Origin of the sequence: Lysinibacillus sphaericus, from assembly GCF_015844675.1 — a bacterium.
In the GTDB taxonomy this organism is placed as follows: Bacteria; Bacillota; Bacilli; order Bacillales_A; family Planococcaceae; genus Lysinibacillus; species Lysinibacillus sphaericus_E.
Map to the genome: position 1 here is coordinate 1 of NZ_LDGC01000017.1, position 44,478 is coordinate 44,478.

65 protein-coding genes are annotated in these 44,478 nt (G+C 36.1%); 59 read left to right on the forward strand and 6 right to left on the reverse strand.

Going from position 1 to position 44,478, the window contains the following annotated elements:
• Window positions 1-143: 143 nt before the first annotated feature.
• The 4 genes from ltrA to ABE34_RS06585 form a co-directional block, all read right to left on the reverse strand.
• Window positions 144-1,916 (reverse strand): group II intron reverse transcriptase/maturase, encoded by a 1,773-nt coding sequence (ltrA, locus tag ABE34_RS06570; protein ID WP_197139928.1) that lies wholly within the window; start codon window positions 1,914-1,916, stop codon window positions 144-146.
• A gap of 835 nt (window positions 1,917-2,751) precedes the next feature.
• Complete coding sequence (locus ABE34_RS06575; protein ID WP_197141281.1) at window positions 2,752-2,928, reverse strand: hypothetical protein; 177 nt, start codon at window positions 2,926-2,928, stop codon at window positions 2,752-2,754.
• Window positions 2,912-4,333, reverse strand: a complete 1,422-nt coding sequence (locus tag ABE34_RS06580) for a recombinase family protein (RefSeq protein ID WP_197140157.1) — start codon at window positions 4,331-4,333, stop codon at window positions 2,912-2,914. Before ABE34_RS06580 ends, ABE34_RS06575 begins: the two co-directional genes overlap by 17 nt.
• Before the next feature lie 73 nt (window positions 4,334-4,406).
• Entirely contained in the window at window positions 4,407-5,006 is a 600-nt protein-coding gene (locus tag ABE34_RS06585; RefSeq protein ID WP_197140155.1) for a S24 family peptidase, read from the reverse strand.
• Window positions 5,007-5,167: 161 nt separating this feature from the next.
• Here ABE34_RS06585 and ABE34_RS06590 point away from each other — a divergent pair, with 161 nt between their 5' ends.
• From ABE34_RS06590 to ABE34_RS06855, 53 genes are all read left to right on the forward strand, one after another.
• Window positions 5,168-5,407, forward strand: coding sequence for a helix-turn-helix domain-containing protein (locus ABE34_RS06590; RefSeq protein WP_197140153.1), 240 nt, complete (start codon window positions 5,168-5,170; stop codon window positions 5,405-5,407).
• Between the two features lie 66 nt (window positions 5,408-5,473).
• Window positions 5,474-5,623: a hypothetical protein gene (locus ABE34_RS06595; protein WP_197140151.1), complete on the forward strand. Its 150-nt coding sequence runs from the start codon at window positions 5,474-5,476 to the stop codon at window positions 5,621-5,623.
• A 178-nt stretch (window positions 5,624-5,801) separates the two neighbouring features.
• The gene (locus ABE34_RS06600; RefSeq protein WP_197140149.1) at window positions 5,802-6,296 is read left to right on the forward strand and encodes a hypothetical protein; all 495 of its coding nucleotides are present in this window, start codon (window positions 5,802-5,804) and stop codon (window positions 6,294-6,296) included.
• Between the two features lie 114 nt (window positions 6,297-6,410).
• Window positions 6,411-6,827 carry a hypothetical protein gene (locus ABE34_RS06605; RefSeq protein WP_206700833.1) on the forward strand — a complete coding sequence of 139 codons (417 nt, stop codon included), beginning with the start codon at window positions 6,411-6,413 and terminating at the stop codon, window positions 6,825-6,827.
• A 21-nt stretch (window positions 6,828-6,848) separates the two neighbouring features.
• Window positions 6,849-7,118, forward strand: coding sequence for an AbrB/MazE/SpoVT family DNA-binding domain-containing protein (locus ABE34_RS06610; RefSeq protein WP_197140143.1), 270 nt, complete (start codon window positions 6,849-6,851; stop codon window positions 7,116-7,118).
• 8 nt (window positions 7,119-7,126) lie between these two features.
• The gene (locus ABE34_RS06615; protein WP_197140141.1) at window positions 7,127-7,306 is read left to right on the forward strand and encodes a hypothetical protein; all 180 of its coding nucleotides are present in this window, start codon (window positions 7,127-7,129) and stop codon (window positions 7,304-7,306) included.
• The gene (locus ABE34_RS06620) at window positions 7,306-7,902 is read left to right on the forward strand and encodes a hypothetical protein (RefSeq protein WP_197140139.1); all 597 of its coding nucleotides are present in this window, start codon (window positions 7,306-7,308) and stop codon (window positions 7,900-7,902) included. Before ABE34_RS06615 ends, ABE34_RS06620 begins: the two co-directional genes overlap by 1 nt.
• Window positions 7,899-8,792 carry a hypothetical protein gene (locus tag ABE34_RS06625; RefSeq protein WP_197140137.1) on the forward strand — a complete coding sequence of 298 codons (894 nt, stop codon included), beginning with the start codon at window positions 7,899-7,901 and terminating at the stop codon, window positions 8,790-8,792. Before ABE34_RS06620 ends, ABE34_RS06625 begins: the two co-directional genes overlap by 4 nt.
• A 2-nt stretch (window positions 8,793-8,794) precedes the next feature.
• Window positions 8,795-9,361, forward strand: a complete 567-nt coding sequence (locus ABE34_RS06630) for a host-nuclease inhibitor Gam family protein (RefSeq protein WP_197140135.1) — start codon at window positions 8,795-8,797, stop codon at window positions 9,359-9,361.
• Between the two features lie 12 nt (window positions 9,362-9,373).
• On the forward strand, window positions 9,374-9,766 hold the full coding sequence (locus ABE34_RS06635) for an organic solvent tolerance protein OstA (RefSeq protein WP_241747064.1): 393 nt from the start codon (window positions 9,374-9,376) through the stop codon (window positions 9,764-9,766).
• 21 nt (window positions 9,767-9,787) lie between these two features.
• On the forward strand, window positions 9,788-10,507 hold the full coding sequence (locus tag ABE34_RS06640; protein WP_197140133.1) for an AAA family ATPase: 720 nt from the start codon (window positions 9,788-9,790) through the stop codon (window positions 10,505-10,507).
• A complete protein-coding gene (locus ABE34_RS06645; RefSeq protein ID WP_197140131.1) occupies window positions 10,507-10,986 on the forward strand; it encodes a DUF669 domain-containing protein in 480 nt (159 codons plus the stop codon). The genes ABE34_RS06640 and ABE34_RS06645 overlap by 1 nt, the downstream gene beginning before the upstream one ends.
• 77 nt (window positions 10,987-11,063) lie before the next feature.
• Window positions 11,064-11,243 (forward strand): hypothetical protein, encoded by a 180-nt coding sequence (locus ABE34_RS06650; protein ID WP_197140129.1) that lies wholly within the window; start codon window positions 11,064-11,066, stop codon window positions 11,241-11,243.
• Window positions 11,228-11,479, forward strand: a complete 252-nt coding sequence (locus ABE34_RS06655; protein ID WP_197140128.1) for a hypothetical protein — start codon at window positions 11,228-11,230, stop codon at window positions 11,477-11,479. Before ABE34_RS06650 ends, ABE34_RS06655 begins: the two co-directional genes overlap by 16 nt.
• Window positions 11,463-13,835 carry a phage/plasmid primase, P4 family gene (locus ABE34_RS06660; RefSeq protein ID WP_197140126.1) on the forward strand — a complete coding sequence of 791 codons (2,373 nt, stop codon included), beginning with the start codon at window positions 11,463-11,465 and terminating at the stop codon, window positions 13,833-13,835. Before ABE34_RS06655 ends, ABE34_RS06660 begins: the two co-directional genes overlap by 17 nt.
• Before the next feature lie 317 nt (window positions 13,836-14,152).
• Window positions 14,153-14,581 (forward strand): hypothetical protein, encoded by a 429-nt coding sequence (locus tag ABE34_RS06665; RefSeq protein WP_197140124.1) that lies wholly within the window; start codon window positions 14,153-14,155, stop codon window positions 14,579-14,581.
• 110 nt (window positions 14,582-14,691) lie between these two features.
• A complete protein-coding gene (locus ABE34_RS06670) occupies window positions 14,692-14,940 on the forward strand; it encodes a hypothetical protein (RefSeq protein ID WP_197140122.1) in 249 nt (82 codons plus the stop codon).
• A complete protein-coding gene (locus ABE34_RS06675) occupies window positions 14,937-15,476 on the forward strand; it encodes an ERCC4 domain-containing protein (RefSeq protein WP_197140120.1) in 540 nt (179 codons plus the stop codon). Before ABE34_RS06670 ends, ABE34_RS06675 begins: the two co-directional genes overlap by 4 nt.
• A 5-nt stretch (window positions 15,477-15,481) precedes the next feature.
• On the forward strand, window positions 15,482-15,718 hold the full coding sequence (locus ABE34_RS06680) for a hypothetical protein (RefSeq protein WP_197229827.1): 237 nt from the start codon (window positions 15,482-15,484) through the stop codon (window positions 15,716-15,718).
• Complete coding sequence (locus ABE34_RS06685; RefSeq protein ID WP_197140116.1) at window positions 15,699-16,073, forward strand: helix-turn-helix transcriptional regulator; 375 nt, start codon at window positions 15,699-15,701, stop codon at window positions 16,071-16,073. The genes ABE34_RS06680 and ABE34_RS06685 overlap by 20 nt, the downstream gene beginning before the upstream one ends.
• Entirely contained in the window at window positions 16,070-16,297 is a 228-nt protein-coding gene (locus ABE34_RS06690; protein WP_197140114.1) for a hypothetical protein, read from the forward strand. The genes ABE34_RS06685 and ABE34_RS06690 overlap by 4 nt, the downstream gene beginning before the upstream one ends.
• Entirely contained in the window at window positions 16,284-16,709 is a 426-nt protein-coding gene (locus tag ABE34_RS06695) for a YopX family protein (RefSeq protein ID WP_197140112.1), read from the forward strand. Before ABE34_RS06690 ends, ABE34_RS06695 begins: the two co-directional genes overlap by 14 nt.
• Window positions 16,696-17,229 (forward strand): hypothetical protein, encoded by a 534-nt coding sequence (locus ABE34_RS06700; protein WP_197140110.1) that lies wholly within the window; start codon window positions 16,696-16,698, stop codon window positions 17,227-17,229. Before ABE34_RS06695 ends, ABE34_RS06700 begins: the two co-directional genes overlap by 14 nt.
• Before the next feature lie 22 nt (window positions 17,230-17,251).
• Window positions 17,252-18,055, forward strand: a complete 804-nt coding sequence (locus ABE34_RS06705; protein WP_197140108.1) for a DNA adenine methylase — start codon at window positions 17,252-17,254, stop codon at window positions 18,053-18,055.
• 103 nt (window positions 18,056-18,158) lie between these two features.
• Window positions 18,159-18,575, forward strand: a complete 417-nt coding sequence (locus ABE34_RS06710) for a DUF722 domain-containing protein (RefSeq protein ID WP_197140106.1) — start codon at window positions 18,159-18,161, stop codon at window positions 18,573-18,575.
• Window positions 18,572-18,832 (forward strand): hypothetical protein, encoded by a 261-nt coding sequence (locus ABE34_RS06715; protein WP_197140104.1) that lies wholly within the window; start codon window positions 18,572-18,574, stop codon window positions 18,830-18,832. The genes ABE34_RS06710 and ABE34_RS06715 overlap by 4 nt, the downstream gene beginning before the upstream one ends.
• Before the next feature lie 236 nt (window positions 18,833-19,068).
• Window positions 19,069-19,332 (forward strand): hypothetical protein, encoded by a 264-nt coding sequence (locus ABE34_RS06720; protein WP_197140102.1) that lies wholly within the window; start codon window positions 19,069-19,071, stop codon window positions 19,330-19,332.
• A 113-nt stretch (window positions 19,333-19,445) separates the two neighbouring features.
• A complete protein-coding gene (locus ABE34_RS06725; protein ID WP_197140100.1) occupies window positions 19,446-19,619 on the forward strand; it encodes a hypothetical protein in 174 nt (57 codons plus the stop codon).
• Window positions 19,620-19,875: 256 nt separating this feature from the next.
• Window positions 19,876-20,112: a hypothetical protein gene (locus tag ABE34_RS06730; protein ID WP_197140098.1), complete on the forward strand. Its 237-nt coding sequence runs from the start codon at window positions 19,876-19,878 to the stop codon at window positions 20,110-20,112.
• Window positions 20,113-20,175: 63 nt separating this feature from the next.
• Window positions 20,176-20,325 (forward strand): hypothetical protein, encoded by a 150-nt coding sequence (locus ABE34_RS06735; RefSeq protein ID WP_197140096.1) that lies wholly within the window; start codon window positions 20,176-20,178, stop codon window positions 20,323-20,325.
• A 7-nt stretch (window positions 20,326-20,332) separates the two neighbouring features.
• Window positions 20,333-20,674 (forward strand): HNH endonuclease, encoded by a 342-nt coding sequence (locus ABE34_RS06740; RefSeq protein WP_197140095.1) that lies wholly within the window; start codon window positions 20,333-20,335, stop codon window positions 20,672-20,674.
• A gap of 100 nt (window positions 20,675-20,774) precedes the next feature.
• On the forward strand, window positions 20,775-21,098 hold the full coding sequence (locus ABE34_RS06745; RefSeq protein ID WP_197140094.1) for a P27 family phage terminase small subunit: 324 nt from the start codon (window positions 20,775-20,777) through the stop codon (window positions 21,096-21,098).
• The gene (locus ABE34_RS06750) at window positions 21,079-22,800 is read left to right on the forward strand and encodes a terminase large subunit (RefSeq protein WP_241747067.1); all 1,722 of its coding nucleotides are present in this window, start codon (window positions 21,079-21,081) and stop codon (window positions 22,798-22,800) included. The genes ABE34_RS06745 and ABE34_RS06750 overlap by 20 nt, the downstream gene beginning before the upstream one ends.
• 18 nt (window positions 22,801-22,818) lie before the next feature.
• Window positions 22,819-24,045, forward strand: coding sequence for a phage portal protein (locus tag ABE34_RS06755; RefSeq protein WP_197140092.1), 1,227 nt, complete (start codon window positions 22,819-22,821; stop codon window positions 24,043-24,045).
• Window positions 24,038-24,775, forward strand: coding sequence for a head maturation protease, ClpP-related (locus ABE34_RS06760; RefSeq protein ID WP_197140091.1), 738 nt, complete (start codon window positions 24,038-24,040; stop codon window positions 24,773-24,775). Before ABE34_RS06755 ends, ABE34_RS06760 begins: the two co-directional genes overlap by 8 nt.
• Before the next feature lie 14 nt (window positions 24,776-24,789).
• On the forward strand, window positions 24,790-25,935 hold the full coding sequence (locus ABE34_RS06765; protein ID WP_197140090.1) for a phage major capsid protein: 1,146 nt from the start codon (window positions 24,790-24,792) through the stop codon (window positions 25,933-25,935).
• Between the two features lie 43 nt (window positions 25,936-25,978).
• Window positions 25,979-26,209: a hypothetical protein gene (locus ABE34_RS06770; RefSeq protein WP_197140089.1), complete on the forward strand. Its 231-nt coding sequence runs from the start codon at window positions 25,979-25,981 to the stop codon at window positions 26,207-26,209.
• Complete coding sequence (locus tag ABE34_RS06775) at window positions 26,209-26,532, forward strand: head-tail connector protein (protein ID WP_197140087.1); 324 nt, start codon at window positions 26,209-26,211, stop codon at window positions 26,530-26,532. The genes ABE34_RS06770 and ABE34_RS06775 overlap by 1 nt, the downstream gene beginning before the upstream one ends.
• Complete coding sequence (locus ABE34_RS06780) at window positions 26,513-26,851, forward strand: phage head closure protein (protein ID WP_197140085.1); 339 nt, start codon at window positions 26,513-26,515, stop codon at window positions 26,849-26,851. Before ABE34_RS06775 ends, ABE34_RS06780 begins: the two co-directional genes overlap by 20 nt.
• Complete coding sequence (locus tag ABE34_RS06785) at window positions 26,852-27,208, forward strand: HK97 gp10 family phage protein (RefSeq protein WP_197140083.1); 357 nt, start codon at window positions 26,852-26,854, stop codon at window positions 27,206-27,208.
• On the forward strand, window positions 27,205-27,522 hold the full coding sequence (locus ABE34_RS06790; RefSeq protein ID WP_197140081.1) for a hypothetical protein: 318 nt from the start codon (window positions 27,205-27,207) through the stop codon (window positions 27,520-27,522). The genes ABE34_RS06785 and ABE34_RS06790 overlap by 4 nt, the downstream gene beginning before the upstream one ends.
• Before the next feature lie 12 nt (window positions 27,523-27,534).
• Window positions 27,535-28,110, forward strand: coding sequence for a major tail protein (locus ABE34_RS06795; RefSeq protein ID WP_197140080.1), 576 nt, complete (start codon window positions 27,535-27,537; stop codon window positions 28,108-28,110).
• A gap of 24 nt (window positions 28,111-28,134) precedes the next feature.
• Window positions 28,135-28,485, forward strand: a complete 351-nt coding sequence (locus ABE34_RS06800) for a hypothetical protein (protein ID WP_197140079.1) — start codon at window positions 28,135-28,137, stop codon at window positions 28,483-28,485.
• A 268-nt stretch (window positions 28,486-28,753) separates the two neighbouring features.
• Window positions 28,754-33,148, forward strand: a complete 4,395-nt coding sequence (locus ABE34_RS06810) for a hypothetical protein (RefSeq protein WP_197140078.1) — start codon at window positions 28,754-28,756, stop codon at window positions 33,146-33,148.
• A gap of 11 nt (window positions 33,149-33,159) precedes the next feature.
• Window positions 33,160-34,047: a phage tail family protein gene (locus ABE34_RS06815; protein ID WP_197140077.1), complete on the forward strand. Its 888-nt coding sequence runs from the start codon at window positions 33,160-33,162 to the stop codon at window positions 34,045-34,047.
• Window positions 34,048-34,051: 4 nt separating this feature from the next.
• Complete coding sequence (locus ABE34_RS06820) at window positions 34,052-35,188, forward strand: siphovirus ReqiPepy6 Gp37-like family protein (protein ID WP_197140076.1); 1,137 nt, start codon at window positions 34,052-34,054, stop codon at window positions 35,186-35,188.
• Entirely contained in the window at window positions 35,188-36,561 is a 1,374-nt protein-coding gene (locus tag ABE34_RS06825) for a hypothetical protein (RefSeq protein ID WP_197140075.1), read from the forward strand. Before ABE34_RS06820 ends, ABE34_RS06825 begins: the two co-directional genes overlap by 1 nt.
• 41 nt (window positions 36,562-36,602) lie before the next feature.
• On the forward strand, window positions 36,603-36,896 hold the full coding sequence (locus ABE34_RS06830; protein WP_197140073.1) for a hypothetical protein: 294 nt from the start codon (window positions 36,603-36,605) through the stop codon (window positions 36,894-36,896).
• Window positions 36,896-37,054, forward strand: coding sequence for a hypothetical protein (locus ABE34_RS06835; RefSeq protein WP_197140071.1), 159 nt, complete (start codon window positions 36,896-36,898; stop codon window positions 37,052-37,054). Before ABE34_RS06830 ends, ABE34_RS06835 begins: the two co-directional genes overlap by 1 nt.
• Before the next feature lie 47 nt (window positions 37,055-37,101).
• Window positions 37,102-37,299 carry a hypothetical protein gene (locus tag ABE34_RS06840; protein WP_197140070.1) on the forward strand — a complete coding sequence of 66 codons (198 nt, stop codon included), beginning with the start codon at window positions 37,102-37,104 and terminating at the stop codon, window positions 37,297-37,299.
• 61 nt (window positions 37,300-37,360) lie between these two features.
• On the forward strand, window positions 37,361-37,777 hold the full coding sequence (locus tag ABE34_RS06845; RefSeq protein WP_197140068.1) for a phage holin family protein: 417 nt from the start codon (window positions 37,361-37,363) through the stop codon (window positions 37,775-37,777).
• Window positions 37,774-38,436, forward strand: a complete 663-nt coding sequence (locus tag ABE34_RS06850; protein ID WP_197140066.1) for a M15 family metallopeptidase — start codon at window positions 37,774-37,776, stop codon at window positions 38,434-38,436. The genes ABE34_RS06845 and ABE34_RS06850 overlap by 4 nt, the downstream gene beginning before the upstream one ends.
• A 117-nt stretch (window positions 38,437-38,553) precedes the next feature.
• Window positions 38,554-38,895 (forward strand): aconitate hydratase, encoded by a 342-nt coding sequence (locus ABE34_RS06855; RefSeq protein WP_197140064.1) that lies wholly within the window; start codon window positions 38,554-38,556, stop codon window positions 38,893-38,895.
• A gap of 64 nt (window positions 38,896-38,959) precedes the next feature.
• Here ABE34_RS06855 and ABE34_RS06860 read toward each other — a convergent pair whose 3' ends face one another.
• Window positions 38,960-39,466 (reverse strand): hypothetical protein, encoded by a 507-nt coding sequence (locus ABE34_RS06860; RefSeq protein ID WP_197140062.1) that lies wholly within the window; start codon window positions 39,464-39,466, stop codon window positions 38,960-38,962.
• Between the two features lie 89 nt (window positions 39,467-39,555).
• The gene (locus tag ABE34_RS06865; RefSeq protein WP_197140060.1) at window positions 39,556-39,753 is read right to left on the reverse strand and encodes a helix-turn-helix domain-containing protein; all 198 of its coding nucleotides are present in this window, start codon (window positions 39,751-39,753) and stop codon (window positions 39,556-39,558) included.
• 170 nt (window positions 39,754-39,923) lie between these two features.
• Between ABE34_RS06865 and ABE34_RS06870 the strand changes: the two genes are divergently transcribed.
• From ABE34_RS06870 to ABE34_RS06895, 6 genes are all read left to right on the forward strand, one after another.
• Window positions 39,924-40,139, forward strand: a complete 216-nt coding sequence (locus ABE34_RS06870; protein WP_197140058.1) for a hypothetical protein — start codon at window positions 39,924-39,926, stop codon at window positions 40,137-40,139.
• 26 nt (window positions 40,140-40,165) lie between these two features.
• The gene (locus ABE34_RS06875; RefSeq protein WP_197140056.1) at window positions 40,166-41,059 is read left to right on the forward strand and encodes a helix-turn-helix domain-containing protein; all 894 of its coding nucleotides are present in this window, start codon (window positions 40,166-40,168) and stop codon (window positions 41,057-41,059) included.
• A 37-nt stretch (window positions 41,060-41,096) separates the two neighbouring features.
• Window positions 41,097-41,852, forward strand: a complete 756-nt coding sequence (locus ABE34_RS06880; RefSeq protein ID WP_197140054.1) for an AP2 domain-containing protein — start codon at window positions 41,097-41,099, stop codon at window positions 41,850-41,852.
• 201 nt (window positions 41,853-42,053) lie between these two features.
• A complete protein-coding gene (locus ABE34_RS06885; protein WP_346655505.1) occupies window positions 42,054-43,325 on the forward strand; it encodes an FtsK/SpoIIIE domain-containing protein in 1,272 nt (423 codons plus the stop codon).
• Between the two features lie 4 nt (window positions 43,326-43,329).
• Complete coding sequence (locus ABE34_RS06890; RefSeq protein WP_241747063.1) at window positions 43,330-43,857, forward strand: replication-relaxation family protein; 528 nt, start codon at window positions 43,330-43,332, stop codon at window positions 43,855-43,857.
• A 13-nt stretch (window positions 43,858-43,870) separates the two neighbouring features.
• Window positions 43,871-44,404, forward strand: coding sequence for a hypothetical protein (locus ABE34_RS06895; RefSeq protein ID WP_197140173.1), 534 nt, complete (start codon window positions 43,871-43,873; stop codon window positions 44,402-44,404).
• Window positions 44,405-44,478: the final 74 nt, after the last annotated feature.

Sequence of the window (44,478 nt, forward strand, 5' to 3'; positions counted from 1 at the left end):
ATACAGATAGGTAAGCCTTTGAAGTTATCGCTGGCTTTTCCCCCTGTTCACACCGTACGTGCGACTTTCACCGCATACGGCGTTCCAACTAATCCAATTTATTCTTTCTATGTTTTAAGCAGCCGAGTGAAGATTTTCCAAAGTTAGATTATTTCATTGTTACATTTCAGTCGTAAGTTATTTACTTTTTCTAATTGCTTATTTGTAAGCTTTACAGCTTTTAGGAACTTTTCAATTTTTACTTTGTCTTTCAAATGTATAAGTTGATGTATAGCCTTATTCAAAACTATTAAATTTGAGTAGCTATCATCTTTTGAAATGTGAAAAGGATTAATATGATGACAATGCCAGTCGATAATACCTAATTCTTCACCTAAAATTGCACATTTGCCATACTGGGCAATAAACTTACTTATTCTGTTGTCGTTATATTCAATAGATCTGTTTGGAATGTAGTTTCTCATGACGTAAGAAAGCGTATTTTTATTGATAGCCTTTAGGCTATTGTGAATTTTTGCTCTGCCTTCGGCAGTATAGTTACATATCACTTGGGAGAAACCAAGTGTTTTTCTCCATCGTTGCGCATGGATGGGGACAAAGACCATATTTTGTATTTTAAATAGTTTGGACTTATATCCTTTGTATCGCTTCTGTAATGTCTTTGACATCTCATGAAAACTTGCCTCTGTTCGAATATTCTTTAGTTGATTGTATAACGTCTTGCGTAGATATAGATTTAACTCATTCAAGTTAATTGTAATTTGAGTTGCAGCTGAGTAATAGTTTTGGATACCCATTACAACGGTATTAAAATTCCAAACGGTCTGAATGCAGGGTTTTCTCTTGATTACTTTTATCGCTTCTTTAATCTTTTGAAAGGCATTTGCTTTAGCCTTTTTTGACATATCAGACTTTGCTACGAAACCAAATCTGGTCTTACCTTTTCTTATGGCTTTTATTGTAAATCCTAGAAACTCTGAAGAGTTTTTCTTTAAGTTCACGACCTTTGATTTTTCTTCACTCGTCTCCAAGTGTAATCTCTTTTTCAAGAATTCTTTTAATGCATAATTTATTTTAATTGCCTGTGACCTTGTTCGGCACATCACCTTAAAATCATCCGCATAACGGACAATAAAACACTCTTTCAAACTCGATTTCTTTAATTGCTGATACTTACTACCATTAGTCGAATACGTATAATTGCTTTCAAATGTTTCCCATTGGTCACTAACCCACCAATCCAATTCATTTAACACAATGTTAGATAATAAAGGTGAAAGAATACCACCTTGCGGTGTTCCTTTTGTAGGAATACCTTCTCCTACAATCTCTGCTTTTAATAACCTAGATATAATAGAAAGAAGGGATTTATCCCTAATGCCTATTGACCACATTTGTTTTAAAAGTTTGCTATGATTTACATTATCGAAGAAACCTTTAATATCTACGTCAACACAATAATGTAGTCCAGATTGGTTAATGAGAAATTCAAGTCTAGCTTTGGCATGATGAGTGTTGCGATTTGGTCTAAAACCATAACTATGTTTATGGAATTTAGCTTCACAGATTGGCTCTAAAATTTGCAGTACACATTGTTGAAAAATTCTATCCCATATCGTCGGTATCCCTAAAGGTCTAGTTTTATCTACTCCTTTTGGAATGAAAACCCGTCTAACTGGTTGTGGTTCATACCATTTGAACATACCTTGAACTTTAGCTATTACATCTACAACTGGTAAATGCAGAATATCATTAATTGTTAATTTATCGATTCCCGCAGTTTTGCTACCTGTATTTCTTTTGATGTTTCGGTAGGCAAGACGTATATTATCCTTAGAACTCATTAATTCTGTTAAGTTATAGAAATGATGACCACAAACACTTTGAGCGTAGAGTGTATCAAAACAATCTTGCATACTATAATACTCATTGTGTCTCAGTTTCTTCCGTTTCAATAAGTCGGTGACTCCTTTTGGAGTTAAACCTCTATTAGTCTCACAAGAACCTTATTAATCGATAAAGAACTGCCTTACTTGGTTGAATAAATCTTTATTAGTCTAGTGGCTATCCCTCCATGTGGATTAGACACTTCATTGGTACTGTGCCACCACTTTCACTGATATAAAGGCAAGTTATACAGTAACTAGTATCATTATTGCTTTCCTTGTCAACGTTTCTTAGGGGAGTAAGCCCTCCACGTTATCAGCTTAAAACGTTGAATTATATCTATTATAGAATGAACTTAGGTGCTTCCTCTAAGCCTGTTAGATACATACGCCTGTAACGTATCATGGATTTTCATATTAGTTAGTCTTACTCACCCACATCTAACCTCACAATTTGGTGATATACACATTTCTATGTATCGCAGTTCTAGACCCGTACATTCAGAAGTTCGTCAGCTTAACCATTTCTTTTCGGTTTATTTGCATTCTCACCATATTCATTCAACTCAAGCATCATGAATTACACCACTCCCTCGAGTAGGCTTTCGTCAGCGGACCTGGTACGGTAATTTCTCACGCCTTTTCACCGAGCTTATAACACAATCATTCTTACTAAATCCAGTGCTATTCGACTAAGAGAGAACCCTTCCGAGCGTTACCTCATCATTTGATTCTTCGATATAACCCTTCAGTTCCGAAAGGAACTGTCTAGCCTTTACCTGAGTAATGTGACCATTCTCAATTTAAACTAGAAACATTTCGCACAACTAAACTGCCTCGTTAGTTGAAGAGCAACAAAAACAGCCTATATTAAAAATACTGCCACAATGGTTGTAATCACAAGACCAATCGCCACAGGCAATAAATTACGCCTCGCAAGCTCAAAGGGGCTTACGTTACAAATCGCAGCTGCCGGGATTAATGCCCAAGGAATGATCGTTCCTCCACCAACACAAGACATTTTATTATTTTGCAGAAACAATGATTACTTCGCGAGGATATTTACTACCTCGGTAATCATCTTTTGTGTCAACAACAATTCTCTTGAAAATTGTAGTCATTAAAGCTTTACGTTCATAAGTATCAGCGTCTTGCCAAAGTGTATCTATATTTTTAATGATGTTCAATATTTCAGTATTATCATCTTTTGCATTTTGTATGGTTGATAATTCTTTTTTCAATTCTTTTTCGCGCTCTCTCAAAACCTGTGTATCAGCTATTAATTCATCTATATCCATTAAATCATTTTCATACATTACTTTTTTTTTCTTTAATAATTTTTCGATTTGTTTAATTTCGTTCGTTATTTCAATTGTATGATCTTCATCTGTTTTAATATCCTCAACATAATAATCTAAACGTTTAATGTAATCATTTAGATATAGGAATACTGATTTAATTAAACTTTCTTCTAAGAAAATGTGACTCGTGCATGATTTACCTGCTTTTTTACCTGAGCATCTATATGTTTTTCGACCTTTTCCACCTCTGTGTCCTGAAATGGAACTTCCGCACCGATTACAGACAAGTATGCTAGAAAAATAATAGTCACTTACTTCACGTTTACCACCGAATGTTCGGCGTTTATCCAGAGTATCTTGTAATGACCAAAATTCATCACGGTCAATGATAGGCTCATGAATACCTTCATAAAAAGTTTGTTCACGTGGAGGTTTTTTATAATTTTTCCCGCCCTCATTATGTCTAATATAACCGGCATAAGTAAGGTTATTAGCTATTCCTCGCACAGAATCTACATGCCATTCTCCTTTATTGCGAGAGGGTATCCCTCTTTTTGTAAGTTGTATAGCTATTGAATAGAACCCCAATGTCTTGGATAGTTTAAAAACTTCTCTTACTATTTTAGATTCTTCTTCATCAATTACTAATTTTTCATTTTCTAATTTATATCCATATGGTGGAATCCCACCTGGCCATTCACCTATCTTTGCTTTTTGCAACATATTTATACTAACTCGTTCAGATATTGTTTCACGTTCCCATTGTGCCATTGCTGCAACAAGGGTAATTAAAAAGCGACCAATTGCTGTAGTTGTATCAAATGCTTCTGTAACAGATCTAATAGCAATATTGTTTGCATCGAAAATTTTGAGTAAATTATCTAAATCGCTAACAGATCGTACTAGTCGGTCTAATTTGTAAAATACAACAACATCAAATTTTTTGTTCTTTGCATCTGTGATTAAACGTTGCATGGCTGGTCTATCTAAATTTTTTGCGCTGTAACCATCGTCTATATAATGTTCAAATAGTTCCCACCCTTGTGATTCGATGAATTTATTATTTAATTCAGATTGAGAATCTATACTATAACCTTCTTTTGCCTGTTCATCTGTTGATACACGTACATATGATATACATTTCATGCCACAGTTCTCCTTTGGTCTATATAAGAAAAGAGCAAACAATTGTCTGCTCCTGATTTATTTAAATACTGTATTAAAATTCAACGATTAATTTTTCTAATTTACCAATGATGCGAACGTTTCTATCCGTCTTAGGGTTGAAGATTCTTGGAGGATAATTTGGATTTTCACTTTGAAGAATAAAGCTACCATTTGTTCTAAATACTCTTTTCAATACAATTTCATCATCTACACAAACAGCTGCTATTTCTCCATTTTCAACTTCTTCCTGTTTTCGCATAAATAAAATATCTCCGTCAAAGATCCTTGCACCTATCATTGAATCGCCACTTGCACGAACATAAAAGTAATCTCCACTTTTTATCCAATCTTCAGGAGTTGCTCGATACTCTGTAGGTGTTTCAAAAACCAATAATCCTTCTCCGCATGAAACATTTCCATAGAGAGGAAGCTTCACTTCATATGTATCGTCATATTCATCTACTTCAAAAAAATGTGTGAAAGGTACATTGAAAAGTTCTGCCATCACCATGATTTTATCCATTAAAGGTTTATTAGCATTACGTTCCCAAGCAGAAACAGCGGTAGGTGCTACACCTAATTTCTTTGCTAAATCATCTTGAGTTAATTTTAATTGCTTACGTAATACTTTTATTTTTTCGCCTACAGTCACTATGTATCTCCTCCTTGACTATATTATATATTTAAACTGTAAAAAAGTACAGTAAAACTGAAACTTTAATATCATTTTATCCAATAAGTACAGAAATTATGCCATTAAGAGTTGAAAATACAGAAATTCTGTAGTATCTTAAATGCAGGAGGTGAGCAGATGTGCAATACACATTAGACCAAGCCCGTATTTTAGCTGGATTAACTCAAAAAGAAATGGCTAAAAAGATGAAGATGTCTGAGAAAACATATATACAGTATGAAAAATACAGACGAATCTTCCGTATGGATCAAGCTTATTTGTTTATGAAACATGTGAATGTTCCGTTTGACACAATTATTTTTTTTGCAGGTCAACTACAGAATTTCTGTAGTTCCGAAAAAGTAACTTGCACAATTTAGATATTGGGATGTGTTTTTAATCAGACAAGCTCATTCGACATATTCTGATAAAAAGGAGGGAGGATTGTGGAAGGTTTTGAAATATCCGAGGATAAAATTCGTAAATTGATTCCTATTGTGGAAAGTATCCTATCTAAAAAGTATGGTAAAAAAATTGCACTACGTGATTTAACTGTTAACTCTATAACGGTTAATAAGAGAGATTGCGCAAAATAGCGCAGTCTGAAAGAGAAATATACAAGCTGTGAAAGAAGGTGAACTAAATGAAAATCAAAGTAGCAGAGTGGTTAGCATTACCGGTTGAGAAACGTTTAGCTTTAATCAGCAATGCAATTAAAAATGGTGCAGCAGTACGTCAAAAGTAAATCTATCAAACTATTTGGAGGTTGAGAGAATGAAAGCAGTATTAAATGTTAAAGGTACAAAGTTATCGGTTCTATCAATTCATTATCGTGAAACAGGTAAGGCTCTATCAGTTTATGCAAAGGACGAAAATGGTCGTGAAACTCGCTTTGTCGATAAGTCACAAAGCCAATACGATACATCACCACATCTTGCTATAGAAGACTTAGACGGAGCATTGGAATATCCAGAGCTTGAAGCAAGAATTGTGGAAGGCAACAACAGGCTAATTAAGCACTTGGAGGATATGCAAAAAGAGGAGAATAACAAACTATTAGATATTGCTATAGATGCGATGGAAAGTGAACCAAACTTACCATTTGATAGCCATCTATCAAGTAAACAACGTGAATACAAACTTCTACAACAGCGAGTATTTGGCATCATCGATACGGTGGAAGAAGTCAAAGCATACACGGAGGGCTATTACGCAAATGTCGATGGTGAAGCAACTGAAACGCAAAGCAGTCATTCAGCAACTGAATAAACTTGGCATCCACAGGATTGAAGGACAACCGTTAGAAGATGCATTGTATACAACTTTACTAAAAACATTGGCGCGTAAACGTGCAGCACAAGATTGAATGGAGGTGAATGAGTGATGTCAGATTTTATTGGAACATGTCCTTATTGTAAAGGTACAACATACGCAGATTCGGTCGATGTCGGTGTTGGTCATGTGCAGTGTGGGCCATACCATTGTGAGAGTTGTGGAGCTAGTGAAATCGGCCCTGAGTACGACGATTGGTGTTACAAGGATAGAGATGGAAAAACTATTTATACACAATCGAAACGTAGATACTGGGACTTCGCGAAAAAGAAGTACGCACCGAAAACAGACTACAGCAAACGCGTTATTCGGTATGATGCACCTGTAACCGCAGAAGAATTAAAGGTAGGCTACTACAAAGGACGAATTTCTCCGTATGCGAATACAGTAAATGGTCAATTGGTTAATCATATTGAAGCGAAAGAAGCTTACAGACAAGGGTTACTTGATGCAAAGAAGATTTTATAAAAATTAAGGAGTGAATGAGTAATGAAATCAACTGGAATTGTTCGTAAGGTAGATGATTTAGGACGTGTGGTAGTTCCAAAAGAATTACGTCGCACATTAGGGATTGAAAATGGTGATCCACTAGAAATCTTTATCGATGGTGACAAAATTATTTTGAAGAAGTACAAGCCTAATATGGCATGTGCTGTTACTGGTGAAGTATCGGACGATAATTTTGTTCTACTAGGTGGCAAATTGGTTCTAAGTGTTGAAGGTGCTAAAAAACTAATTAATGAAATTGATTTACAGTAGGTGATTCCATGCGTATAGGCTACACACACGCTGATGTATACGATAGAGAATCGGATTACTGGAGAGACATCGAAGACGTGCAGAATGCACAAATCGAGGAACAAAAAAACTCGTCAAAGGGTGCAACCAATGGCGAGCGTGAAAACTTTATAAATGACACTGGTATTGTACCACAGGAGGAATTGTAATGGCAAAGTTTAATATCGAAATCGAATTAGATTGGTTAGATGAAGAAACAGGTTTGGATGAAGAAATTCAAAAACAAGTTATCTCAGGCTTGCAAAATCGTTTAGTTGCTAACTTAGAACAAAAATTAGGTAACTCAATCGCTGAAAAAGTAGAACGACAAGCAACAGAAATCGCAGACGTTTTTGTTGAAAAATTATTAGCAGAACAAATCGGTGCAATTCAGATTCCGACGAAAGGTTCTAGTTGGAGTTCTGAAGTGACTTACATTCCTTTAACTGAATTTATTGGAAAACGTTTCGAAAACGCCATGACAGAAAAGACACTTACGGAACGGGGTAGTAAGGCGGATTATAGAAACGATGCTAAATATTCGATTACAGAGTATTTAACACGCGACTTTATCGCAAAAGAACTTAACGGCAAAGTATCAGATATGATTCGTGAAGCTAAAGATAAAGCCGAAAAATCATTAATAAGCAACTTAGAACAAAATTTACAACAACAATTGAATGCTGATATGGTGAAACGTTTAAATATACCGCAGTTACTGCAAAATCTTCAAAATACGATTGATTGCGAGGTTGAAGGTCAATGACAAAGTTTATCGAGCAACGTGTAGAAGTTTTAGAAAACGAAGTAGCTGAATTGAAGCTGATTATACATGAATTACGTGGGAAGAAATCGATTGGGCCTTCCACAACTAATACTGTGGAGGACATCATTGAATTTGAAGGTAAGCAATATCGCAAGGTTGATCGTGAAGCGCAAGTTGGAGATGTGGTGATATTCCGTATAAATGATACAGATTTACACCATTCAACTACTAATAAACCATATAAAGTTACTACTGAATATAACGGGCATCCTCGATTTATAGGGGATTCAGGAAGTGATTACAGTGTTTACACACATGATCATAACCGCAGACCTGAAACAACAGATGTTTACGAACTAATCGAATCCAAACCACTAACACCAAATCAACAACGTGCTGAGGTTATTGAGAAGGCGAAGGAGTTTGTTGAACAACTTATCGAACGTGGCAAAAACAGACATTCTCCAAAAGTTGATAAAGGACACACGTATTATAGAAAAAACTTCTATAACGTTGATATACATGTAAAAAACAATAAAGTCACTGCATTAGTATTCTTAACTAATCCTAATGGTAAACGACTTGATAACAAACCAGATTTAATCAATCGAGCAATATGTTCACCAACTGACGTATTCAATGAACACATTGGAAAAGCTATTGCACTAGGACGAGCGCTAGGTCTAAATGTAAGTGAGTTTGAACAGGCGGTGCAGCCGACATTAGCAATTGGGCAGATAGTTTATGAGACAGAAGATAAAACATATAGAACAATTGCGGAATCAGGAGTTTACTCTGAAGAAAGTATGTTAACATCTATCAATTCGCGTTCTGCAAGAGAGCTGAGTGTAATCATTAACGACACTAACGCTATTTATGGGGAGGATTAATAATGAATCCATTATTAACAGAAGAACTCGATGAACTTGACGGCTATGTATTAAGTGATGCAGAAGAAACTGGACAAACATTTGAAATAACTGATTTAGATAGTTTGAATTGGGCACTACGCAAAGTACATGCATACGATGCTCAACTAAAAGAAATTCAAACGGTTGCTAATTCTGAACGTCAAAGAATTGATTCTTGGGAACAACGTGAAAGCAAAGGAATTAATGAAAGTATTCAGTTCTTCCACAATCTTATAGCTGAATACCATACGAAAGTTTTGGTTGAGGATCCAAAGAAAAAAACGTTATCTACGCCATACGGTAAATCGAAATCGACAACATCTAAAGCACAACCTGACCAGCAAAATGAAGAACAGATTATAAAATTTGTGGAAGAAAATAATCTTCCATTTGTTGAAAAGGTACCAAAACTTAAATGGGCAGATTTGAAGAAAACACTCAAAGTCGTTGAAAAAGACGGTGAACAAATAATCGTTGATGGAAACGGTCAAGTTGTTCCAGGTGTCGCAGTTAAACCACAAACTACTACTTTTAAAGTGGAAATATAGGAGGATTCAAACTTGAAAAAATTACTCAATCAAAAAGAACAACACTATGCAGATACTCGCGAAGAAGCAGAGGAAATTGTATTAGCTGCTAAAGAAAACGAAGCACTGATTATGAATAAAATCAGCGAAAAATACAACAAATACGGTCAATATTTCTTGGTTGATCTAACTTATCAATATGGCACACCTAAAGAAGTAATGGAAGGTAAACCGAAGAATGATGCTCCAGACGGCCAAATGAACATGGAGGAAATGCATGAAGGTGTACCATATACAGTCGATTCAGATGGCAGTGTAAAAGTGGAAAATGCTGATGAAGAATTGCTGGAATTCGAAGATCCATTCGTAGAGAAGAATGAGGATGAAGAGAAAAAAGATGTTCCTGATGGGGAATTACCATTTTAATAGAGCAGGAGTGTGGAGGACATGACACAACAATTCGACTTTAGCACTCACAATGCTAGCAAAATTTCAGACAAGCCTGGTAAGACGTATTTAACATATTGCCCACCGGGATTAGGAAAATCGCACACGCTAAACTTCCTACCTGGGAAAACATTGGTGCTTGATGTAGACCGTACAAGTCATGTACTAAAAGGTAATCCGAATATCGACATTATTTATGTTGATAATCAAAACACTTGGGATTTTTGGCAAGCATTATTGCTTCATTTAGAAACTATTAAAGGTCAGTACGACAACATCGCCATTGACAATGTATCTGAATTAGAACGTTGCTTGTTATCAAATCTTGGGTACATCGGAAAAAACCAAGGTGTGCCAGCTCAAGGTGATTATCAAAAAATGCAATTCCGGGTTGTTAATTCATTCAGATGGATGAAAAACCTAGCGGATCGTATCGTCTTTACAGCTTGGGAAACAACAGATATGTACACAGCTTCAGATGGCACACATTACAACCGTTCGTATCCACAAATCAACCAAAAAATCATCAATAACGTATTAGGGTTATGTGATGTAGTTGGTCGTTTAATGATTAACGCAGAAGGTGAACGAGGGTTTGTTTTAGAAGGCACGAACAGTATTTATGCAAAAAATCAACTTGATAATAGAAAAGGCTGCAAACAAAATGAAATTTTTGATGTGCCATCCACAAATAACGAAACAACAGGAGGAAATAAATAATGTCATTCTTTAAATTTGATGAATCTAATGCAAGCGTAGCATTTGAATTAGTAGCAGAAGGGAAATACGAAGCCGTTATCGTGAATGCCGAACCTGGTACCACACAAGCAGGAAAACCGAAACTTTCGGTAGACTTCGAGATTCGTAGTGATGTTCCGCAGAATCACCAGGGCGCAAAAATCTTATACAACACGTTTACTTTCGAACATGAGGTATCAATCAAGATTGTAAATAGTTTAATTAAAGCTTGCGGATTTGCGGACGGACATCCTTTCAATTCACCGGATGACATGGCAAAACAGTTTATCAACAAAAATCTGAAAATCACTGTGAAACATGAAGAATATGACAAAGTTGTTGATGGTGTAAAACAAAAACGTACAGCTGCTAAAGCGAAGTATTACGACGCGTCAGATGTAAATCCACCTCAATCACCAAATGCGCCAATCACAGTTGGAGAAGATGATCTTCCGTTTTAAATAAAACTTAATAGAGAGGTCTGTTTTAGGCGGACTTCTCTATTTTTATACCCAAAAACAGTAAACGAGGTGGTTAAATGACTGATAAAGTTTTTCACCAGTATGAGTGTAAAACAGGTTGCGGTCATGTAACAGTGGTCGATAAATTTTATCAAACCAAACGAATGCATTGTGCTGTATGCGGAACCAAAGAAACGCTTGTGTATAAAGGTAAAGCAGAAGTAAAAGAGGTGAAAGGTGAATGGCTGAAAAAGTGAAGGTTAGCCCTAGCACTGGTTATTACGGAATTTGGAATACGAAAACTAAAACTTTCATGTTCGGTATTCAAGAAAAGAATCGGTATAAAGTTCATACCGCAGTATGTAACAAAGTCGGGACAAAAACGTATTATCGCAAACCGCATTGGATAGTTAAAGCTATTCGTGAAAATCATGCACCGATGTTTCGCAAAGGTTTGAGATACAAAGGTGAAAAATATGAAAATACCAATTAATTTTAACGAAATACCATCTGAATTACGCATGCTACCTCAATGGATATTGTGGAAGGCAGAAGAAAAAGGCGGGCGTTATACAAAAATACCATTTCAAGTTGACGGTAATGAGGCTCGCTCAAACGACCGTCGAACATGGTCAACATTTGCGACTGCAGCTAAATTCTATACTGAATCTAATGCAGATGGGATAGGCTTCGTATTCTCGCGTCAAGATAGCTACATCGGAATTGATATTGATAAATGCGTTTCGTATGCAGCGGATGATACTGAAAAAGTAAGTCCTATAATTAACACTTTTGCTCAAGAAATCATTGATACATTAGATAGTTACACTGAATTTAGCGTATCAGGAACAGGCATTCATATCATCATCAAAGGTAGCCTTCCACAGTCTATTGTTGGTACTGGACGTAAAAGTGCAAAGCATGGTTTAGAAATCTATCAATATGGACGCTATTTTACAGTTTCAGGGAACCGTGAAAACTCAAACGAAATTTATGAACGAACTGAAGAAGTAGCCGAGATCTTAGAAAAGTATTTTGACGACAGTGATGTACAGGGACGTGTGAACCTAGCGGAGTTCGAAAAGGACGAAATAAAACTTTCAAATGACGCATTGTGGGAGCGAATGTTCCGAAGTAAATCGGGCGACGAAATCCGAGCATTGCATGACGGTAAATTGATAAATGATGACCATTCATCAAGTGATCTAGCTTTATGTAACCATCTTGCATTCTGGACAGGTAAAAGCTCATCAAGAATGGATTCGATGTTTAGGGAAACAGCCCTGATGCGAGATAAATGGGACAGAATTCATTATAGCGATACTGGTGAAACATACGGAGAAAGAACGATTGCTGAAGCCATTTCATCCACTACAACTACTGTATTGGACCATCAAAATGACAACGAATTTTCATTCAGCTTCCACAGTGATGATGTGGTGGCAGAAGAAGTAGAGAAGCCTGCACGTAAATTCAAATTGACCGATTTAGGAAACGCTGAGCGCATTGCATACGAATACGGTCACATCATTCGTTATATTCCATCGGTTGGTTGGTACATCTGGAACGGCAAGTATTGGGAGTATGACGAAAAAGGAAAACTGCACCGCATTGTAGCGAAAGTCGTTCGTAAGCTTGGTGAATCAGAAGATGAAATTGAACAAAAATGGGCTAGACATTGTGAAAAGCATAATGTACGCGAAAGTGCCATTAAGGATTTAAAAGTATTAGTTCCGGGAGATCGTAGTGACTTTGACCAACACAAATATTTGTTGAATGTTGAAAATGGTGTTGTGAATTTGAAAGATGGAAAGTTACAACCGCATAACAGAGATTTGAAACTCACAAAAATCACAAATATCTCTTATGAAGAAAATGCAAAATGTCCAAACTGGTTAGCATTTTTAGACCAAATATTTTTAGGCGATAAAGAGCTAACGGAGTACATGCAGCGATTAATTGGCTATAGCCTTACTGGAGATATTTCAGAGCAAATTATGATGTTCTTGGTTGGCGGTGGTAGTAATGGTAAATCAACTTTTATCAATACGATTAAAGACCTTGTAGGCGAATATGGCAAGCAAGCTAAATCGGATACATTTATCAAAAAGAAAGAAACTGGTGCCAACAACGATATTGCTAGGTTAGTAGGATCTCGCTTTGTATCGGCAATTGAAAGTGAGGAAGGCGAAAAGCTATCGGAATCATTTGTAAAGCAAATAACAGGCGGTGAGCCCGTACTAGCTCGCTTTTTACGACAAGAATACTTTGAGTACATTCCGGAATTTAAAGTGTTTTTCACAACGAATCATAAACCGATCATCGGCGGTCTGGACGAAGGTATATGGCGCCGGGTTAAATTAATTCCATTTGATTTAAACTTACCAGCGCATAAGCGTGATAAAAAGCTACCTGAAAAGCTTTCACTTGAAATGAGTGGAATACTCAACTGGGCCATTGAAGGCTGCTTAAAGTGGCAGAAGGATGGATTAATCGAGCCAAAGGTAGTTGCAAAAGCGACAGGTAACTATAAAGAAGATATGGACATTCTTGGGCCGTTTTTAGCTGAGTGTTGTTATGTAGACAAAGACAACGAAAACATCAAGATCGAAGCTAAGGAATTATATAGCGTCTATGACAGTTTCGGTTATAAATCGGGTGAACGTACAGTGAGTAATCGTAGTTTTTACCGAATGTTGGAAACAAAAGGGTTTAAAAAAGAACGTGGTGCAGGAAATAAAAACTTTTTCACTGGTATTACTTTACAGGAGCGAGCGCCACAAGGAGTTACTTTTGAAGAAAAAACAGTTACTTTAGAGGGCGAAAATACGTCATTTAAGCTAGTTTAGTAACTTTGAGTTAAAAAAGTAACTCTCTTTTGTACCTCTCTGAAATCTAGTCATATCAACGGTTTAGAGTTGTTTTTATAGTTATATAGTTACTTTTGTTATTTTGTTTTTATATTAATAAAAAAATAAAAAATATAAATATATATATATAAGAGCGTAATGCACTTTCCAAGTAACAATTTTAACTAAAAACGTTCGAACTGTTGGGGCTGTAAGCTTCAAGCGAGTTACTTAAAAGTAACTAAGTTAATTAACAGGGGTTAAAACAGTGTTTTTGAAGAAATAAGTAACTCTTGAATTGTAAGGAAGTGGTATTTTTGAAAACCCTTCATGTTCTATCGATGATTTGGAAAAGTGGAGCTGAAATATATCGTGATGAATCGGATGGTAGATTGTCACTTAAAAATGCGAAGTTGGTGCCGGAGGAAGTATTAAAGGCTGCTGATCCGATATTCGGTGAAATAGAAAAATGGTTCAAATCATGGGAAGAAGCTAGCGGAATCGATAAACACATGCGAATGATGGTGCATCAAGCTTGTGGATGGCAACACAAACCTAAGCTCAATGAATGGATATGCGCGGACGTTGATGCATTGATGCTGTTCATGGAGTGGCAAGAGGAACTCGCTAAAAACGGTTGGAACGATATCTACGAAGATTATCGACAATACGAAAACGAAGCTTCAAATGCCATGAAGAAAAAATTGCATGAAAGTGCTGTTTTATACGCTAATCGAAATAAGTGATTTACAGACGTTTTAAGACGTTTTAGAGGACGGATGATAAATATATCAAACTCGTAAATAGAACGTCTGTACGGCTATTGTGGTAAGCAAAAACAAGGAGGTTAAACGAATTGAAATATTACCTAGCTATTCATGGCGAAACACATTATGAAAATCGTGATGTAGTTTTATTTGAAGATACAGAAGGTTTATTTAAAACATTCCGAGAGGCAACAGAATTTTTGATGAACGAAAAAGAATTGGAACCATTGTATGTTGAATCTTCATTTTTATTTGGCGATTGCACATTGTATTTTGAATTAGATAACGGTACTGAATTTTATTACGGTTATATTCAGGAAATGACGGTGAGAGAATGATTCACTACCATTACACAGATACCGAACTAAACAAAATCCTAAAAACATTAACAATCGTGGTTGATACTCGCGAACAAGTAAATGGCCATATCATGGATTATTTACGCAGCAAGGATGTGCCAATCAAATTAAAAAAGCTCGACACTGGTGATTATGGAGCGATGATTCCTAAAAATGAAGAGTTGGGCATTGCACGAGACATTTATTTAAACAGCAGAGTTGAACGTAAAGCTAGTGTAGATGAGATTGTCGGAAATCTTGGGAAAGACGAACGTACACGCTTTGAAAACGAATTAATTCGTTCGCAGGATATTCCTTTCACATTGTTACTAGAAGATCCAGAAGGCTACAAAAAAATACTAAATGGAACTTACAGAAGTAAATACGACCCACTTGCATTACTCGGCTCGTTAAATACTTTCAAGGCTCGTTACGGCTTTGAAATTGTTTACTTAGATAATAAGTTTAGTGGGAATTTTATTTACTATCATTTCTATTACCAAATGAAGAACTACCTAAAGAGAGGGGCGTTCTAACCATCGTGAACATGCGCAATGGGATTCCTATTGTTCAGTCGGTGAAAAGTAAGAAACCACAAGGTAGATTGTGGAGGGCCATACCCAATCCATTTACAAAGTATATCGAGATGTTTATGACGGTAGATGGATGCGAAGTGAGTATTTCCATACCTTACGATTTTGAATATGTTCAACAGTATTTAAACGAAGGCTGGATTGAGAGAGGAGTGTGGGATATAGATGAACGCAAAAATGCTTGAGAAACGTAGGGAGATATTGAAGAAAATCAATGTACTTTCGGACAAGTGTAATTGTCAAACAGCCATTGAATTTAATAGCTGTCCGAATTGTGCTGAGATTACTGTTTACGGTCAACTATTACTCAATCTAGTGAATGAACGAAAGTCTGGCATCATTGATTTAAATGATTTAATACCCGTTAAAAATCCAAAAGTTCAATTAACAGAACAACAATATTTGAAATTAAAACGTGCAAATAAAACTGATAAAGAAATTGCTGCAATATGCAATGTGTCACCGGGTACTATTCAAAATTGGAAGAAAGCGAACAACATTGAAATCGAACGTACAAGTAGAAAGAGGTTAAAAGCATGACAATTGAAGAACAAATCTTAGCAAATCCAGTATTACGTGAAGTACGTGATTTACTTGAAAATCAAACAGCTAAAGGTCTAGCGAAATACGGTACAACGGTCAATCCAATGGACTATACGGCAATCGAATGGATTGAGCATGCAAGACAAGAATTAATGGATGAACTTGTTTATTTGACAGTTTTAAAACAGAAAATGGAGGAAATGCAGAATGAAAGAGACTAAGTTTCGAGCGTGGGATAAAGAAAATAAGAAAATGTATTTTCAACTAAATGAATCACCTTGTTTTGGATTATTTGAGGGTGATAGAGCAGTGTCAATTGAAGATGTTTTCTTTTATGAAAAACAACGTTTTGAGGTAATACAATTCACAGGCTTAAAGGATAACAATGGTCGTGAAATTTATAAAGGTGATTTATACAAGTACACACTTCATCATGATATGCACGACCCTGAATCTGGTCATACAACGTTTGAAACAGAACATATAAAAGCAGTTACTTTCGAAAATGGTGCATTTTATCATGGAGCAGATTTACTTTCGGATGTCATTGAATATGACGACACGTTTACGTATGTAGGTAATGTGTACGAAAATCCCGAGCTACTGGAGGAACTGCAAAATGGAACTAAATAAATTTCAAGAGTTATCAAAGCGAACAATGCCATTAGATGGTGAGCCAAAAAACCATATTCATATAGAACACGGCTTAACAAATTACGCTCTTGGCCTACTTGGTGAATGTACTGAGGTCTTAAGTGCTGTTAATGATCGTGAAGCGATTTTGAAAGAGATTGGTGATGTTGCACATTATGCATTTGGGCTATTAACCTTCTTAGGTGAAACATATGACAGTGAGTCACTACCTAATTATTATGCGGAAGGTACAAAGGAAAAGTTAATCGATAAAATCCTTATCTTATCAGGTGAGGTTTCAGAACAAGTTAAGAAATTCGTGTTTCATCGTCATGAATTAAATTCAAGCAAAGTTAAAATAGCATTAAAAATGTTAATCAAAAACTTGATAGTATTGGCTGAGTTTTACGACTCATCACTTGAAGAAATCTGTGAAATGAACATTGATAAATTGAAAATGCGTTATCCGGAAAGCTTCAATGTTGAGGATAGTAAAAAGCGTGTAGATACGGTGCAGTAGAAAGGAAGGAGGTTATTATATTATGGGCGTGCCGCGAATTTTACATTATCCTGGTTCAAAATGGAGTTTGGCTGAGTGGATCATAAGCCATATGCCAGAACATTCAACCTACCTAGAACCATTCTTCGGATCTGGCGCTGTCCTTTTTAATAAAGAACCAGTAAAGGTTGAAACGATCAATGATTTGGATGGTGATGTAGTCAATTTGTTCCGTGTTATTCGTGAAAGACCAAATGAGTTAGCACGAGTGATCCGTTGGACACCATATTCACGAAAAGAATACATCGATTCTCATATTGAAGCTGAAGACGATATTGAAAAGGCAAGAAGGTTTTTGATCAGATGTTGGCAGTCCATTAGGGTAAAAACAGGATCGATCTCTGGTTGGAAGTGTAGGGGAACTATGGATGAATATCATCATTTAAGACAGTGGAACAACCTACCTGCAGATATATTGTTAGTAGCTGATCGATTAAAAAATGTTCAAATCGAAAACATAGAAGCTACCAAACTTATAAAACGATATAACAAGCCAAATGTATTAATGTACATCGATCCGCCTTATGTGGCAGCTACAAGAAATGGTGCTATTTATGAAAATGAAATGACTGATATAGATCATGAAAATTTGATCGATCATTTATTAAAACACTCAGGTCCAGTTTTGCTATCAGGTTATGACAGTGAACTTTATAATGATTTACTTAAAGATTGGACAAAAGAGACCAAATTAGGAAAGCCTGTTGCAGGAAAATCAAGAGTTGAGGTTTTATGGATTAATCCATTTGCTGCAGAGTATGGCTTCAAACAACAGTCATTATTTTAATTAAATTATTAGAGGAAAACTTAAAATAATCTAGGTAACCATAGGTGAGCCGATGGTGATCGATAAAACTGTTCAAAATTAAGAAACAAGGTAGGTGCTGCACATGCCTACGTTATCGCGTAGTGAAATACAGAACATCGAGAAATATTGGATTGAATACGAACAATATAAGAAGAAATTAAAGTACCGAGAATGGGAGTTGTTAAATCCACATAATCAAGGCGGTGAAATGGTTGGTGGTCGTAGTAATACGATTTCTGATACAACATCTAAGAAAGCAATGGTACTTGCAAATGATGCTTATTATCAAAATTTAAAACGCATCATCAAGACTGTGGAAGACCTATACAGTGAGCTTGACGAGGATATGCGAACAATCGTAGACATGCGTTATTGGGATAAAGACGGCTGTTACGAGTGGGAAGACATAGCTGACAAGTTGTATATTTCACGTCACAAAGTATTGCGTAAACGTAACATTCTAATAGATAAAACCGCTGAAAGGATTGGTTGGGTGTGATAGATATACATGACAATGTGTATTACATGGCTCATATCGAAACATACGAAAAAGGTTCGGAACGAGTAGTGTATAAAGAAAGTAAAGGATTATTCAAAACCTTTAGAGATGCAAGTGACTGGCTTATAAATGAGGATATGGAAGTATTCTCTGAACTAGATTGTCTTACGGATGATTTTGAAATATATTTCGAGTTAAACAATGGCTGTGAAATATATGTAGGTTATATAGAAAAATTGCATGTGTTGAAAAAGTGAACTTGTTAACACCAGGGAAGTTCGCTAAAAAGTGTAGTAAATTGATATTGTGAAGTAATAACAAAAGCGCACGGAAATGCGTAAACAAAATTGCATTACAAATATAAGCACGTTCGCTAGTACGTGTGTTTCGCAAACAAGTATGAGAGGCTACTTAATTGGTAGTCTCTTTTAAATGACATTATGTGACAAATGTTTCCTGTTAATCTATGATTAGGTTGATAGGAGGTGTTTTAATGAACAAAGAAACTGTTGAAAAAAGAAAAGATTTACGAATCCATTTATTAATTAATTTGTATGAACACTATTTTAAAAACAAGGACAAATCTCGTTACCTAAGAATGAAAACTGAAGATATCGTTGCGGATTCTGAAACAGAGCTTGCATACACGTACCTCATTAACAAAGGATTCGTTAAGAAGCAAAGCAGTACTAGTACGACAGCATTAATAATTACAGTTGATGGAATTGACTTTGTAGAAAGTCATATTTTAAATTAGGGTATTAACCGAGGTCACATCTAACAAGGTGTGGCTTTTTATTATCATTCATATTTCAAATAGTGACATATCATTCCATTCCCACTATGATTAGTGTATAAGGGGGTGCATTCATGTTAGTTGAATACTATACTTTTGAAAATGGCGAAGAAAGACATACCGTTGAAATTGATATTGAAGAAGATATCTATGGAGATAATTTAGAGGAAATTCAAATCATCAACCAGAAGATTTCAGAAGCTGCCAATTTACCAATAGGAACTTTTAAATTCCGTAGAGTACTTTAATAATACTTGAAGCAAGCATCTCAAACGAGGTGCTTTTTATTATGCCTTGAAGACTGTATCAAACAGCCATACAAATAATACTGGACTAGTTTACGGGTGACCAAGTATCTCAGGAACATTAGATACCGAGGAGCGCTGGCATGTACTAGTAACCGATAGGGCAGAGTTTGATGCAGTCTTGAAGATGTAAAGTCGAAAGCTAAACAGACTATAAAAGCTAATGAGCAAACTATTATTGATTGTGGAGGACTGAATAGTGGAACTTACAAAAGAAGAGAAGATTGTATTAATATCAATGGTTACTGATTGTTTAGGTATTGAAGTACTTATCAAACTATGTGGAGAAGAAACTGTTAGCAAACTTGATACGCTGTCAATTGATATGGTAGGTAATACAACACCAAACGAAATGAATGAGATTGGCCCAAGTGTCGTAAAGAAATTAGTTAATAGTGTCTTAGAAGATAGTGAGTATTTAATTGTGGAGGGATGAACAATGAACGCTATTCAAATTCTGGAAGAACAAAAGATATATCTTGAGAAGAGGGTTGCGCGATTGGATGAACGTATTGAACGTGCAAGGGTTGAAGTAGCAGAACGTACCAGTGAACGTAACCAAACACTAACAGTAATGCAAGATGTTGAATCAGCTATTGCAAAGCTAAGTGAATCAGAGTTACCAACAAGATTAGAAGGCAGCGACTAATCAATATATGAACGAAAGCAATCGTTATTACAACAAACATAAACGTAATCGAGAACGACAATTATTTTATCAATCAACAGCATGGGCAAATGCCAGAGAATTAGCACTCAAACGTGACAATTACTTATGCGTTGAATGCTTAAAAGAAAAGAAAATACGCAAAGCAGATGTTGTGCATCACATCATTGAAGTGAAAGATGACTTCACAAAGGCTTTAGAGCTTGATAATCTTTCGAGCATTTGCCATATGCATCACAATAAAATTCATGGTCAATCGAAGAAAGAACAAACAAATATTTCTTCAAAGATTGATGTTGTAGTAAGTAAACAAAATAAAGAAATGTTTTAGGGTATAGCCCCCTACCATCTAACTTTTTAGTTCAATGGCTTGGAATCGGTGATGGCCCTTCGTTTGCAACTCGGATGAATTTATGAAAGGGGGGTAACTGATGGAAGAAGTTACAAGGGATTTGTTGCGGAGCTATTTAGGTGATAGTTATCAACCATCCGATGAACAATTGATCACGTTATATATTGAGACATTTGAATTTTACAAACGTATGCAAACCGAGTTGAAAAAGATGCCGTTGATGATGGAGCACACCAATAAAGCAAATGCAACAAATTACATCAAGAATCCTCTTTCGATTGAATTAACTAAGACGGTTCAAACTTTGAACAATTTGCTGAAATCTTTAGGTTTGACGCCTGCTCAACGTAAGGAGTTTAAGTTGGGTGGTGGTCATACTGATGATGGATTCGACAATTTCTAAAATTGATGGTTTATTTATTGTTGTAAAGCCTTCTCCAGTTCTATTAACTACCTGGTATGCAAAGCAAGTTGCGGAGGGCAAAATTGTAGCTTGTAAGAAGGTTATACAAGCATGTGAACGTCATTTAAGTGATTTAGAACGTCAAGGCACAGATGATTTCCCTTGGATTTTCGATGAAGAGTTAGCACATAGGCCTATAGAATTTATCGAGAAATTTTGTAAACCTTCCAAAGGTGCTTTTAAACAACTATCAATGCAAGCTTGGCAGCACTTTAGTTTAGGAACTATTTTCGGTTGGGTTCATAAAGATACGCAGATAAGGCGCTTCAAAGAGGCGCTTATTTTCGTTGCCAGAAAGCAAGGGAAAACTACTAAAATTGCTGGAGTGACGATTTACGGAGCTTCTAAAGATGGAGAAAACGGTGCTGATGTTGTACTACTTGCAAACAGTATGAAACAGGCTCGTTTATTATTCGATGAAGCGAAAGCGATGGTTAAATCTTCTCCAGCGTTAGCAAGACGTTTTAGACCTTTAAGGGATGCGATTCATTTTGATGCTACTTTCAGTAAGATTGAGCCACAAGCGAGCGATAGCGAAAAGCTAGACGGATTAAACACGCATATTGGGGTATTTGATGAAATCCATGAATACAAGGATTACAAATTAATTAACGTTATTAAGAACAGTCGTCAAAGTCGTACACAGCCGTTACTCATTTACATTACAACTGCAGGCTATCAATTAGATGGTCCACTTGTGAACTATTACGAACAAGGTGCAGATGTATTAAATGGTGACATAGTTGACGAACGAACGTTTTATTATATTGCTGAGTTAGATAGTGTTGATGAATTTGATAAACCCGAGATGTGGATTAAAGCAAATCCGAATATGGGTGTTTCAATCAAACTTAATGACATGATCGAAGATTGGGAGAAAGCAAAACGTACACCATCAGAACGTAATGACTTTATTACGAAGCGTTTTAATAAGTTTGTGAGTAGTAATGAAGCTTCGTTTTTGGACTACGAAGTTTTGAAACGTAATGATAAAACGATTGATTACTCTACATTAACTTCTGTAGCTGTCGGAGGTTTCGACTTATCGGACAGTGAGGACCATACAAGTGCATATCTTGAATGGCCAATACTAGAAACTGGTGAAGTTGCTTTGTTAGGACACACTTGGGTTCCACAAGCTAAAGTTGATGCTGATAATGAAAAAATTGATTATTACAGTTTGCAAGAAGAAGGACTATTAACAATTGTTCCTGGAGAATACGTGAAAAAGGAATATGTTTATGATTGGTTTGTAGAACAATCTAAAAAATATTCTATTGAAAAAATAATGTATGATCCAGCAAAAGCATTTGGTTTAGTCGAAATGCTACAAGCTTATGGTTTTATTACAGAGGTCGTTCGTCAAGGATTTATAACACTTGGTCCGGCATTAGATGATGCAAAAGAACGTTTCATAGATGGAAATGTAATCTTCAATAACAACCGTTTATTCCGTTGGTACACTAATAATGTCATTCTTGTGGAAGACAGAAACAAAAATAAAATGCCTACTAAACAAAGTCGCTACCGTAAAATTGACGGATTTGCGGCTTTTTTAAATGCCCATGTTGAGGTAATGAAGAAATTCGTAACTGTACAAGGTGAAGGCAATATCAAGTTTATTTCATTAAATGAATTGTGATTGGAGGGAGGTGAACAAATGAATATATGGAGCAAAGTTAAAGCCTCTCTCTACACAGCTTATGCAACGTGGAAAGGGCAAGGGTATGATTTTTCATTATGGCAAGGGAGAACGTTTTGGGGTATCGATAACTCGCAATTAGTTACAAATGAAACTATTTTCAGTGTAATTACTAGGTTATCAAATACTGTTTCTAGTTTACCAATTAAATTATATAAACATTACGACGTAGAAAATAACAATTTGAGTGATTTGCTAGTAAATCCAAATCCAAATATGTGTGGTTGGGAATTGATTAATAAACTAGAAGTTGCTCGTAATGAACATGGTAATGGATATTCAATTATTTTACGTAATTACTTAATGCAGCCTGAATCACTAGTTGTACTTGATAATGTACAAGTTAAACCACTAATTGATGATGTAACAGGTGAATTGTGGTATGAAGTGCGAGGAAATAATAAAACAAGTTATATCCACAACATGAATATGATCCATGTAAAACACATTACTGGTTCTAATCGTATAGAAGGTATCTCACCATTGGATGTATTAAAAAATACTCTTCAATATGATAAAGCAGTTCAGGAATTTTCTCTTTCTGAAATGGAAAAGAAAGAATCATTCATTTTGAAATATGGAGCAAATGTATCAGAAGCGAAACAAAAGGAAGTTATAGCGAATTTCAAGCGTTTTTATAATGAAAATGGCGGTGTTTTATTCCAAGAACCAGGTGTTGAGATTGATAAAATGCCAAAAACATATACACCAGGTGAAACAATTTCATCCGAGAAAGTAACACGTACTCGAGTTGCAAATGTATTTAACATCCCTCTTTCTTTTTTAAATGAACAAGGTGGAGGATTTGCAAACAATGAGCAGATGATGATTCAGTTCGTACAAATGACACTAACACCAATTATTCGTCAATACGAACAGGAATTTAACCGAAAATTACTTACACAAGATCAAAGAATATCTGGATTTTACTTTAAATTTAGTGTGAATTCACTTTTACGAGGTGATACAACAACTCGTTCAGCATTCTATCAGCAAGGTATTCGTAATGGTTGGTTTACTCAAAATGAAGTTAGGGGTTGGGAAGACTTACCGCCAGATAAAGCCGAACAAGCAAATCAATTATGGATTAGTGGTGATCTTTATCCAATTGATATGCCAATTGAAGAACGGAAAGGTACTTCTACTGCTGCAACAAATGTGGAAGGAGGTGAAAAGGATGAATAAAGAGAAAACATTTTTTGATGTCAAAGCATCGGTTGATGGTAAATCAGCAGATGTTTTTATTTTGGGCGAAATTACAACATGGGCTTGGGAAGAGTATGGCGAAATGTCATCTGTAATCTTCAAGGAAAAATTAGACGCGGTTGGTGATGTTTCAACAATTCATTTATATGTCAATTCTCCAGGTGGTAGCGTCTTTGAAGGAATTGCTATTGCAAACATGCTGAAACGTCATAAGGCGCGTGTAATCGGTCATGTAGAAGCGTTAGCGGCATCAATTGCAAGTAATATCATCGCGAGCTGTGACGAGGTACGAATGCCTTCTAATTCTATGTTGATGATTCATAACGCTCTTAACGGTGTATTTGGTAACGCCAAAGAGTTACGTAAAGCTGCAGATGATTTAGATCGAATTAACGAAGTTCAAATCGAAACATACATGGCGAAAGTCGGTAATAAGGCGACAGAGGAACAGATTCGCGCATTGATGGATGAGGAAACATGGATTTCAGCAAAAGAAGCGTATGAATTAGGTTTGTGTGATGTTGTAGAGGGTGCTAATCAAGCTGTAGCATCATTAACATCAGAGCAATTGAAGCAATTCAAAAATGTTCCAAAAGCATTGATTGTGGAAGACAAACAGCAAAACATTCTATCAGAAGAGGAACGCAATACTATTCTTGCAGATTCGAAGGCGAATCTTACTTATTTAAAATCACTAAACTTAATCTAAAGGAGGGCATTTAAATGCCAACATTATTTGAATTAAAACAAAACATGGCTACTATTGGTCAACAAGTAGCGAAAATCGATACAGATTTAACAGCGAAAGCTATTGATCCACAAGCAACACGTGAGGAAATTAAAGGTTTACAAGATCAAAAGGCTGATATGCAAGCTCGTTTTGATGTAATCAAAGCTCAACATGACCAAATGGAGGCTCAACAAAAAGCGAAGTTTGCTCAAAATCCATTAGCTCAGATTGAAGATCCGAAACAAAAACGTACAGAAGCATTTGCTTCTTTAGTGCGCTCAACTGTGCGTAATCAGCCTGTTGAACAAGAAATTTATGCCGCGTTAGGGGATAACACGAATCCAGCAACTGGTGGTGAAAAATTCTTGCCTAAAACAGTTACACAAGAAATTATCACAGAGCCAATGGTAAAAAATCCAATGCGTGATTTAATTACAGTTACAAACATTGTCAATCTTGAGATTCCAAAATTGTCATACACGATCGATGATGATAACTTCATTGCAGATACAGAAACGGCTAAAGAATTAGAATTAGAAGGTTCTACAGTGACGTTCGGACGCTTTAAATCGAAAGTGTTTGCAGGCGTTTCCGAAACAGTCCTTGCAGGTACACACACAAATTTAGTATCGCATGTAGAAAATTCATTAGGCTCAGGCCTTGCTGCTAAAGAAAAGAAAGTACAATTTGCAACAACGCCAAAAGCTGGTGAAGAACACATGAGCTTCTATCAAACGGGTGCAAATGCTATTAAGAAAGTAAGTGGAGAGAACCTGTATAAAGCAATCAAAGCAGCAATTGCAGATCTACATGAAGATTACCGTGAAAATGCAAAAATCGTCATGACTTTCGCTGATTATTCAACGATTATTGAAACACTAGCAAATGGTAATGCGACACTTTACGCTGCACAACCTGAGCAAATTTTAGGTAAGCCAGTTGTGTTCGTAGATGCAGCCACTAAACCGATTATTGGCGACTTCTCATATGCTCACTTAAACTACGATCTAAATGTTTTATACGATACTGATAAGGATGTAAAAACTGGTGTTAATGCATTCGTATTGACTGCATGGTTTGACCACCGCATTAAATTAAAATCAGCATTCCGTATCGCTGATGTAGTCGCTACTCCTTAATTGGAGATAGCGGCTTTTAATTTCTAGAAAGAAGGTGAACTGAGTGTACAAAGTAATTAATCGTTTCAAAGAAAAAAACCATAACGACCATATTTACGAGGTAGGGGACACCTATCCAGTTGATGGAGAAAAGCTCGTCAAGACTCGTGCTGAGGCTTTAACCAAAGTCCATGACAAATATAACGTGGCTTTTCTAAAAGCTGTTGAGGAGCCTAAAAAAGCTACTACAAAGCAATCAAAAGAGCCTTCCACAGATGAAAAGGGTGATGAATAATGGGTTCATTACTTGAAGAATTTAAGGAATATCTACGTATTGATGGCAATTATGAAGATTCAACATTAAATTTGTTTCTTACAAGTGCGAGTAAAACATTAGAAAATTCAGGGGTTCGTCTTCCACAAGATTTATATGAAGTTGACGAAAATGGAATTGAATTATCTTCATTACACCGTTTAGCTATCCTTACTCTCGCATCTCATTATTATGAAAATCGTCAAGTTGCTTCACAAAATGCACAAAACATTGTTCCGTTTTCTGTTCAACATATGATTTTACAATTGAAAGTCGGTGATTCTAATGAATCCGGCTCAATTTGATAAGCGAGTATTATTAAGAAAACGTTTTTTAACAACTGATGATTTGCTACAAGAAATTGAGGCTTTCACAGATTACGGAACATATTGGGCTATGGTTAAAACGATGAAAGCTAGTGAAGTTATAACTAGTGGTCAAGAACAAACAGCAAAACAAATCCGTTTTGTCTTACGCTATTCTAAAGGTTTAAATACATTTATAGAATCAGAAAAAACTTCATTTCAAATTGTTTATAGTGGGACAATCTATGATGTTAAGAGTGCTATCAACGATGATGAAGCGAATCTAACTATTACTATTATCGCTGAGGGGCGTGTTTAGATGATAAATATAAATGATCTAGCCCGGGAGATTAATAGAACGTTAGCGAATTATGCACATGGTGTTGGTGAAGATATAGAAAAGTTAGCTGAAAAGGTAGCAAAAGAAGGTGCGCTTAGATTAAAAGCCAATAGCCCTATAAGATCAGGCTCATATCGAAAAGGATGGAGAGCGAAAAAAGTGGGGAAAAGTTGGGTCGTTCACAATGCTACTAGCTATCAATTAACTCATCTACTTGAAAAAGGTCATGCAAAAGTTGGTGGCGGTCGTGTTCCAGCTAAAGTGCATATTGCACCTATCGAAAAAGAAATGATTGATGAATTTGTCAAAGGTGTAGAGGAGGCGATAAGAGGATGACGTTATCAGAGTTAGCTCAAAAACTAAAGGCACTTGGTTATCCAGTCGCTTATTCTCATTTTAAATCAGCGCAAGTTCCGCCATTCATCTGCTATCTTGTTGTGGATGGCGATACATTCAGCGCTGATAATACAGTATTATCTAAATCTACTTATGTAGATATTGAGTTATATGTAGTTAATAAAGATTTGGCTGCAGAGAAAAAAATCGAAGATATGTTAAAAGAAAACGAACTCCCTTGGTCTTACGATGAAATATTCATTAAAGACGAGGGAGTTTTCAAATGCACATATTCAATTACTTTAATCAATTAGGAGGTCATTTAGATGGCAGAAAATAAAGTACGCTTTGGCTTAAAGAATGTTCACTATGCAGTAGCAACAGAAGATGCAGATGGGAAATTAACATACGGAACACCGGAAAGATACCCTGGAGCAGTTTCATTAAGCTTAGATCCACGAGGTGAAACATCAGAGTTCTTTGCTGATGATCGTGTTTATTATGCGACATCAGTAAATAACGGATATGAAGGCACATATGAAGCTGCTGAATTACCTTTGAAGTTCCGTACAGAAGTATTGGGTGATGAATTAGATGAAACATCAGGGGTTCTTACAGAGACATCAAATTCAAAACAGAAAACAATCGCTTTAATGTTTGAATTTGATGGAGATATTAAGGCAACGCGTCATGTATTGTATAACGTTACTGTAAGCCGTCCAGGTACATCAGGTGAGACGAAAACAGAGTCAACAGAACCAACTACACAAGAATTATCATTCATTGCTGGGCCAACTGTAGATGGTGTTGTTAAGCGTGCTACAACAGGAACAACAACAGCAGAAATTTATGATGGATGGTATACGAAGGTATTTGAAACTACAGAAGTACCAACACCTTAATAATGATTTGTGGAGGGCAAATAAATGGAAAAAACACTTACAATTGATAATAAACAAGTTAGATTTAAATCAAGCGGTGCTGTGCCAAAGCGTTACAAGATGCAATTTGGTCGCGACTTTTTCAAGGACCTAATCGGTATGGGTATTGTCGATAAAGACTATAGTAATTTACCAGAAAACGAACAATTTGAAGCTATTCGAAAAATTGATTTCGATTTGTTTTACGATATCGCTTGGACTTTAGCTAAGACAGCAGACAATACAATTGAGGATCCTTTAACTTGGCTAGACTCCTTTGAGACGTTCCCGATCGTGGATATTGTTTCTGAACTACAGGACATTTTGGCAGCAACGATTTCTTCTAAAAAAAACTAGATACTGATAAAGGAGGTACGCAATCGGATGAACCTATTTCAACCGAGACGTACCTTATTTTATGTCATGAATGTAAGTTGTTCCATGATGATTTAGAAACAATGACTATCGGTATGGTGCTCGATTACATTGACGAATATCAAGAAATGAAAAATCCAAATAAAAAAGAAAAGAAAACAGTCCGTAAAGCTTCACAAGCGGATTTCGACTCATTTTAGCACTTGCCTTTTGGTAGGTGTTTTTTTGTCCAAAAAGGTAGGTGAAATAAATGTCAAACGGTCGAATCAAAGGAATTACGGTTGCCTTAGATGGTGATCCAACTGGATTAACAGATGCGCTAAAGAAAGTAAATAAAGAAACTAGTAAAGTCACTAGTGAGTTAAAAGAAGTAGAACGTGGATTAAAATTTGATCCAAGTAACACAGAGTTGGTTGCACAAAAACAGGAGCTTTTAGCAAATCAAATTCAAAATACAAGTAAAAAATTGGATGTGCTAAAAACTGCTCAATCACAAGTAGAGGAACAATTCCGTAATGGCGATATCGGAGCTGAACAATACAGAGCATTCCAACGAGAGTTAACTAATACCGAAGCACAATTAAAATCCTATGGCCAACAAATGACTGTAACGGTAAACGAACAACAACGATTAGAAGTAGCGCAACAAAAACTACAGACTTTCTTTCAAGCGACAGGAACTGAATTAGCTCATTTCTCTGATTTGTTAGGTTCCCGTTTAAGCGCTGATATTACTAAAGGTACTGCAAGTGTTGACCAGATTAATCGCGCTTTAAATATGATGGGTAAACAAGCATTAGGAGCATCGACCGACCTTAGTAAGATGCACAATTCTTTGCAAAATGTAAATGTCGGTGGATTAAAACAAGTGCAACAAGAACTAGCAGACGTTGCTAAGTCAGCAGATAAAGCTGGTGAATCGGTGAATGGCTTTGGTGATAATCTTGCAAATGTTGCTGCAGGATTAGCAGCTGGTGGAGGTATTGCAGGAACGGTACAACAAGCATTAGATGTATCAAGTTTGAATACTAAAATTGATATTTCATTTGATGTGCCAGAGGAATCAAAGGCTTCTGTTAGAGATGCGGTTAAAAGTATTGAAGCATATGGTGTAGATGGCGAAGAAGCTCTTGAAGGTGTAAGACGACAATGGGCTTTGAATAAAGATGCTTCTGATGAAACGAATTCAGCTATAGCCAAAGGTGCTGGAGTTGTTGCACAGGCCTATTCCGGAATTGATTTTATTGAACTTGTGCAAGAAGTTAATGAGATTGGTGCAGCTATTGAAATTACAAACGAAGAAGCACTTGCATTAACAAACGCTCTTTTAAAAGCAGGTTTTCCACCTGAGCAACTTGATACCATTTCTGAGTACGCCACACAAATGAAAATGGTAGGTTTCAATGCAGCTGAGATTCAATCGATTTTTGAAAGAGGTATTGAAACGAAAACTTGGAACATCGATAACCTGAACGATGGTGTTAAAGAAGCCAAGATTACAATGATGGAATTTGGTTTAGAAGTTGATAAATCAACAAGTGAATTATTAGCAAAAACCGATGTTAGTGCAAAGCAGTTTCAAGACTGGGGAAAAGCAGTTGCAAACGGTGGTACAGAAGGCTCTCAAGCTATGGCGGAGGTTGCTACGTTTATAGATGGGATTGGTGATTCAGCGCTAAGAAACGAACTTGCAATAAAAGTTTTCGGGACCAAATGGGAGGACCAAGGTCAAAATATGATTTCGGTTTTCCAAGGGCTTGCTGATGCACAGGATAAAACTGTTCAAAATCAAGAAGGAGTTAATGATGCTTTTCAAAAAATGAATCAAGATCCGACTGTTCAAATGAGACAGGCTTTTGCGGATTTACAAACAACATTGGCTCCATTACTAACAACTATTGCAAATTTAATTGCTCAAATTGCTCAATGGGTTTCAGATAATGTAGCTTTAACTGCTGCTATTGTTGCTATTGTCACCGTAATAGGCACCCTTGTAGGTGCGTTTGCTGCATTAATGCCAGCAGTCGGAGGACTCGTCACCGCATGGCCAATACTAGCAAGTGCGATAGGTGCTATTACAGGTCCTATCGGAATAGCTGTTCTTGCAATTGCGGGATTAGGTGCTGCATTTGTAGCCTTATGGCAAAATAGCGAAACATTCAGAAGTGGCGTCACATCTGTTTTTGAATCTATAAAATCTGTTGCAGTCACAGTCTTTGAGACAGTGGCTTCTTTTATTGGTGAAAAACTTGCTCAAATAAAGCAGTTTTGGGATGAAAATGGAACACAAATATTCCAAGCTGTAGAGAATGTTTTTAACGCTATTAAAGCTGTTATTGAGTTTGTAATGCCAGCTATTCAGTTTGTAATTGAGGCTGTGTGGGATGCAATAAAAAATATCATTGATGGTGCTTTAAATGTCATTATGGGTGCAATTAAGGTCTTTAGTGGTTTATTTACTGGCGATTTCAGCGCTATGTGGGAAGGCGTCAAGCAGATATTTAGTGGAGCCATTGATTTAATTGTTGGTTGGATGTCTTTGTCATTCTTTGGTGGACTAAAAACTATCATAACTAATCTTGCAAAAACAGGTGTAAATCTGTTAAAAGGCATGTGGGATAACATTGCAAGTTTCTTTACATCGATGGGATCAAAAGTATCATCTATAACATCAAGTTTCGTATCATCTGTCGTGAACTTCTTTAAAAATTTAGCTACTAATGCGGTTAATTCTGTAAAGAGTCTTTGGACTAATTCCGTTTCATTCTTTACAAACTTAGCAAATTCGGCAAAATCAATTATCTCTAGTATGGTTACTACGGTATTGAATTTTGTTAAAAATCTCGCTACTAATTTCGTTAATTCCATCTCAACGATGAAAACAAATGTCATTAATAAAATGACTGAAATTAAGGACGGTATGATCGAGAAAATTAAATCATTGCCATCGCAGTTCCTTCAAATTGGTAAGGATATAATTAATGGTTTGATTAAAGGTATAGGGGATATGTTTGGAGGAGTACAGAAGAAAATAGAGGCTTTAGCTGGTCTTATTCCAGAATGGGCTAAGGATATTTTAGGTATCCATTCTCCTTCTCGTGTAATGCGAGAAATCGGGTTGTGGACAGGTGAAGGTTTAGTTATTGGTTTGGATGAATCTAGTCCTCGAGTTAATAAAGCGATGGAGGACATTGGTAATGGTATTCTTGATGTTTCTAAAAAATATCAGGAAGAATACACGAATTTAATAGATGAGCATAACAGGAAAAATGAAGATAAAAACGATAAAACGTTAGAAAAAATCTACAAAATCCAAAATAATGCCGCAAAGAAAAAACGAGCGTTGACTAAACAGGAATTACAAGAAATTTCGCAATTAAGAGCGTCGTATCAAGATCAAAAGATGAAATCAGAAATTGACTTTCAGAAAAAATATAAAGCCCTTGTAGAGAAGTCTGAAAAAGAATATCTAGAAGTCATCAAAAGTTATATTGCTGATAAAAAGTCATTAGATGAATTGTCTTTATTAGACGAGGCAGCCGTTTGGGAACAATCCATTGAAATGTTTGTGGAAGGCTCAAAAGAACGTATCCTAGCTCAAAAAGAATATCAAAAGGCTGTAGAGGCAGTTAATAAAGAAATCTTAGCTATTAATAAAGACTACCAATCTCAAATGCAAAAAATTAATGATGATCTTTTGAAGGAAGAAGAAAGATTAAACAAAGAGTGCAAAACTGTATTTGACAATCGCGTAAAAACACTTATGTCATACGCTGGTACGTTTGATGCATTTAAAGTTGAGCTAAATCGTACAGGGCAAGAATTATTGGATAATTTGCAAGGTCAAGTGGATGGCTTTAAAAAGTGGCAAGATGAATTTGCAAAGCTCTCTGGGCGCAGTATCGATGATGGTTTATTAAAAGAGCTATCGGATTTAGGTGTTAAAGCCTTACCGGAACTCGTAGCACTTAATAGTATGACTGATGAACAATTAACGCAATACAGTGAGTTGTATCGCGAGAAATCGCAATTAGCGCGTGAACAAACCGAAAAAGAATTGGTCGACATGCGTCAAAACACGGATATTCAAATTCAAGAACTTCGTAAAGTTGCAGCAAGTCAACTCGATAAATTGAAAACTGAGTGGAGTTTAAAAATAAAGGAGCTCACAAGTACTACAGCAAGTGAACTAAGCTCGTTACAACAAATTGGTGCAGACGCTGGACAGGGCTTACTAAATGGTTTGGCAAGTATGGAAGGACCATTGATTTCAAAAGCCCAACAAATCGCAAATGCTATTTCTAGCACCATCCAACAAGCCTTAGATATTCATAGTCCTAGCCGAGTTATGAAAGGCTTTGGCGTCAATATTGGTCAAGGTTTAATAGTCGGTATGGATGAAATGATTCATAAAGTTGCTCAATCTTCACAAAGGCTATCAGATGCCGTGAGCAATGTACATGGATCACTTGCTAGCAATCGTGCCAAATCACAGGCAAATGCAAATTCAATTTCTTCTTCAACAACTACTATAGACAACCGTAAAACATTTGCTCCAGTGATTCATAATCACGGAGGAGCGAATGACAATAGTAGAGCATCAGAAAAAATGCTAAAACGATTAGCGTTCCAATTGAATTATTAGGAGGTGGCGACTTGATTGTAAAATCATTAAAGGCGACTAATCGTAATGGCGACTCGATTACTTTCGGTCGTCATTTTCGTTTAATTGAAGGCTTTGATCTAAGTAATTTAACAGCAGCCGTAAATTATTCGTCTTCCACAATGGATGGAGCTACTTATCAAAATACCCGTTTGGATGTGCGTGATTTTGATTTAGCGTTTTTCATCTATAACGATTATCAAGATAAATGGTGGGTGGAAGAAAGGCGTAGGGAATTATTCAAGGTTTTCAATCCAAAACAAAATCCTATCCGTTTAGATTTTGAAACAAAAGGTGGGGAGTCCTACTATCTAAATGCCAATGCAGAAGGTACTCCTAGCCTTCCACAGGGATTTGAGAATGACAATAGGGCATGGCAAAAAGGATTGATTCAATTTACTTGTGATGATCCTTTTATTTATTCAGCAATATCAACAGTTGTAGAAGTTGCGTCATGGATACCTTCATTTGAGTTTCCCCTTGAGATTGTGGAGGGCGGTATTGAAATGGGCTATCGTAATCCATCATTAATTAAAAATGTTTATAACGATGGTGATAATGAAACAGGAATGATTATAGAATTCAAAGCTTTAGCAAGCTTATCGAAACCATCCTTAATAAACGTGAATACCTATGAAACCTTTAAACTCAACACGGATATGATTGGTGGAGATGTTATAAGAGTCAATACAAATAAAGGTCAACTATCCGTTGTGATGACCCGTAACAATGTTCAAACAGATTTTTTTAATAAGGTTGACCGACTTTCTAATTTCTTAAAGTTAGCACCTGGAGACAATCTTTTTCGTTATGATGCCGTATCTGGAATCGACAATTTGGAAGTTCGAATGATATACAGAAATCGCTTTGTGGGAGTGTAATGCTATGCAAGATATTGAATTATATATGTATGATATTAATTTTAATCGGCTTGCTATAATCGACGTTTACGAAGAAGTTGAATTTAAAACCAAATATTATGGTCACTCCATTTGTTTTTTAACTGTGGAGGGCAACAAGAAAAACGCTGACTTGCTACTCGTAAATGAAGATGAATTAGAAAAAGAATTACGAATCATTGTACGTTCAGATGATCCAAACAGAGGATATGTCATTGAAACTGCTCAATTTGAAGATGAAGAAAAAACGTTAATTGGAGTTATTGCATATTCACTTAGTATCATGACAAGTTGGCGATGGATTATAGGTCAGCAGCGTTTCCAAGGGAAAATTGAAGATGTTCTAAAAGGTTTTGTTCATGCAAATTGTATCAATACATCTAGTCCTTCTCGTATCATTCCGAATTTGGTACTGGGCGTGAATGAGGGAATAAACATTTCAGCAGATGAATCATACACTCATAAGGAATTAGATATAGCCCTTTGGGAGATGTGTGAAAAGAATGAGGTTTCATTTGAAGTTTTAATGAATCACGACGCTAAGAAATATGTATTTAGCACTTTTAAGGGTGTTGATCGTAGTTCCGAGCAAGAAGCTAATCCTCATATCACATTTACTAAGGAATTTGAAAACGTCATATCTCAGTCCTATACAGACGATAAAAGTAATTATAAATCTACTGCATATGTGGCTGGCGAGGGTGAAGATATCGACCGAACAATTATAGAAGTTGGAGAGACTTTCAGCGGATTTAACCGCAGGGAAGTCTTTTTTGATGCTCGTGATTTGCAAAGTGAATATAAAGAAGGCGATACGACTGTAACCATTCCTCAGAATGAATATATAGCATTACTTCAAGAAAGAGGAAATAACCGTAAACAAGATTATCAACGTATTCGTACATTTGAAAGCGAAGCGAATCTTTACTCACAATTCAAACTTAATAGGGATTATTTTCTTGGTGATATCGTTACGAACAGAAATGATGAATTAGGTATTTTAATGCATCAGCGAATAGTTGCAGTAAATGAAAAATTTAATCGTGAGGGGTATACATTGAATTTAGAGTATGGAACAGCAATCCCAACACTATTAGACAAAATAAAGAGGGAGGTTAAATAGTGGCTATTAAAAGTGGATTTCATAATAGTATCAACGGCGACCGTAAATTCGGCGCTGATTTTTTTGCACTTTTTTTCGGTACATTAATCGCCAATGGGGTATTTCCTAATCCAAGTACAGGATTACAGGTAACTGCAAACTCAAACATGACCACATCCGTAAAGGCGGGTAAAGGATGGATTAACGGCTACTTTATAGTCAATGATGGAGATTATGTGCTAAAGCACGACAATGCAGATGGCGTATTAAAACGTATCGATCGCGTAGTTATGAAACTTAATCACGTTAAACGTGAAATTGAAGTTTTAATTAAGAAAGGGACATTTGCAAGTAGCCCTGTAGCTCCTTCATTACAAAGAGATGCTGACGCTTATGAGCTAGCCTTAGCAGATGTATTAATCAATAACGGCGCTACTCAAATTACACAAGCTAACATTACTGACCAACGATTAAATAGTACTGTATGTGGCATTGTACACGGAACAGTAAATCAAGTTGATACGACAACTATTTTCAATCAATATCAAGCATGGTTTGCTGAAACTACAGGCAGTGTTGCTGGTGAAGTAGATGCATGGCAAGCTGTACAAAAGCAAGAGTTCTTAACATGGTTTGAGTCCATCAAAGATATACTAGAGGGTGATGTCGCAGCTAATTTAGCAGCTAGAATAGCTAACTTAGAACAAGAATTTACTAATCATATTTCACCAACAGCAATAGGCGCACACAAAGCTAAAAATATTGAAGTTGTAGATGCTGATAATATTTTTACAGCAATCGATGTTGAAGGTGTATTAAAAGAACTTTTTACAAATGCCGATAGCGCTCAAAAAGGCATCGCGAATGTTGTCGGCTCACCGGCTATACCTAGTAATACACTGAGCCAATTAAAAACACATATCCAAAATGCGAAGAACAAAGGTGCGACAAATTTAACTACAAAAGGACAATCGTCTAATGGAACAGAATCCTTAGATGCACTTATGAGTAAAATCGCAAACGTAAATACAGGTAAGAAGTTTGCAAGCGGAGTTGTTACTAGCTCCACAGTCCCTTATAGTTTTTTATATGCTAATGCGGCATTAACAAAATCTATGTACACACTTTCGATAACACCAGGATTTAAGCCACTTTATATACGTGCTTGGAGTATTAACAATGGATATGTTTTTGTAACAGAATATTACGCACCTAACGACACTGGAACTGCACCAGACTTAACATATTTATCAGCTTACGGCACTAATGCACTTGATACTGAAACTTGGAGGTTAAGGGCGCGTATTGATAATGCAGGAACATCAAATATTGTAATGGTCTTACCATCACATTCACTGAGCTTTTCATATCAGTGGTTTGCAATTGGTGAATAACTAGAGAGGGATTGATGAATATGTATACACGAGGAAATAGAGTGTTTTTTGATACAATAACAGGTGGTATCTTATGGCAAACAGGTGAAATTACTTACTCTACAGACCCTATTGAACACCAAGAGGTAAAAGGCGAAATCTCTTATGTAGATTTAGAAGTAAAATCCTACGACCCGATGAAATGTTTCATATCTGCAATTAATCCCGAAACAAAAGAGCCTATTTTTGAGTTTTATCCAGTACCTGAACTAACAGAAGAACAGTTACGTATTAAAGAATTAGAAGAAGATATTTTATTATTAAAAGAAGATAGTCAAGTAGGAGGTGTTTTATAATGGTTAACCAAGTAGTAGTAAGAATCGCAGCAGATCGAATTATTAATGAAGGTCTTAATCCAAAAACAGGTCAAACATACGTTATTGACAATATTACAAATGACGATTATCGAGTAGCTGTAGAGGATTACATTTTAACGAATAGTAAGGACGTATAAACGCAGCATAAGCTAGCGTTATTTTTTATGCCTAAAAGGAGGATTACATGACAGAAAATGAACAAATTGAAATCGAACAAGTTGTTGATTTCTTAGAAGATTCATTTTGGATTCTTAATAAATTAAAACAAGAAGGTCGTTATGATGCCATTAAAGAAAATGAGCATTACAAACGGATATTAGAAGCTATAGAAGTTTTAAAAAGTGAGCACGTTGCTTTATATGAATTAATTAAAGAGGGTTAATTTTATGCCTTCCACAATTATCTGTGGAGGGCTTTTATATTGGGAAAAAGGAAGGTGTCAGATGAAAACAGACACACTATATACATCATTTATTGGCGGTGCAATGGCATGGATAGGATACCTAATTGGAGGTATCGACCACTTGATAAAAGCGTTAGTAATATTCATGACTATCGACTATACACTTGGATTTATGGTTAGTTTAGTCTTCAAGAAAACTGAAAGTAAAAAGATGTTTAAGGGCTTAATCAAAAAGACAGCTATGGTATTAATGGTCATTGCAGCTGTTCAATTAGACTCGGCAACAGAGAGTGGGAATTTTATGCGTAATGCAATGATCCTGTTCTTAATCGGGATGGAAGGTATAAGCATGATTGAAAATCTAGGGAAGTTAGGCATTAAAGTACCTAAGTTTTTAGCAAATGCTTTTACACAATTACAAATGGATAACGATGATAAAAAGGGTGATAAACAATGACTAGTGTAAATACTACATGTCGAGATATTAATGAGTTATTACCAGCCTCTCAATTAGCTTGTAAGTTATTGTTTCAAGAATGCTACAAAGTAGGTATCACTAATATCTTCATCACTGAAACATATCGTTCGCAGGAACGGCAGAAATATCTTTATGAACAAGGACGTACAAGACCAGGGTCAATTGTTACTTGGACATTAGATAGCAATCACAAATCACGATTAGCATGGGACGTTGCTGTTGGTCCTCCACAATTATTGTATGATGTAACGACGCTTAATCGAATCGGTTCTATCTCTCGTAAGTTAGGCATTACGTGGGGCGGTGATTGGATAGGTAGCATCGACCGACCTCATTTCGAGGTTAAATCAAATTGGGTTATTCCTAAAGGTTATAAGCTTGAAGGACAAGTAATCGTTCCAACTAGTAGTGCTGTAAAGGTTCAATTAATTGTGGAAGTCAATAAACCAACAGAAAAGGATGATGACAAAATGGAATTTACAAACAAGACAACTAAAGCCGCAGTACGTGACTTTATTAAACAAGCCGTAGATAAAGATATAATTAATAAGTCATGGTTAGATAAATTCGACAATGGAACAATGACTACAGGCGATTATGAAGGTCTGAAACTTATCATTGCACAGCGTAGTAACTAAAAGTAAACGCCCGTTGCCTTAATTGGTAATGGGCTTTTTTTATTTTCTCTTGCTAAATAACAAACGTTTGTTCTAAAATAATACAAACGAATGTTCTTTTCTAAGGAGTGAAATTGTATGTTGAATATAGAACAGCGTCAATTATTTCATAAATTTGTGATTTTAGATATGGCAATTCAATCATTACAGCGTGATTTCAAAGTGATAGAAAATCTTAAAATGAGTAAGGTCTACTTGCCAATCCTCGAAAAACTTCTAAAGGACATAACACAAGATTATTACAACTCTAAGAGGCTGTTAGCGAAAGATAAAATTAGGGTAGTAAAATGGGAAAAGATAGACGAATACTTTAGCGATGTACATGTAGCGACAGCTGGAAATGATGTTGTTCTTCGATATGCTAATATGGCAATCAAAACGCAGGTTGAAAATTTATTATTAAGTTACCAAAATAAATGACAGGCACTGATTAATAGAGTGCCTATTTTTTATGCAAAGAAAAAAGCCACTCGTTTGAGTGACCTTAATCTTTTAACGATTCGTGTTGTTTAAATCCTGGAGCTATTGCTTCTAAATCTAATGACTTGTAATTATCCCAATTAACTTTTTTGAATGTTTCTCCATCTATCATAATTGCTAATACTTCATCCATTTTCTTGTTTCCGTATTGATCTGTTAAAGGTGCCTGCCATTTAATTGTCGCTGAAGTAACCTCATCTGTTCTTGATAGACCTGCAAATATTTCAGCAGAATCCTTTAACATTGCACGTTTAGAACCTTCATGAGCTTTTTCATCTTTAATAATAATTGATACTATACCTTCATTTTGAGTAATTTCAAAATCATCTTTCGTTACTGATTTAATTACGTCTTCCACAGGATTCTCCTTAGTTTCAGCGCTCACAGTTTTCTCTTTATCTCCTGATTGCTCGCTAGCTGGAGTTTCTTCTTTAGGTGCAGCTTCTTTTTCCCCACCGCATCCCGCAAGTAATAGAGCTGTTAATGCTCCAATATAAAATAGTTTTTTCATATATAAAATCCTCCCTCTATATTTCCATTTTAGGAAACTTGGTAGTGAATGTACATATAAAAAACAGACAACCTTATTTAGTTATCTGTTTAGTCCCATTCCAATATATCGTCAAAGCTTTTTATTTCTAACATCTTACAAATGGTTTCTAAATGCGCTTTGTTAATTGTGTCTCTGCGATTATTTACTATTTCACTGATAGCTGCTTGTCGAATCCCTGTCATTTCAGCCAATTTTGATTGTGTGAGTCCTCGTTCTTCCATTACTTCTTTTAGTTTAATCCGCATAGTAAACCGCCCTTCACTAATTATTATCATATTCAAAATATATCAGAATATACGTTTATACGCAATATCAAATAAAAATATAAAAATTTATATTGACTATACGAATATGCGTATAATATACTGTTATCAAGAATTACGAATAAGCGTATATACGTAATGGAGGTGCCAACATGGATATTTACGTAATCCATTTAAACACAAAGAACGGAAACAAAAGTAAAGGTACAGCAATAGTAGTGGACACAGGTTATAAAAATCTAGAACGTGCTCAAAGTGTTTTAAAGAATATTGGATTTGAAATGGTTGATGAAACCAATTTCAAAAAGACTACAGAAACAGGTAGTGAGCAAAAGGCTCAAATTGTTGAAGTTCATTTTTATGACTAGGAACAACAGAAGGTGAGGTGAAAACGGTGGCATTCGAATACCTAGCACAATACACAACATTCGACTCAGTAGCAGATATGGATAAGAGTGTGGAGGATCATATGGCGGTTCATTACTACGAACTAACAGAATCAGAACGAGCTATCGTTTTCAAACTCGCTAGTCATGCTTTGGAACATCCAGGAGTATGCCATCTTAAAGCAAGTACGATTGCTGAATCATTGGAGATCAGTACAAAGACAGTTTATCGTTCGGTGAAAAAATTAGATGAGTTAGGAATCATCGAAAAAGTACCTGGCACTAAATTAAACGGCATCAAAGGGGCTAGTATTTATCGCATTTTACCTTATGTCTCATCGAGCGTGTCCCAACGAATGACAGTCGATGAAGCTAGTAATGACGTGGTTTGTCCTCCACAATCTGAGAATCAAGCATTTAATTCTTTTAATCTTTTAAGTTCTAAACAAGCAAATAATATTTATAACCTAGCGGATGAAATCGCTTGGCAAGAAGAGAAGAAAAAAGAATTTATGAACGAGTACCAGGTGATGCTATTTGATTTCATGAATAGCTTGCCATTAGCAGATAACTTAAAAGATGAATTACACAAGGTTGTATTAGCTTCAAAAGTAAATACTGTGGAAGACTTCATTAAAGCTAAGAACGTTCTATTCAAAATCGCTATGGATATTAAAGAAGGTGTGCTTACAGTTACTAGTACATTAAGAGCTGTATTCGTAGGAGCTTATAGTAAGGCTGTAGAGCGATTAAGTAGCAAGTCGAATAAATCGTTATCTATAGAAAAAACTCCACCTAGAGAACGTCGTGTACCTTTCTATAATTGGTTAGATGAAAGGGATAGCCTTCCCCAATCAAATAATAGTATATCAGGTAATTTTGAAAATTGGTTGGAATGGTAGAATAATAGAATAGATGATAAGAAAAGGAGATAACAAAATGGTCAAAGAAATACAATTGCAAAACGGTATGGTCGCGCTTGTGGATGATGAGGATTTTGAGAGGATAAATAAATATATTTGGACTGTAGCAAAAACTTCTGATGGTGTTACGTTAATTATTTCTAACAAGACACTTAATACCACTTTAGGGCGTTATATATTGAATTTAGGTAAAGAGAAAGAAAGGATGGTCCACTTAATCAATCGCAATCCATTAGATTATCAAAAATCAAATTTGAAAATAATAGATTCATCATATAAAAGGCAGTTAGCTAAAGGAGGGCGTAACACTTCTTCAAAGTACAAAGGTGTCTGTTGGAGTAAAAATAATAATAAATGGGTTGTCTTTATTAAAAAGAATGGACAGTCGAAATATTTAGGGTATTTCAAATCAGAAGATGAGGCAGCTAAAGCATACAACGAAGCTGCTATTGATTTATTTGGCCCCGATTGTTTCTTAAATGTTATAGGCCACGAAAACAAAATAGAGGATTATGATATTGAGAAATCAGCAACTAGAAGAATATCTAAAAATTATAAATCAATATATAGAGGGGTTTCATGGCACGGTGTTGATGAAAAATGGAGAGCTAGGATTATGAAGGATAAAAAGACTAACTATTTGGGGTATTTCTTAAACGAAATTGAAGCAGCTAAGGCATACGATCGCAAAGCATATGAAATACACGGCGATAAAGCAATTCTGAATTTCCCTGAAAATATCGAAGAATACAAGCAAGAAGTTAAAGGATGATACATGTGTATAGTCCAAAAATGCATGCCCACTTGGATACCCGATGCTGTGCCTGATTGAATGCCACCCTGGAATTGAAGTGGGCATATATGAAATGTAGTTGTATCAACGTTTAAACACTTTTTAAAAATGCCCGATACAAGCAACTCTTACTACGTAAGAGAACCGTGACGCTAATGAAAATGATGAAGGGATGAATGTGTGCTATTTGAAATTTTAACAACTGGACTAATGGGTGGAATTGCTTTAAAAGCATTTTCAAAACACAAAGGATTGTCTTCTAATGATTCCGGAAAGATTCAGCGGATCATGTCGCTGTCCGGATTAAATGTACGAGATGGCAAAGATACATTGACCACTCAACTTGTTAAGAAAAAACAATTTGAATGGGGATGGGAATATAAGTACAGGATTCCACTTGGTCGCTCATTCAGTGATTATGAAGCTAAGCTTAAGGTATTTGAAGACGGCTTGAACAATCGAAAGAAGAATATTACTTTCAGTGATTTAAAACAATTAGATCTTGATAAGAATCTTCTTCAGCAGCTACAAAGATTGTGGAAGGCAAAGCTGACTGAACAAAAGGAAATCGAACTGTCATATGACGGTCTGTTAATTGTTCGTGTGTATGATAAGCAATTGGAGAAAGAGATCGAATGGAATGAATCACTTTTAAAACCGGACACATGGTCGGTTCCAATAGGCTTTACACGTAATGCAGAAATGATTTTTCACGACTTTGATAAGTCAAAACACCTCATTATTGCCGGTGCTACTGGTTACGGCAAGAGTGCTATTCTAAAACTTATTACAACAACGTTAATTGATCAACAACCAAACAATACAGAGCTGTCTCTAATCGATTTAAAGGGTGGTTCTGCCTTCCACAGATATCGTAATTGCAAACAAGTAAAGTACTATTCCCGTGACCCTGAAAGCGCTGAAGACGTATTAAAAAAAGTTCAAATTGACATGCAGAAATCTTTTGAAAAAGTAGTTGATAACGGCTTTGAAGATGTAAAAGAAGCAGGGATAAGGAAGCGTCATTTCGTCATTATTGATGAAGCAGCCGATTTAGCTGAATACAAAACAGCAATGGACATTATCACAGATATAGCCCGTAGAGGACGTTCAGCAGGTTATTATCTAATCTTCTGTACACAATATCCAACCGCTCAAGTTGTGCCTTCCCAAACTAAAAGAAATATTATCGCCCGGCTTTGTTACGCGGTCGACACAGAAACAGCCTCAAGAGTGGTGCTGGATGAAAGTGGAGCTGATAAGTTACCGGATATTCCAGGCCGTGGGATTTATAAAAGCAATATAAAACGATATATTGTGCAATCTCCATTCATTACAAATGAAGTTATTCAACAACGAATCGAACCTCACATTATTCCGAAAGGGGAGCGCGTTGAAGAAACAGCTATCCAACCGAGACGAACAGATACTGTTACTTTTGAAGAAGTTTGATTTTATGACGCGTGATCAACTTGGTCGATATTTCAATTTAGGAAAGAAGCGTAATACAAATAGGGTCCTCCACAATTTATCTAGTTATTTATCTTCCATTCGAGACGGCTATGAAACGATTTATTATCTTAATAACTTAGGTCGGATTTATGTTGGGTGCGACAAGGTACGTAAAAAGGGTGGCCATGTGCAGCACACCATCATGCGTAATGAGTTCTGGCTATTCTATAAGACTCCAAGGGATTGGAAGAATGAAGTCAAAATATCGGATGGGACCACTTCAATCATTGTGGATGGCATGTTTTCACGAAATGGATTTCAGCATTTTTTAGAGGTAGATAATCTTCAAACCATGAAAGAGAATCGTGAAAAGATTAAACGATACAGATTACTAATGGATAGCCTTATGAAGCAATTAGGCTATTATCCAACAATCGTATGGCTGACCACAACCGAATTACGTAGGCAACAACTAGAGGCATCCTGTGGAGGGCTAAAGTGCAAGGTGTACACAATAAACGATATTCAATAGAGGAGGAATAAAGATGTTTAAAAAACGTATTAAAACTGAGGTAGTACCAGCGAATGAATATACGGATTTCTCTGATCGATTTGAAGGTGATGAAAAGTATGCAACATTAAGACATGTGGCCATAGCTGCATCAGTTCCAGCAATCACAGCTGTTGGCACAGGGTTATTTATGTTTAACAAATTTCAAAGCGCAATTTCCTCCTTAAACTTACCTGTAGACGTTCCGATTCAACAACATACATTAGCTCCAGTAATGGCACAAATACCTTCCACAATTCCTATTAATGCTATCCCTCAACAGACTGGAATAATCGCTGATAAGTCACTTGAAATGTTAGCTACAATATTAGATCCGATGATTCAAGTAATGGTTGCAATATCATTCCCAGTCGCTAGTGTGATTATGATTGGAGCTTGTTTCTTCTTTATGTTCGGAAATAGCGAACGTGCTTGGAATACAATTATGAACGCTGGATTAGGTTATGTATTGATTCAGATGTCACCATTATTTCTGGAGATACTTAGAGCGATTGGTAAGGCTGTTTAATAGAAAAAGACCACTCCGTGATGGGTGGTCTAAATTTATGTGTCTTACATAGGTGGAAGCGTTCCTCCACCAAC

Excerpts from the sequence above, each read along its gene's own strand:
- ltrA (WP_197139928.1), bottom strand. The coding sequence starts at position 1,916 with ATGCAAGATTGTTTTGATACACTCTACGCTCAAAGTGTTTGTGGTCAT.
- ABE34_RS06580 (WP_197140157.1), bottom strand. The coding sequence starts at position 4,333 with ATGAAATGTATATCATATGTACGTGTATCAACAGATGAACAGGCAAAA.
- ABE34_RS06600 (WP_197140149.1), top strand. The coding sequence starts at position 5,802 with ATGAAAGCAGTATTAAATGTTAAAGGTACAAAGTTATCGGTTCTATCA.
- ABE34_RS06605 (WP_206700833.1), top strand. The coding sequence starts at position 6,411 with ATGTCAGATTTTATTGGAACATGTCCTTATTGTAAAGGTACAACATAC.
- ABE34_RS06610 (WP_197140143.1), top strand. The coding sequence starts at position 6,849 with ATGAAATCAACTGGAATTGTTCGTAAGGTAGATGATTTAGGACGTGTG.
- ABE34_RS06615 (WP_197140141.1), top strand. The coding sequence starts at position 7,127 with ATGCGTATAGGCTACACACACGCTGATGTATACGATAGAGAATCGGAT.
- ABE34_RS06620 (WP_197140139.1), top strand. The coding sequence starts at position 7,306 with ATGGCAAAGTTTAATATCGAAATCGAATTAGATTGGTTAGATGAAGAA.
- ABE34_RS06625 (WP_197140137.1), top strand. The coding sequence starts at position 7,899 with ATGACAAAGTTTATCGAGCAACGTGTAGAAGTTTTAGAAAACGAAGTA.
- ABE34_RS06630 (WP_197140135.1), top strand. The coding sequence starts at position 8,795 with ATGAATCCATTATTAACAGAAGAACTCGATGAACTTGACGGCTATGTA.
- ABE34_RS06640 (WP_197140133.1), top strand. The coding sequence starts at position 9,788 with ATGACACAACAATTCGACTTTAGCACTCACAATGCTAGCAAAATTTCA.
- ABE34_RS06645 (WP_197140131.1), top strand. The coding sequence starts at position 10,507 with ATGTCATTCTTTAAATTTGATGAATCTAATGCAAGCGTAGCATTTGAA.
- ABE34_RS06650 (WP_197140129.1), top strand. The coding sequence starts at position 11,064 with ATGACTGATAAAGTTTTTCACCAGTATGAGTGTAAAACAGGTTGCGGT.
- ABE34_RS06655 (WP_197140128.1), top strand. The coding sequence starts at position 11,228 with ATGGCTGAAAAAGTGAAGGTTAGCCCTAGCACTGGTTATTACGGAATT.
- ABE34_RS06660 (WP_197140126.1), top strand. The coding sequence starts at position 11,463 with ATGAAAATACCAATTAATTTTAACGAAATACCATCTGAATTACGCATG.
- ABE34_RS06675 (WP_197140120.1), top strand. The coding sequence starts at position 14,937 with ATGATTCACTACCATTACACAGATACCGAACTAAACAAAATCCTAAAA.
- ABE34_RS06685 (WP_197140116.1), top strand. The coding sequence starts at position 15,699 with ATGAACGCAAAAATGCTTGAGAAACGTAGGGAGATATTGAAGAAAATC.
- ABE34_RS06690 (WP_197140114.1), top strand. The coding sequence starts at position 16,070 with ATGACAATTGAAGAACAAATCTTAGCAAATCCAGTATTACGTGAAGTA.
- ABE34_RS06695 (WP_197140112.1), top strand. The coding sequence starts at position 16,284 with ATGAAAGAGACTAAGTTTCGAGCGTGGGATAAAGAAAATAAGAAAATG.
- ABE34_RS06700 (WP_197140110.1), top strand. The coding sequence starts at position 16,696 with ATGGAACTAAATAAATTTCAAGAGTTATCAAAGCGAACAATGCCATTA.
- ABE34_RS06705 (WP_197140108.1), top strand. The coding sequence starts at position 17,252 with ATGGGCGTGCCGCGAATTTTACATTATCCTGGTTCAAAATGGAGTTTG.
- ABE34_RS06710 (WP_197140106.1), top strand. The coding sequence starts at position 18,159 with ATGCCTACGTTATCGCGTAGTGAAATACAGAACATCGAGAAATATTGG.
- ABE34_RS06720 (WP_197140102.1), top strand. The coding sequence starts at position 19,069 with ATGAACAAAGAAACTGTTGAAAAAAGAAAAGATTTACGAATCCATTTA.
- ABE34_RS06725 (WP_197140100.1), top strand. The coding sequence starts at position 19,446 with ATGTTAGTTGAATACTATACTTTTGAAAATGGCGAAGAAAGACATACC.
- ABE34_RS06740 (WP_197140095.1), top strand. The coding sequence starts at position 20,333 with ATGAACGAAAGCAATCGTTATTACAACAAACATAAACGTAATCGAGAA.
- ABE34_RS06745 (WP_197140094.1), top strand. The coding sequence starts at position 20,775 with ATGGAAGAAGTTACAAGGGATTTGTTGCGGAGCTATTTAGGTGATAGT.
- ABE34_RS06750 (WP_241747067.1), top strand. The coding sequence starts at position 21,079 with ATGGATTCGACAATTTCTAAAATTGATGGTTTATTTATTGTTGTAAAG.
- ABE34_RS06755 (WP_197140092.1), top strand. The coding sequence starts at position 22,819 with ATGAATATATGGAGCAAAGTTAAAGCCTCTCTCTACACAGCTTATGCA.
- ABE34_RS06760 (WP_197140091.1), top strand. The coding sequence starts at position 24,038 with ATGAATAAAGAGAAAACATTTTTTGATGTCAAAGCATCGGTTGATGGT.
- ABE34_RS06765 (WP_197140090.1), top strand. The coding sequence starts at position 24,790 with ATGCCAACATTATTTGAATTAAAACAAAACATGGCTACTATTGGTCAA.
- ABE34_RS06775 (WP_197140087.1), top strand. The coding sequence starts at position 26,209 with ATGGGTTCATTACTTGAAGAATTTAAGGAATATCTACGTATTGATGGC.
- ABE34_RS06780 (WP_197140085.1), top strand. The coding sequence starts at position 26,513 with ATGAATCCGGCTCAATTTGATAAGCGAGTATTATTAAGAAAACGTTTT.
- ABE34_RS06785 (WP_197140083.1), top strand. The coding sequence starts at position 26,852 with ATGATAAATATAAATGATCTAGCCCGGGAGATTAATAGAACGTTAGCG.
- ABE34_RS06790 (WP_197140081.1), top strand. The coding sequence starts at position 27,205 with ATGACGTTATCAGAGTTAGCTCAAAAACTAAAGGCACTTGGTTATCCA.
- ABE34_RS06795 (WP_197140080.1), top strand. The coding sequence starts at position 27,535 with ATGGCAGAAAATAAAGTACGCTTTGGCTTAAAGAATGTTCACTATGCA.
- ABE34_RS06800 (WP_197140079.1), top strand. The coding sequence starts at position 28,135 with ATGGAAAAAACACTTACAATTGATAATAAACAAGTTAGATTTAAATCA.
- ABE34_RS06810 (WP_197140078.1), top strand. The coding sequence starts at position 28,754 with ATGTCAAACGGTCGAATCAAAGGAATTACGGTTGCCTTAGATGGTGAT.
- ABE34_RS06820 (WP_197140076.1), top strand. The coding sequence starts at position 34,052 with ATGCAAGATATTGAATTATATATGTATGATATTAATTTTAATCGGCTT.
- ABE34_RS06835 (WP_197140071.1), top strand. The coding sequence starts at position 36,896 with ATGGTTAACCAAGTAGTAGTAAGAATCGCAGCAGATCGAATTATTAAT.
- ABE34_RS06840 (WP_197140070.1), top strand. The coding sequence starts at position 37,102 with ATGACAGAAAATGAACAAATTGAAATCGAACAAGTTGTTGATTTCTTA.
- ABE34_RS06845 (WP_197140068.1), top strand. The coding sequence starts at position 37,361 with ATGAAAACAGACACACTATATACATCATTTATTGGCGGTGCAATGGCA.
- ABE34_RS06850 (WP_197140066.1), top strand. The coding sequence starts at position 37,774 with ATGACTAGTGTAAATACTACATGTCGAGATATTAATGAGTTATTACCA.
- ABE34_RS06855 (WP_197140064.1), top strand. The coding sequence starts at position 38,554 with ATGTTGAATATAGAACAGCGTCAATTATTTCATAAATTTGTGATTTTA.
- ABE34_RS06860 (WP_197140062.1), bottom strand. The coding sequence starts at position 39,466 with ATGAAAAAACTATTTTATATTGGAGCATTAACAGCTCTATTACTTGCG.
- ABE34_RS06865 (WP_197140060.1), bottom strand. The coding sequence starts at position 39,753 with ATGCGGATTAAACTAAAAGAAGTAATGGAAGAACGAGGACTCACACAA.
- ABE34_RS06870 (WP_197140058.1), top strand. The coding sequence starts at position 39,924 with ATGGATATTTACGTAATCCATTTAAACACAAAGAACGGAAACAAAAGT.
- ABE34_RS06880 (WP_197140054.1), top strand. The coding sequence starts at position 41,097 with ATGGTCAAAGAAATACAATTGCAAAACGGTATGGTCGCGCTTGTGGAT.
- ABE34_RS06890 (WP_241747063.1), top strand. The coding sequence starts at position 43,330 with ATGACGCGTGATCAACTTGGTCGATATTTCAATTTAGGAAAGAAGCGT.
- ABE34_RS06895 (WP_197140173.1), top strand. The coding sequence starts at position 43,871 with ATGTTTAAAAAACGTATTAAAACTGAGGTAGTACCAGCGAATGAATAT.